The following is a 56,630-nucleotide window of genomic DNA, read 5'->3' on the forward strand; positions in this document are numbered from 1 at the left end:
TGAGCAGGATCACGGTCAGCACCAGGGCGATCGCGGCACCGGACCCCATCTTGGGCGGTGACCTGAACGCCTCGGCGTAGGAGTACATCGACAGGTTGTACGCCTCACGGTTGGCCGGCCCGCCCATGAGGACGTACAGCTGGCTGAAGACCTTGAAGTCCCAGATGATCGACAGCACGGTGAGCACCGCGAAGACCGGCCGGAGCAGCGGAAGGGTGATCTTCCTGAACGTTCGCCAGGCGGACGCCCCGTCGACGCGGGCGGCCTCGTACAGCTCGGAGGGGATGCCCTTGAGGCCGGCCAGCACCGACACCGCGATGAACGGGAAGCTCGCCCACACCACCGTGATGATCAGCACCATGTAGATCGACCAGGCGTCGTTGAGCCATGGCTCGCCGGTCCAGTCGGCCCGGCCGAACACCAGGGTGGACAGCCAGTCGGGCAGCAGGTTCAGGGCCCAGTTGATGATGCCTGCCTCGGCGTCGAACAGCCATTTCCAGATGATGCCCTGGGCGACCGGCGGGACGGCCCAGGCGAACATGATGCCGACGATCACCAGGGTGGACATCTTCTTGCCGAGCTTGTTGAGCAGCACGCCCACGGCGGTGCCGACGACCAGCGTCAGCGTCACCGTCAGGACGGCGAAGACGACGGTGTTCCGCAGAGCGGTCCAGAAGATCTCGTTGTCGAAGATCTGGGTGAAGTTGTCGGTGCCGACCCACTCGGCGGGCTTGGTGTTGACGGGCCTGATCTGCGGCAGGCCCACCTTCTGGAAGGCGATGATCGCGACCTGGACCATCGGGTAGAGCAGCAGTGCCCCGATGACGAGCAGACCGGGGATCAGCAGCACGTACGGGATGGACCAGACCGGCAGGCCGCTGGCCTTGACCGGGCGCCCGGGGCGGCGCCGCCCCGGGGAGGAGGGGATGCCTCCGCCCCGGGTGCGCGTTGACGTGTCGGTCATGAGTCGTCAGGACTGGTTGAGGATGTTCTCGAGCTCGGTGTTGGCCTTGCCGAGTGCCTCGTCGGCGGTGGCCTTGCCCTCGATGACCTGACGGGCCGCGTTCTGCAGCACGGCCTTGGTCTCGTTGGCCTCGGTCCAGTTCGGGTCGGCGGGGAAGGCCTTGGCCTTGGCGAAGGCGGCGGCGAACGGTGCCTGCGCCGGGTCCTCGGCGAGCTTGGCCAGCGCCTCCGGGTAGACCGGGAGCAGACCGCCGTCGGTGGCGTACTTGACGCCCCACTCCTTGCCGGAGGCCAGCTTCACGAAGTCCTTGGCCGCGTCCATCTCCTTGGCGGTGCCCCACACGGCGATGTCGTTGCCGCCGAGGAAGGACTGGGCCTCGCCGCCGTCCTTGGCCGGAAGCGGGAAGAAGGCCAGCTTGTCACCCTTGAGCTTGCCCTTGCTGTCCTCTTCGATCCCCGCCAGGTCCCAGGAGGCGGTGAGGTACATGCCGACCTTGTCGTTGGCGAAGCGGACACGGATCTCCGAGGTGTTATGGCTGAGCCGCGACTTGCCGGACAGGCCCTCGGTGACCAGGGAGGTGTACTGCTCGAAGCCGGTCTTGAAGGCCGGGTCGGTCAGCTTGCCGACCCACTTGTCGCCCTCCTTGACGGCGTACTCGCCGCCGGCGGTCCAGGCCAGGGAGCCCAGCAGGTGGTTGGCGTCGGAGCCGCCGTTGAAGGCGAACCCGTCGACGTCCTTGCCCTTCTCCTCCTGGATCTTCTTGGCCGCGGCGACGAGCTCGTCCCAGGTCTTCGGGATCTCGATCTTGAGGTCCTTGAACCAGTCCGCCCGGTAGAGGACGGCACGGCTGCCGCCACCCCACGGCACGGCGTACGTCTCGCCGTCGATCGTCTCCAGGCCCATCAGGTTCTTGGGGATCTGGGCCTGGTCGCCGGCGGCCACGATGTCGGTGATGGGCGCCAGGGCCTCCTGGCTCTGCCAGAGCGGGACCTGGTCGTTGCCGATCTCGGTCACGTCAGGGCCGGTGCCGCCCGCCGCGGCGGCCGTGAACTTGTCGTTCACCTGGGGCCAGGGAATCCATTCGACCTTCACCTTGGCGCCGGTCTGCTGCTCGAAGGCGGCCACCAGCTCGTCGGTGTACTTCTGGGCGGCGGGGTTGGTGTCGCCGAGCCGCCAGAAGGTGAGCTCCTTGCCCGCGTACTTGGGGCCGCTCGCCGCTGCCGTGCTGGCCGCCGCGCCGGGCTCGGCGGGGGCCTCCGCGCCACCGCCGCAGGCTGCCAGGCCCAGGGCCAGGGCGGCCGTGGTGACCGTAGTGGCTGTGATCTTCGCGAGCCTCACAGGGTTCTCCCTTCCCGGGTGCCGGCCTAGGGTCCGCACCAGGCTGATCGTCAATGCCTTACGAAGTGGTGTTAAACTAACAAGAAACTTTCTTAAAAGAAACGCCCGTTAGCCGATCGTGACGAGAGGGGCGCGCCGATGAGCCGGAGTCCGGGAACCCCGCGGCTGCTGCGGCGGTTGAACGACCGCGCGGCGCTGGAGCTCCTGCTCGCCGACGGCCCCCTCACACGGGCCGAGTTGGGGGAGCGTACCGGGCTTTCCAAGGTCACGGCAGGTCAGCTGCTGGCCCGGCTCGAAGATCGAGGGCTGGTCGAGGTCGCGGGGGAGCGCGCGGGCGGCAGGGGGCCGCACGCCGCCCTGTACGGAGTGGTCCCCTCCAGTGCGTACGTCGCCGGGCTGGAGGTGCTGCCCGACAGCCTCACCGTAGGTGTGGCCGACATCACAGGCAAGACGGTGGTCGAGGTCACCGTGAACCCGGCCGACGCCCGTGACCCGGTCAAGACCGTGCAGGACGCGGTGCGGCGGGCGTGCGACTCGGCCCGGGTGAGCCTGTCGCAGCTGCGCGCGTTCGTCATCGGCACCAGGGGCGTGGTCGACCCGCGCACCGGCGACGTGCGCTTCTCCCTGGATCTGCCCTCCTGGCACGTCGGCGTGCTGGCCAGCCTCCGCCAGACGCTCGGCGCCTCGGTCACCATCGAGAACGACGTCAACCTCGTGGCGCTCGCCGAGCACCGCTACGGCGCGGCGGCCGGCGTCGACGACTTCGTGATCATGTGGGCCGGCGTCGGCCAGGGCCTCGGCGTCATGCTCGGCGGCAGGCTCTACCGCGGCATCACCGGAGGCGCCGGCGAGATCGGCTGGCTGCCGGTGCCGGGCGAGCCGCTGCCCGACGACGTCAACCACCCCAACTCCGGCTCCTTCCAGCGCCTGGTCAACCACGACGCGCTCAGCGGCCTGGCCGCCCAGCACGGCGTGACCGGCGCCGGTGTGCCCGACCTGATCCGCAACGGTCACGAGGGATACCTGGACGCGGTGGCGGCCAGACTGGCGGTGGGCGTGGCGGCGGTGGCCGTCGTGCTCGACCCGGGACTGATCGTGCTCAGCGGCGACATCGGCCGGGCGGGCGGCGCACGGCTGGCCGCCAAGGTGCAGGACGCCGTGGCCCGTGTCTGCCCGACCCGTCCCGCCGTTGTGACCAGCGGGGTGGCGGGCAACCCGGTGCTGAGAGGCGCTCTGGTGGCGGCCCTGGAGCAGGCCCGCGAGCAGGTCTTCTCCGACACTGTGTGAGAATTTACGCTCATGTGGCAGCCTCCGAGCGACATCGTGCTCATCTCCGATCCGCGTGTGGCGGCGATCCCGGTGCGGGAGAACCACGATCCCCTGGCCGACGTGCGCGGACGCCTGCGGGTGGACGGCCGCCTGGCCGACGAGGAGGGCGCGTACGCGCACCTGCGGTCGGGCCTGCTGGCCCGGCTGGAGCGGGCCGCGCGGCTGCTCCCTGACGGCTACCAGCTGCTGATCGTCGAGGGCTACCGGCCGGTCAGCACGCAGCGCCGCTACTTCGAGGAGTACAGGGACCAGCTCCTGGCCGCCTCCCCGGAGCTGACGCCCGACGAGGCGCATGTCGCGGCGAGCCGGTACGTCTCCCCGGTGGAGGTGGCCCCGCACACCGCCGGCGCGGCCGTCGACCTGACCCTGTGCGCCCCCGACGGCACCGAGTACGACATGGGCACCCAGGTCAACGACAATCCGGAGGAGAGCGACGGCGCCTGCTACACCGCCGCCCCGCACATCTCCGAGGACGCCCGCGCGCACCGCAAGATCCTCGCTGCCGCCCTGGAACCGGCCGGCCTGGTCAACTACCCGACCGAGTGGTGGCACTGGTCCTACGGCGACCGCTACTGGGCCCTCGTCTCGGGCGAGCCCGCCGCTTGTTACGGACCAGTACGGATCTAGCGGTTCCCGAGGGCGGCCAAGGGGCACAAACGGTACGGAGGCTCCTGGACTTCCCTGCGAGGTGTGGGCATGGTTCCGTTGATCGGGATCGAAGAGGAGTACCTCGTCGTCGATCCCCGCACCCGCCACGTCACCCCCCGTGCCGCCGAGGTGCTGGACGCCGCGACGGACCTGCTGGACGTGGCTCACGAGATCACCCGTTTCCAGGTGGAGGCCAGGACAGCGCCGTCCGCTGACCTCACCGAGCTCGGGACGCAGTTACGCGCCGCGCGCAAGGAGGTGGCGGTCGCGGCCCGCTCGTGCGGGCTGGCCGTCGTCGCCAGCGGCATCCCCGTGCTCGGCAACGTCATGCCGCCGCCGCTCAGTGACGACGCCCGCTACGAGCAGGGCCGCGTGCTCTACCGGGCGCTGCAGGACGAGATCAGCATCTGCGCCCTGCACGTGCACGTGGACGTGCCCGACGAGGAGGTCGCCGTCTACGTCGGCAACCACCTGCGCCCGTGGCTGCCCACGCTGATCGCCCTGGCCGCGAACTCACCGTTCTTCGTCGGCCGCGACACCGGCTACGCCTCCTGGCGGGTGATCAGCTGGGGCCGCTGGCCCGTCTCCGGGGCGCCGCCGTACTTCCCGACCTTCGCCGACTACGAGCTCGCGCTGCGCGCGCTGGCGGAATCGGGCGCCCTGATGGACCCCAAGACGGTCTTCTGGGACACCCGCCCGTCGCCCAAACTGCCCACCGTCGAGGTGCGGGTGGCCGACGTGCCGCTCGACGTCAGCGACAGCCTCACCATCATCGGGCTGGTCCGCGGCCTGGTCGTCACGGCCCTGGCCGACGTGGCGCGCGGCGACCGGGGGCTGCCCGTCCCGTCAGAGGTGCTGCGCGCCGCCTACTGGCGCGCCGCCCGCGACGGGCTGACGGGCGACAGCCTGGACGTACGGCACGGCGCGCTGGTGCCCGCCCCCGTGCTGGCCCGCCGCCTGCTGGAGCACGTACGGCAGGCCATGGAGCAGTCCGGTGACCTGCCGTTCGTCGAGGAAGGGCTGGACCGGCTGCTCAGGCAGGGGTCGGGCGCCGCCCGCCAGCGACGGGTCCTCGCCCGATCCGGCCACCTGGCGGCGGTGGTCGACGACCTCATCGAGGCCACCGTCGCCTGAGCCGATCAGGGGTCAGCGGCCCGCCGCGTAACCCTGCATGCCGCGCGGGTTGGCGGCGGCCTTCAGGAAGTCGCCGTCACGGGCGACCGCGCTGAGCCTGCCGAGCGTCCACGACCCCTGCGACTCCACCTCGTGCCCCCGCCGCCGCAGCTCGGCGAGCACGGCCGGATCCAGCCGGTCCTCCACCTGCAGGACGCCCGGCCGGGAGCCACGCGGGAAGAACGAGCTGGGGAAGTGCTCGGAGTGGAACATCGGCGCGTCGATGGCCTCCTGCAGGTTCAGCCCGCCGTGCACCAGGGCCAGGAAGAAGTTCAGGCTCCACTGGTCCTGCTGGTCGCCGCCCGGCGTGCCGAACGCCAGCCACGGCCTGCCGTCACGCAGCGCGAACGAGGGCGACAGGGTGGTGCGCGGGCGCGTGCCCGGCCGCAGCGAGGCGGGCAGCCCCTCCTGCAGCCAGAACATCTGCGCCCTGGTGCCCAGGCAGAAGCCCAGCTCGGGGATGGTGGGGGAGCTCTGCAGCCAGCCGCCGCTGGGCGTGGCGGAGACCATGTTGCCGTGCCGGTCGACCACGTCCAGATGACAGGTGTCGCCGCGCACGCTGCCGTCCGGGGCCACCACCTGCTCGCCGGGAACAGGCCTACCCACCGTGGGCTCCCCGACGCCCGAGACGGCCCCCACCGAGCCGCCGGGGAACACCGGCAGGCGAGGCGACCGCCCACCAGGGGATCCGGGCCGCAGCTCCAGGCTCGCGGCGTCCGTGACGAGCGCTCGCCGGGCGGCGTTGTACGGCTCGCTCAGCAGGTCGTCCATCGGCACGTCCGCGTCGCCGTACCAGGCCTCCCGGTCGGCGAAGGCCAGCTTGGCGGCCTCCGTCACCGTGTGCACGTAGTCGGCGCCGAGCAGGCCCATGCCGTCCAGGTCGAACCCGGACAGCAACGCCAGCTGCTGCAGGAACACCGGCCCCTGACCCCACGGCCCCGTCTTGCACACCGTGTGCCCGTGGTAGTCGAAGCTGACCGGCTCCTCCACCGACGCCGACCAGCGCGCCAGGTCGTCACCGGTGAGCAGCCCCCCGTGCCTGCGGCCCGAGCTGTCCAGCCAAGCCTTGCCGGCGCAGAAGCCGGCCACGGCCTCGGCCACGAAGCCTTCGTACCAGGCCCGGCGGGCGGCTTCGAGCTGCCCCGCACGGGTGCTCGACGCGGCTTCCGCCTCGGCGACCAGCCGACGGTAGGTGGCGGCCAGCGCCGGGTTGGCCAGCTTGGCGCCCGGCTCCGGCACCTTGCCGCCCGGCAGCCAGATGGCCGCGGAGGTGGTCCAGTCGTCGGTGAAGAGCCGCTCGACCGACTCGATCGTGGCCGCGATCCGCTCCAGGACCGGCACGCCCCGCTCGGCGTAATGGATGGCGGGCGCCAGCACGTCGGCGAGCGACCAGGTGCCCCACCGCTCCAGCATGAGCATCCAGCCGCCGAAGGCGCCGGGCACGGTCGCCGCGAGCGGCCCGGTGCCGGGCACCATGTCCAGCCCGAGCTCGGTGAAGCGCTCGATGGTCGCGGCGGCCGGGGCGACGCCCTGCCCGCACACGGTGGACACCCGCTGGTCGGCCTCGCTCCACAGCAGGATCGGCACCTCGCCGCCGGGGCCGTTCAGGTGTGGCTCGGCCACCTGAAGGACGAATCCGGCGGCCACCGCCGCGTCGAAGGCGTTGCCGCCACGCTCCAGCACGCTCATGCCGGTGGCGGAGGCCAGCCAGTGCGTGCTGGCCACCATGCCGAAGTCGCCTGACAGCTCAGGCCTGGTCGTGAACACATTCCGGGAGGAAGTCATACGACCTTCCTATACCTTGCGGGGATCCACAGCCCCAGCCCGTACATCGTCAGCCCCAGCAGGATCATGAAGACGGCCGTCGGCCAGCGCAGCCCCGGTGACATGTAGGTGGCCAGGAACCACGAATGCTCCAGCTGCCCGTTGGTCAGGAAGACCGCCGCCAGGATGCCCTGCGGGAACAGTGGGACGGCGCCCAGCGACCAGCACGTGATCGTGACGGTACGCGCGGTCTTCGGCATCTCCGGCAGCTTGAACGCCATGCCGGAGGAGGCCGGCCGGCGGCCGGTGCGCATCATGTCGAGCAGCTCGGGCCCACGCGCCGCCAGCCTTCGTTCGGTGCGCACCCCCAGACCCCAGAAGCACAGCGCCCCGGTCAGCACTCCGACCGCCACCCCCGGCCAGCCGAACAGCGCCGCCACCACGGCGGCGGGCACCGCGGTGGCCGCCACCAGCACCATCATCAGGTACGCCAGTCCGGTGAGAGCGCCGTCGTCCTCGCTCGTCCGCAACGGGTTGCCGCCGCGCCGCTGCGGATCGATCCCAGGCACCAGCGCGTACACCGAGATCAACGGCACCATACCGGCGCCTCCGCCGAGCAGCGCGGCCGTGACCGCGATGATCATCGGCCACGGCCCGCCGTTGATCGCGGTGAAGGTCACCGCCAGCACCACCGCCACCGGAGCCACGGTCACCAGCCAGGCGAGCTGCCTGCCGCGCACGTCGGAGGCGCCCGGCGTCATCAGCGTCAGCCAGTGCGCGGTGCCGTCGAGCCCATAGAGGTTGGAGGTCATCGAGGCGGCCATCACGATGAAGATCGGTCCCGCCCACGGCAGCATCCCGGTCCAGCCGAGCACCAGCGGCGCGGCCGCGAAGAACACGCCGTAGGCCAGCGCGAACGTGAGCTGGTGCGTGCGCACCAGGTCGCGTGTCCACGTGCGCAGCTCCTTGGCCAGCACCGCCTCCCGCGCCGACGCGGCCCGCATCGGCCTGCGCCCCCGCGCGGACGGGCGGCTCGCCCCCGCCCTCCTGTTCAGCAGCGCCGCCCACGCGGCCAGCAGCAGCGCGATCAGCACCACCATCGCGGCGAGCGCCGCGAAGTCACCCTGGACGGCGAGCACCCCCCACCCCGACGGCAGATAACGCACGAGCGGCGGGATCTGGCCACCCTGGCCGAAGGCCATGGCGAACACCCAGCCCTGCCCCAGGAAGGCCAGGACGGCGCCGTTGATCAACCCGGCGCCGATCGCCCCCACCCGGGAGCGCAGCGCGATGCCGAGCACCGCCACGGCCACCTTCGACAGCAGCACGAACACGGCCAGCTGCACCACCATGGCCGGCAGCGCGACCAGCGCCGCCAGGCCACCCTGCCGTACGCCGAGCACGGTCAGGCCTGACAGCGCCAGCAGGCTGATCGCCGGAGCCACCCCGACGAACGCCGACACCAGCAGGCCCGCCGCCAGCCGGTGCAGCGGCAGCCCGAGCAGCGCGAAGTACTCCGGCCGCAGCGTCTCGTCGCCGCCGCCCGAGAAGACCGGGCCGATGATCCAGCCGAGCATCCACACGGCGTACGCGGCGGCGAGCCAGTCGCCGTCCAGCGACGCCAGATAGATCGTGCCCGCCGCGAGCACCACCCCGAGCGTCCCCGCGGTCGCCACCATCCCGCCACGCTGGCCGGTCATCGAGTGGCGCAGGATCGCCACCTTCATCCGCACCATGGTCACCGCTACAGCCACGACAGCCCCCTGGTACCGGTGGACACCGAGCCGACCAGGTTCACGAACCGATCCTCGAGCGTCGCGTCCCCGCGCACCTCGCCCAGCGTCCCCGCGGCCGCCACCCGGCCCTTGTCGATCACCGCCACGTGGTCGCAGAGCTGCTCCACCAGCGCCATCACATGGCTGGAGAGCACGATCGAGCCGCCGCCGGCCACGAACCCGCGCAGAATCGTCTTGATCGTCGCCGCCGACACCGGATCCACCGCCTCGAACGGCTCGTCCAGCACCAGCAGCCGCGGCGCGTGCAGCAGCGCCGTGGCCAGGCCGATCTTCTTACGCATGCCCGTCGAGTACTCGATGACGAGCGTCTTCTCCGCCCCGTCGAGCTCCAGCACCGCCAGCAACTCCTCGGCGCGCGCGGCGACCAGGTCCTTGCTCAGCCCGCGCAGCAGCCCCAGATAGGTGAGCACCTCCCGCCCCGTCAGCCGCTCCGGCATGGCCAGCCCGTCCGGCAGCACCCCGACGAGCCCCTTGGCGGCGGCCGGATCCGCCCACACGTCCGCACCGAAGATCCGCGCCGTGCCGCTGTCGGGCCTGAGCAGCCCGACCGCCATGGACAGGGTGGTGGTCTTACCGGCCCCGTTCTGACCGACCAGACCGTAGAACGATCCCTGGGGGACCGTCAGATCCACATGGTCGACGGCGACGTGCTCGTCGAACGTCTTCGCTAAACCGGCGATGTCCAGTGCCGCGGTCATGGCTGCCTCCTGGTGGCGAGGGTGAAAAGGGCGACGAACTCCCGGGCGAGCAGGTCGAGATCCAGTTCCGGGTCCTGGATGAGGCGAGCGGGCACCGCGTCCACCACGCCGCGGATGGCGATCGCCATGCTGCGCGGATCGAAGTCGCGGAACTCTCCCGTCCGGTGGCCCCACTCCAGGAGCCGCATGACGTCGTTGATGGCGGTGTCGTGCTGCTGCGCGTACGGACCTGGGCCGCCGCCGTCGCGGGTGTAGGTGATGATCTCCACCATGGCCAGCAGCGGCCTGCGGTGGACGCGCATGAACTCCAGGTTGCTCTCGAAGTAGGCGCGCAGTCCCTCGGTCGCGGTGGGCTGGGCGAGGATGCGCGGCACCATCATCTCGGTGGCCATCTTGGCCACCTCGCTGATCACCGCCTCCAGCAGCTGCCGCTTGCCGCCGAAGTGGTACGAGATCACGCCGGTGCTGATCTTCGCCTGCTTGGCGATCCTGGCCATGGAGGCCCGGGCGTAACCCTCGGTGGCGAGGACGTCGATGGCGCACTGGATGATCTGGGCGCGACGCGCCTCTTCGATGAACGTACGGCTTTCTGGCGGCACGTTCAAAACTTTAAACAGCCGTTCAAATTTTTGGAAGCCTTTGGGCGTCCTTTCGTTACGTGGGCCTTGACGATCTTCGGGTCAGGCGCGCAGCCGCAGGCCCCGGGGGGTGGGATGAAAACCGGCCGACTCCAGCGCCGCCGCCAGCGGCGAGTCCACGATCGAGCCGCCGTCGGCCCGCTCGACCGTCAGCTTCCCGAGGGCGCCATCGCGAACAGCCAGCGCCAGCGCGTCCACAGCAGGCTGCAACCGGTCGCCGTCGGCGAACGACAGCAGCGTCTTGCCGCCACGCTCCACGTAGAGCACCAGATGGCCGTCGACCAGCACGACCAGCGCCCCCGCCTTACGTCCGGGCTTGTGCCCGACCTCGCCCGGATGCTGCGGCCACGGCAGGGCGGCTCCGTACGGGTTGGCAGGGTCAGCGGCGGCCAGCACCACGGCCCTGCGAGCCGCCCCCCGCTGACCGCCCGCGCCTACCGGCCCCCCAGCGCTCGTGAACGCCACATCGGTGGGCGCCCCTGCAAAGGAACCCGTACCGGGCGGTGTCGCGCCGGAGGGTGTCGTGCCGAAGGGTGATGTGTCCGAGGGTGTCGTACCGGACGGTGATGTGTCCGAGGGCGTCGTGCCGGAGGGGGACGTATCGGAGGATGGCGGCCCGTAGGGGGAGCCTTCCAGGCGCATCCCGCCGGTCGGGGCGACGCTGGGCGCCATCGCGCGCATCCGGTCGACCGCCCCGGGCAGCGCGAACTGGGCCCCGCCGAGACCTTCGACGAAGTAGCCGCGGCGGCACCGCCCGCTCTCCTCGTAAGCCCGCAACACCTGGTAAACAGGCGTGAACCCGCCCGGCAGCCGCTCAGCCGTCACCGCCCCCCGCGTCACCACGCCGTGCCGCTCCAGCAGCACCTCCGCCTGGGCGTTGGCGCGCTGGGTGACGTCTCCCGCGGCCTCGGGAAGCAGCCACCACCGCCCGCCCACGGTCGGCGGCCCGCTCCGGCTCGGCAGCACCGCCCGCCGCCGCTTCGTCGCAGGCCGGTGCGCCGGCCGCCCGGAGCCGAGGGTGGCGCGCAGCGGCGCCAGCGTGTCGCCGGACACCCGCCCGGCCCACACCAGATCCCACAGCGCCGTGGCCAGCGCCTGGTCGTCGAGCAGGCCGAGCCTGTCGGACAGCCCGCGGAAGAACAGCGCCCCACCGCCGCCGAGCGCCTCAAGCACCTGATCGTGCACCGGCGTCATGGTGATCTCGGCCGGCTCCGGGAGCAGCAGCGGCGCGGTGTCGGCGAAGTAGAGCGACACCCACCCGTCGCTGCCGGGCAACGACCCCTGCCCCGCCCACATCACCTCACCGGAGGAGGTCAGCTCATCGAGCAGGGCCGGATGGTAGCCGGGCACCCGCGACGGCAGCACCAGCGTCTCCAACGCCGAGGCGGGCACCGCCGCCCCCTGGAGCAGCTCGACCGCCCGCACCAGCCCGTCCATCGCCCGCGCGGCGTACGCGCCGCCGCCGGAAGAAGTCACGCGTGCGTCGCCGCCCCCCGCGCCCCCGCCGGACCCGGTGACGCCATGCCAGGCGGGCAGGAACAGCGCCAGCGTCTCCGCCGCCACCGGCTCGACTTCCTTGCGCAGCCTGGCGAGCGACCTGCGGCGCAGCATCCGCAGCACGCCCGCGTCGCACCACTCCTCGCCCCGCCCTCCGGGCCGGAACTCGCCGTTGACCACCCGCCCGGAGGCCGCCAGCCTGCGCAGCGCGTCACCCACCACGGCCACGCCCAGGCCGAACCTGGCCGCCGCCGTGCCCGCCTGGAACGGCCCACGGGTGCGGGCATGCCGGGCCACCAGGTCGGCCAGCGGGTCGGCGACCGGCTCAAGGAAGACATGCGGGATCCCGACCGGCAGCGGCACCCCCAGCGCGTCACGCATCCTGGCCGAGTCCTCGATCGCGGCCCACTGCGTCTCGCCCGCGAGCCGTACCCTGATCACCCGGCGCGCCCGCTCCAGCTCTTCCAGCCAGGCCGGATCCCCACCTCGCACGCTCACGTCGGGCGCCTGCAGCGGCCCGTGCGAGCGCAGCAGGTCGGACAGGTCCTCCAGGTCACGCAGCGGCCGGTCGAGCCTGGCCAGCTCCCGCTCGGTGTCGGCGATCACGTCGGGGTCGAGCAGCTCGCGCAGGTCGGCCTGGCCCAGGAGCTCGGCGAGCAGGGTGGTGTCCAGGGCGAGCGCCTGCGCGCGCCGCTCGGCCAGCGGCGCGTCGCCTTCGTACATGAACGCGCCGACGTAGTGGAACAGCAACGACGCGGCGAACGGCGACGCCTGCGACGTCTCCACCTCCACCAGCCGCACCCGCCGCGCGGCCAGATCGCGCATCAGCCGCACCAGCCCCGGCACGTCGAAGACGTCCTGCAGGCACTCCCGCATCGTCTCCAGCACGATCGGGAACGAACCGTACTGCGAGGCCACCCCGAGCAGGTGCGCGGCCCGCTGGCGCTGCTGCCACAACGGGCTCCGCCGGCCCGGCGTGCGGCGCGGCAGCAGCAGCGCCCGCCCCGCGCACTCCCGGAACCGGGAGGCGAACAGCGCGGAGCCGCCCAGCTCCTCGGTGACGATCCGCTCGATCTCGTCGGCGTCGAACGCGGCTACGTCGGTGGGCGGCTCGGCGAGCGTGTCCGGGATGCGCAGCACGATGCCGTCGTCGGAGTGGACGGCCTGCACGTCCAGGCCGTAGCGCTCGCGCAGCCGCCGGTTGATCGCCAGCGCCCAGGGCGCGTGCACCCGCGCGCCGTAGGGGGAGTGGATGACGACCCGCCAGTCGCCCAGCTCGTCATGGAACCGCTCCACCAGCAGGGTCCGGTCGTCAGGCACGTAGCCGGTCGCCTCGCGCTGCTCGCGGAGGTAGGCCACCAGGTTGTCGGCGGCGTAGGAGTCGAGGCCGGCCTCGCGCAGCCGCTCGGTGGACTCCTGCTTGGCCTGCTCGCGCAGGAAGGCGCCGATGGCCGTGCCCAGCTCGGCGGGGCGGCCCGCCGTGTCACCGTGCCAGAACGGCAGCTTGCCCGGCTGGCCGGGCGCGGGGGAGACCAGGACCCGGTCGGCCGTGATGTCCTCGATCCGCCATGACGTCGCGCCCAGGACGAACACGTCGCCGACGCGGGACTCGTAGACCATCTCCTCGTCGAGCTCGCCGACCCGGGAGGACTTCTCCCCGACCAGGAACACCCCGAACAGCCCCCGGTCGGGGATCGTGCCGCCGTTGGTCACCGCCAGCCGCTGCGCGCCCGGCCGCCCCCGCAGCGTGCCCGTCACCCGGTCCCACACCACGCGCGGCCGCAGCTCCGCGAACTCCTCGCTGGGATAGCGGCCGGCCAGCATGTCGAGCGTCGCCTCCAGCGCGCTCCTCGGCAGCGTGGCGTAGGGGGCGGCGCGCTTGACCACGGTCTCCAGCTCGTCGACCGTCCACTCCTCCAGCGCGGTCATCGCCACGATCTGCTGGGCCAGCACGTCGAGCGGGTTACGCGGATAGCGCAGCTCCTCGATCAGGCCGCTCTTCATCCGCTCGGCCACCACGGCCGTCTGCACCAGGTCGCCACGGTATTTAGGGAAGATCACGCCCTTGGACACCGCGCCCACCTGGTGGCCCGCCCGGCCGATGCGCTGCAGCCCGCTCGCCACGCTCGGCGGCGCCTCCACACAGGCGACCAGATCCACCGCGCCCATGTCGATGCCCAGCTCCAGGCTGGACGTGGCGACCACGGCGGGCAGCCGGCCGGACTTGAGCGCCTCCTCGATCTGCGCCCGCTCCTGCTTGGACACCGAGCCGTGATGAGCGCGTACGATCTCCGTCGGCGCGCCCTTGCTCGCCCCCGCCTGCGCCATCACCTGCGCGGGCATGCCGGACGCGCCGTCGGCCGGCGTCTCCCAGATCGACAGGTCCACCGCCTCGGTGCCCTGCCGACGGTCGTAGGCCAGCTCGTTGAGCCTGGTGCAGAGCCGCTCGGCGAGCCGCCGCGAGTTGGCGAACACGATCGTCGAGCTGTGCGCCTCGATCAGGTCGAACAGCCGCTCCTCCACATGGGGCCAGATCGACCGGTTGGCCGGGTCGGGCGCGAAGTCGTCGGCGCCCGCCTCCCTCGGCCGGGCCTCCATCTCGGTCATGTCCTCGACCGGGACGACCACCTCGACCTCGATGCGCTTGTCCGACGGCGGCTGCACCACGGCCGCCGGGCGCGCGCCGCCGAGGAAGGTCGCCACCTCGCTGACCGGCCGCACGGTCGCCGACAGCCCGATGCGCTGCGCGGGCCGCTCCAGCAGGGCGTCCAGCCGCTCCAGAGTCAGGGCCAGATGGGCGCCGCGCTTGGTCGCCGCCACCGCGTGCACCTCGTCCACGATCACCGTCTGCACCCCGCGCAGCGCCTCTCGCGCCTGGCTGGTCAGCAGCAGGAACAGCGACTCCGGTGTCGTGATGAGGATGTCGGACGGCCGGGCGGCGAACCGCCGGCGATCCTGGGCGGGCGTGTCCCCGGACCGGATCGCCACCGAGATCTCCGGCACCGGCAGCCCCAGCCGCCGCGCCGTCTGCTTGAGCCCGGCCAGCGGCGCGCGCAGATTGCGCTCCACGTCCACCGCCAGCGCCTTCAGCGGCGAGACATAGACCACCTTGGTGCCCGGCTGCTCGGTGGGCTCGGCGGCCAGCCTGTCGAGCGACCAGAGGAAGGCCGCCAGCGTCTTGCCCGAGCCCGTCGGCGCCACCACGAGAGTGCTGTCGCCACGCGCGATCGACTCCCACGCGCCCTCCTGGGCGGCGGTCGGCGCGGCGAAGGCCCCGGCGAACCATTGCCTGGTCACCTGGCTGAAGTGGTCGAGCGAGCTCACGCGCCCATACTGCCTCGTCGCACCGACAGAAAACGCATTGTCACGAGCCCGGGTGATTGAGCGGTGGCATCGGCGGACATACACCGACAGTGACCATCGACCACGCAGCCATCGAGGCTCGCCGCGAGGAGATCAGAGACCGGTACGTGTTAGCGCACCGACCGCCGAGCAGCGCTCGGGGCCTGCACCACATGGCCCTGGTCTCGTCCGACGTCTAACGCACCGTCAAGTTCTACCAGGAACTGCTGGAGTTCCCGCTGACGGAGATCTTCGAGAACCGCGACTACAAGGGCTCCAGCCACTTCTTCTTCGACGTCGGCAACGGCAACCTGCTGGCCTTCTTCGACTTCCCCGGCCTCGACCTGGGCCCGTACCAGGAAGTGCTCGGCGGACTGCACCACATCGCGATCTCCGTCGACCCCGCCACTTGGGAGCGGCTGCGCGGCAAGCTGGAGATGGCCGGCGTGCCGCACCAGGTCGAGAGCGGCGCCTCCATCTACTTCAAGGACCCCGACGGCGCCCGGCTGGAGCTGCTCGCCGACCACCTCGGGGAGATGTACGGCGCTCGCGTGCTGTGACCTACCGCCGCGACGCCTTACGCCTGCGCGGCGTGCCCGCGCGGGGCTCCTGCCTGATGCCGGCGTGCCTCTCGGAACGCTCGCCCTTCTCCTGCTGGATCGCCGTTCGCCGCGCTAATCGCAATCGGCGGCGGCGGGCCTTGTTCGCCTTGGCCAGGGTCGACTTCGGGGGTGAGGACTTGGGGGTCTTTGCCATGGGGTGGTCCTACCCATCCCCTGACACCTTCCATACTTGTGACATGCGCCTGACCGAATTCTGGAGACGTATGCGCGAGCACTTCGGTGACCCGTACGCCGAGTCCTGGGCGCGCGACTACGTGCTCGCCCCACTCGGCGGTCGCACCGTCACCCAAGCCCTCGCCGACGGCGAGAGCGCCAAGTCCGTCTGGCGGGCGGTCTGCCAGGTGGAGGAGGTCTCACCCCGGCTCCGCTGACTCCAGCGCCTCCTTCAGCGCCCGGGCCGCCCGCTCCGGATCGTCGGCGCGGCACTGACCGCCGGGCGACCACAGGAACAACCAGCCGCGGTGCGCCGGGGTCGCGAAGACGAGCGTCTGCCGGCCGCTCTGCGGCTGCCACACCCACAGCACCGCGTGTTCGTCGCCGACCATGCGGCTCACCAGCCCGTGGCCGGGCAGCACCTCGGCGAGCGCCTCCAGATGGCCGCGCCGCTCCCCGGTGTACGCGCTCCTCACGTCGCTACCTCCCGCTGTCCCTGTGAGTCTCCCCAGCTCACGGAGCATGACAACACGTACGGCACAACACGGGTGAAAGTACGGGGCCAAGAGCGTGGCCGGGGCCACCGTGGTACGCGTGTTCAGGGTGTGATCGAACAGCCGTTCGGCTAAGATGGGCCCGTGGCTTCGCCAGAAAATGTCGGTGGCAGGCCGTAGCTTTCACTCGACTGTTCGGACCACAACTCTCCAGGGGGAGTTTCCCATGGCAATCAACGACCGCGAGAAGGCCCTCGAAACGGCTCTAGCTCAGATCGAGCGGCAGTTCGGCAAGGGGTCTGTGATGCGCCTGGGCGATGACGCCCGCGCCCCCATCGAAGTTACCCCGACCGGGTCGATCTCCCTGGACGTGGCGCTCGGCATCGGCGGCCTGCCGCGCGGCAGGATCGTGGAGGTCTATGGCCCCGAGTCCTCGGGTAAGACCACGGTCGCCCTGCACGCGGTGGCCAATGCCCAGCGGGCGGGCGGCATCGCGGCCTTCATCGACGCCGAGCACGCCCTCGACCCCGAATACGCCAAGAAGCTCGGCGTCGACACCGACGCGCTGCTCGTCTCCCAGCCCGACACGGGTGAGCAGGCGCTGGAGATCGCCGACATGCTGATCCGGTCCGGCGCCGTCGACATCATCGTCATCGACTCGGTGGCCGCTCTGGTGCCCAAGGCCGAGATCGAGGGCGAGATGGGCGACAGCCACGTCGGCCTCCAGGCCCGCCTGATGTCCCAGGCCCTGCGCAAGATCGCCGGCGCCCTCAGCAACACCGGCACCACCGCCATCTTCATCAACCAGCTCCGCGAGAAGATCGGCGTCATGTTCGGGTCCCCCGAGACCACGACGGGTGGCAAGGCGCTCAAGTTCTACGCCTCGGTCCGCCTGGACATCCGCCGCATCGAGACCCTCAAGGACGGCACCGAGGCGGTCGGCAACCGCACCAGGGTCAAGGTCGTCAAGAACAAGATGGCCCCGCCCTTCCGCGTCGCGGACTTCGACATCCTCTACGGCGTCGGCATCTCCCGCGAGGGCGGCCTCATCGACATGGGCGTCGAGCACGGCTTCGTCCGCAAGTCCGGAGCCTGGTACACCTACGAGGGCGACCAGCTCGGCCAGGGCAAGGAAAACGCCCGTAACTTCCTGAAGAGCCACCCCGACATGGCCAACGAGATCGAGAAGAAGATCAAGGACAAGCTGGGCGTCGGCCCGCGCCTCGACGTGCCGGCCGAGGCCCCGGCGGCCGCCGCCGCCCCCGCCGCCCCGGCCCCCGCCGCCCGAGGCGCGAAGTCCACCCCGAAGCCCGGTGACGTCTGATCGGTCGCCGCATGAGTGACACGGACCCGGACCAGGCGCCTCCCTCCCGAGACTGGGGCGCCTGGCCAGACGTCCCCCCTTCCCCCCGCCGCCGCTCCCGCCGAAAGGGCCAACGCGCCGGGGAAGCGGCGGAAAGAGCCACCCCCGGCTCGGGACCAGACGGGTCGGGTGGGATAGGTCTTCCTAAGCCGGGTCTTTCCGGGGCGGGTGCTTCTGGGATGCAGCCGAGAGGCACCTCGTCGCGATCATCTGCGGCATCGCAGCCCACGGGCGGCAATGGGTGGCCTTCTCTCAGCGAATTGCGCGCACTCCGTCGCCCGCCATCGGACGACTCCCAACCGCCCGATAAGCCTTCCGCCACGCAGTCGACTCCCTGGTCTGCCGACCCTGAGACGGCTTCCCCGGACCACGCGCCACCGGCTCCCGCAGATCGACAGCCTCCACTGGCCACCGAGCCCAACAGGCCAGTAGGCGAGTCACCTGCGGACCGCCGACCGAAATCCGGCCACACAACGGGCGACGGTTCCGATGGTCGACCTGCGGGCGGTGATCCGTACGACGCAGTTCCTCCGGGTGGTGAGCCGCACGATGTGGGTTCTGCGGGCGGTGAGTCGCACGACGCGGGTTCTCCGGGCGATGATCTGTACGACGCGGGTCTTTCGGGCGGTGAGTCGTACGGCGGTGGTCCTGTAGGTGGTGGCCAGTACGGCGCTGGTCAGGCGGGTGTCGGCCGGTCGGATGGCGGCTTTGGCGAACGGCACGACTGGTCCGGTTTTGTTAGTGGTGACCGAGGCGACTCGGCTGCCCTGACCGGCGATGATTCCTACGGTTCCTCTGACGGTGGGTGGCCGAAGGAAGGGGGGACCGGTAAGGGGCGCCGGTCTGCCGGTGGCCGAGGCCGTGGTCGGCAGGGCGGGGGCGGCCGAGCGGGTAAGGGGCGGCGTGCTGCGAGTGGGGCGGGAAGCGGGTGGCTGGCTGATGGGCCGGATCCCGATTCACCCGCCGGCGCCACCCCGCACGCCAATCCCGAGTCGGTGGCGCGGGGGATCGTTCTCCGCCTGCTCACCATGGCGCCCAAGACCCGGGCTCAGTTGGCCGAGGCCCTCCGTAAACGGGACGTGCCGGACGAGGCGGCGGAGAAGGTGCTCGACCGGTTCTCCGAGCTCGGTCTCATCAACGATGAGGCGTTCGCGGAAGCCTGGGTCGACTCCCGTCACCACGGCCGGGGCCTGGCCAAGCGTGCCCTCGCCGCCGAGCTCCGCCACCGTGGCGTCGACTCGGAAACGGTCAACGAAGCAGTCGAACGCCTCGATCCTGACCAGGAGCTCGAAACGGCCCGGCGGCTCGTGGAGCGAAAGCTCCGCTCCACCCGTTCCCTCGACGCCAAGGCCCGCACCCGTCGCCTGGCGAGCATGCTCGCCAGAAAGGGGTACGCCCCCGGCCTGGCGTTCCGCGTGGTCCGGGAGGCGCTGGAGCAGGAGGGCATCGAGGTCGAGGACGACTACCCATGACCCAGTCCGGCCTGATGCGGATCTGCTCCTGAGGGTGAGTGCCTGTGCTGCGCGTCCGTGCCCCGGCGCCTGCGTCGTTCGCGTACGTGAGGCACGTCGATGCTGGTCCTCCGTGTGTGCCATTCGGAGCTGTGCGGGGCGCCGGGCGATTTCTCTAGCAGGTCGTGTCGTCGGGCGAGTCGTCTGGGCAGGTCATGGTGTCGGGCGAGTCTTCTGCGGTCGGGCGAGCTGTCCGGGGTCGTGGTGCTACCGGGGGCGGCGGATGTGGGTTCACGAGCGCTGGAGGCGTCCGGTGGTCGCGGGTGGGTGGCGGTGCGTTCGTCGACCGGACGGCCGGCTCATGAAAGGCCCTGGAAGACCTGGCGCGGCCTGGAAGACCTGGTGCACCGGCAAGCGAGCGAGATCTCGGCCGGGCACCCGGAACGACATCACCATCAACGGGACACCAAGGGCGTCTGGTGACGTATGAGTTGAAAGGCAAGTATGTGATCATCGATCTTACGAAGATCCAGCATGATGACTCGTAAGACACGCTTGATAAGGCGTTTGCTTGCTCGTGACCTGTTCGACGCATAACCTCGACGGCAGTGAGGAGTTACTCCGCGCAGTGCGGATTGCCATACCGGTGAACGACGGACGAACGACAGACGGGCGAGGTGTCGGCTGTGACAGTCGGCGCCCGGTCAGTCTTGGCTTGATATCGGTCCTGGGAATGACGCCGTTCCGGCTTTCCGCGCCGCGCCCGTGACCCTCCGTTGCGAGGGTCGCGTTTGTGGGTGTTGACGACGCGAGGAGGGCGGGGCGTACATGGGGCCGCTTGTCGTAGTGCTGTCGGTGGCGGTGCTCGTCCTGACCTGCGGGATGATGGCGGCTCTCTACATCGTCGTCCGGCGCACCTCGGGCAGCGTCTCAAAGGCCGCCAAGCCCACTCCTGAGCAGGTCGAGGCCGTACACACCGAGCTTGAGCAGGCGCGTGAGGAGGCCGGGAAGATCCGTCTCAAGGCTGAGTCCGACGCGGAGGAGATTCTGCGCAGGTCGGAGTCGGCGGCGGAGTCGGCGGCGCGGATGCGCACCGAGGTCGAGGAGGAGAGCCGGCTCCTCAAGACCGAGCTCAAGGACCTGCGCGCCGACCTGGAGCGCCGGGAGGGCTGGCTGGCCGAGCGGGAGCAGCGGCTGGACGAGGAGGCCAGGCGACAGGCCGAGCGTGACCGCAAGCTGGCCGAGACCGAGGTCGAGCTCGCCGACCGGCGTGCTGAGCTGCTGCAGGTCGAGGAGGAGCGGCGGGTGATCCTGGAGCGGGTCTCTGGGTTCACCTCGGAGCAGGCCAAGGCCGAGCTGGTCAAGGAGATCGAGAACCAGGCCAAGCGCGAGGCCGCGCTGATCGTACGGGAGATCGAGGGGGAGGCCCGCAAGGAGGGTGAGAAGCGCGCCACCAAGATCGTGACCTTGGCGGTGCAGCGGGTGGCGGCGGAGCAGACGGCGGAGTCGGTGGTCAGCGTCCTGCACCTGCCGGGCGATGAGATGAAGGGCCGGATCATCGGCCGCGAAGGGCGCAACATCAGGGCGTTCGAGTCCACCACGGGCGTCAACCTGATCATCGACGACACGCCCGAGGCCGTGCTGCTGTCCTGTTTCGACCCGGTGCGCAGGGAGACCGCCCGGCTCACCTTGGAGAAGCTCGTGCTGGACGGGCGCATCCATCCGCAGCGGATCGAGGAGGCCCACGAGCGCAGCCGCGCGGAGGTGCAGGACCTGTGCGCCCGCGCGGGTGAGGACGCCCTGGTCGAGCTGGGCATCACCGACATGCACCCGGAGCTGACGCTGCTGCTCGGCCAGCTCAGATACCGCACCTCCTACGGGCAGAACGTCCTCAAGCACCTCATCGAGTCGGCGCACATCGCCGGGATCATGGCCGCGGAGCTCAAGCTGGACCAGCCGCTGATGAAGCGCTGCGCACTCCTGCACGACATCGGCAAGGCGCTCACGCACGAGGTCGAGGGCAGTCACGCGCTGATCGGGGCGGAGATCGCGCGCCGCTACGGCGAGCAGGAGGATGTGGTGCACGCCATCGAGGCGCACCACAACGAGGTGGAGGTGCGCACGGTCGAGGCGGTGCTGACGCAGGCCGCCGATGCCATCAGCGGCAGCCGTCCCGGCGCCCGGCGCGAGTCGCTGGAGGCGTACGTCAAGCGGCTGGAGCGCCTGGAGGAGATCGCGCAGTCCTACGAGGGGGTGGAGAAGGTCTTCGCCATGCAGGCCGGGCGCGAGATCCGGGTGATGGTCAAGCCGGGCGCGATCGACGACATCCAGGCCCAGGTGATCGCCCGTGACGTGGCCAAGCAGGTGGAGGAGGAGCTCACCTATCCGGGGCAGATCCGGATCACGGTGGTGCGGGAGTCGCGGGCGACGGAGTTCGCCCGCTGACGCCTCAGGAGAATTCGCCCGCTGACATCTCAGGCGAAAAGGCGAAAAGCGGCCCTGGGGCGAAAGCCGGCCTCGGACGAGAAGCCGGTTTCAGGCTAGAAGCCGGCCTCGGCGGAAGTCGGCCTCGGCCGAAAGCCGGCCTCATAGAGCTGGCGTCAGGTGAAGAGCTGCTGGTAGAAGGCGTATTCGGCGGCGAGCGCCGCGGAGCGGGTCTCGGCGCGGCGAAAGCCGTGTGACTCCCCCTCGAAGGCGAGGTAGGTGCAGGAGACGCCGCGTTCGGACAGGGCGTCGGCGAAGGCGGCCGACTGCTCGGGCGGCACGACCGGATCGTCGAGCCCCTGCAGGAGCAGCATCGGGCAGGTCACCCCGCCGACCAGGGCGAGCGGCTCGCGCTGCGCGTAGACGTGCGGGTCGTCCGGGCCGACGAGCCACTCCACGTAGCGGGATTCGAAGTCGTGGGTGTGCGCGTTCAGCGGGGCCAGGGCGCTGACGCCGTAGTAGGAGACGCCGCCGGCGAACACGCCGGAGCGGCAGCAGGCGGCCATCACGGTCCATCCGCCGGCGCTGCCCCCGCGGATGGCGATGCGGTCCGGGTCGGCCAGCCCCTCGGCGGCGAGCCAGCGGGCGGCCGCGACGGTGTCGGCGACGTCGACCAGCCCCCACTGCCCCTTCAGCCGCTCCCGGTAGGCTCTGCCGTAGCCGGTGGAGCCGCCGTAGTTGACGTCGAGCACGCCGATCCCGCGCGAGGTGAGGAACGCCTTCTCCAGGTCGAGTGCGGTGCCGACGTGCCCGGTCGGCCCGCCGTGCACGAAGACCACGTAGGGGGCCGGCTCTTCGACCGTCTCGGCCGGGTTCGTCGGCGGGTAGAGGAAGGCGTGCACGGGGCCGTCCTCGCCGGGCAGTTCGACCGCCCGCGGTGCCGGCAGATAGGCGGGGTCGGGCGGCGTCGCGCCGCCGTTGACCGCCTCGGACCGGCCGCTCACCGTGTCGAACCGGACGATCGACCTGGCCGTGGCGGCGCCGTACGCCACGCCGATCAGGGACGTGCCGTCGGCGGCCAGCGCGGGCTCCCAGCCGCCGTAGCCGGTGGGGACGTCGGTGAGGACCCGCGTGCGCGGGTCCAGCAGCCCCAGCCGCAGGTCGCCGCGCCCGTGCAGGACCGCGAGCCGGCCGTCGTCGAGGATCGTGTACGGCAGGCCGCCGAGGTACCACAGGGGCCAGGCGAACTCCTCCTCGATCGGGCACAGCGGCCGCGGCGAGCCGCCCTGGAGGCCGAGCTCGTACAGGTTCCACCAGCCGGACCGGTCGGAGATCAGGTAGAGGCTCTCGTGGTCCTTCCACTGGGGCGCCAGGACCGACTCCGACGTGCCGCCCTGGATCGGCCAGGACAGGCCGTCGGACAGGCGGGTGAGGCGCAGCTCGGTGCCGTCCCACGGCATGCGCGGGTGGTCCCAGCAGACGTAGGCGAGGTGCCGGCCGTCGGGGGAGACGGCGGGGAAGGCGTAGAAGTCGTGGCCGGTGACGTGCTCGCGGGGCCGGCCGCCGCTCAGCGGGACGGACACGATCGCCCGTGAGATCTTGCCGTCCTCGGTGTGGTGCTCGCGTACGCACCAGACGTGCCCGTCGTGGACGAGGAGGTCGGCGTAGCGGGCGTTCTCGCCGTCCGGGGTGAGGGGGGTGATGGTGCCGTCGAGCAGGTAGAGGCGCTGGTCGGCCAGGTTGGCGAAGACGACGGCGCCGTCAGGGGTCACGGTGTAGGGGCGGCCGCCGTACTCGTGCACGCGGGTGCGGGCGCACCAGGGGGCGGGCAGCAGCTCGCGGCGGGTGCCGTCGGCGGCGCGATGGACGATGGTGGTCCGGCCGCCCTCTTCGGGACGGTCCTCCGTCCACCACGCCTGCCCGTCGCGCGCGCTGGGCCAGCCCGCGCGGACTCCCGCGCGGGCGACCTGGGTCGTGGAGATGGGCGAGAGCCACGAAGCGGCGGGCATAACCGAATCCTGCCGGAAATCCCCGCCGCTGTGTGCCGGTTGATCCACGCCGTCTCTAGTCGGTGCTGTCCAGCCCGCCGCCGGACCGCAGGCCGATGGCCTCCGCGCCGGGAGGCGCGACCGGCTTGGCCGAGGTCTTGCGGCTGCGCCGGCTACGCCGTTCGAGCAGGTTGGCCAGGTAGCTCAGCGCCATGTTCAGCATCACGTAGATGATGCCGATGACGATCGCCGCCGGGATCAGCGAGCCGAAGTGGACCGCCGGAAGGATCTTGAACCCGACGTTGAGCAGGTCCACGTAGGCGATGATGTAGCCGAGGGCGGTGTCCTTCAGCAGCACCACGAGCTGGCTGACGATCGCCGGCATCATCGCGGTGACCGCCTGCGGCAGCAGCACCATGCGCATCACCTGGTTCTTGCGCATGCCGATGGCGAAGGCCGCTTCGGACTGCCCCTTGGCCACCGAGTGCACGCCCGCCCTGACGACCTCGGCCAGTACTGAGCCGTTGTAGAGGGTCAGGCCGAGCACCACGGCGATGAAGGCGTAGTCGCCGCCGCCGAACATGGTCGGCGCCAGGTAGAAGATGAAGAAGATCAGCAGCAGCAGCGGGATGGCCCTGAAGACCTCGACCACCAGGCCCGCCGGGACGCGGATCCAGGCGTGGTCGGACAGCCGCGCCAGGCCGAAGATCGCGCCGAAGGCCAGCGCGAGCACCGCGGCCGCCCCTGCGGCCTTCAGCGTGCCGACCAGGCCCGGGATGATGTAGTGCTCCCAGGTGTCGGCCAGCAGGAACGGCTCCCAGATCTTGCCTTCCCACTGCCCCTTGGCGTCGAAGCCGCGGTAGACCCAGAACAGGGCGGCCGCCACCGCCACGGCGCTGAGCAGCGTGAGCAGGTGGTTGCGCACCCGCCCGCGCGGTCCGGGGGTGTCGAACAGAACGGAGGTCATCGGGCCACCGCCAGGCGTCGGGCCAACCAGCCGGTGAAGTAGCCGATGGGCATGGTCAGGGCCATGAAGGCCAGGATGAGCCCGATGAAGATCGGGATCGACGCGCCGGTGGTGTCGAAGGTGATCTTCATGACGGCCGCGGCGTCGGCGAGATATCCGCCGGCGGTCGCCACCGTGGTGTTCTTGATCATGGCGATCATCACGCTGCCGAGCGGCGCGATGACGGCGCGGAACGCCTGCGGCAGGATGATCAGCGACAGGGACTGCATGAACGTCAGCCCGATCGCTCTGGCCGCCTCGGCCTGGCCGAGGGGAACGGTGTTGATGCCCGCGCGCAGACCCTCGCACACGAAGGAGGCCGTGTAGAGCGACAGGCCCATCGCGACGATCCAGAAGGAGTTGGTCCTGGGCGTCTCGGAGAAGATCAGGCCGAGCTGGTCGCTGAGGCCGAGCGCGGAGAAGGCCAGCACCAGTGTCAGAGGGGTGTTACGCACCACGTTGACGTAGACGGTGGCCGCCGCGCGCAGCACCGGGGTGGGGGAGACCCTCATCGCCACCAGGATCGTGCCGAGAATGAGGGAGGCGACCGCGGCCACGAGGGAGAGCTTGACGTTCTCCAGAAAGCCTTCCGCGAGGTCGGGCGCGTACTTGATCAGTTCGTCCATCGTGCTCCACCGCATAGGACGGCGGCGGCCGGATCCCGGCCGCCGCCTCTGATGTGACTAGCTGCAGCCCTCGGCGGGCGGCGCTGCCTCGGACAGCTTCAGTCCTTCGATGCCGCCGAACCACTTGTCCAGCAGGGTCTTCATGGTGCCGTTGTCCCACAGCTTCTTCACCGCGGTGTTGACGGCCTCACACGTCTTGGTGTCGCCCTTCTTCAGGCCGATGCCGTACTTCTCGTCCGTGAAGCCCTGGCCCAGCACCTTGAAGTTGCCACCGGCCTGCTTGGCGAAGCCCGCCAGGATCAGGTCGTCGGTGGTGACCGCGTCGAGGTTGCTGCCGCCCAGCTTCTGGATGCACTCGGAGTAGTTGGCGGCGTCGACGGTGGTGGCGTCAAGGTCGAGCTCGCCGTCCGGCGGCGGGTCGGTGATCCGCTTGTAGGAGTTGGAGCCCGCGGCCTTGCAGATCTTCTTGCCCGTGAGGTCCTTCGGGGCGGCGATCGAGGTGTCGTCCTTGCGGACCATCACGTCCTGGTGCGCGAGTACGTAGGGGCCGCCGAAGGTGACCTTCTGCTTGCGCTCCTCGGTGATGGAGTAGGTGGCGAAGATGATGTCCACCGTGCCGTTCTGCAGGAACGGCTCGCGGTTGGACGAGGCAGATTCCTTCCACTCGATCTGCACGTCCTTGCCGCCGTTGACCTCCTTGAGCACGGCCTTGGCGACGTCGACGTCGAAGCCCTCCGGGTTCGCACCCACCTTCAGGCCCAAGCTCGGCTGGTCCCACTTGGTGCCGACGACGACGGTGCCGCCGCCGCTGATCTTGTCGGCCACGGTGGCGTAGGTCTCCCCGCCACCGCCACAGGCGCTCAACCCGGCGGCGAGGGCCGCCATGGAGAACACCGCTCCCACTCGACGCATGTGCATGTGTACCTGCCTCTTCATGTCAGTGCGTGAGGATCTTCGAAAGGAAGTCACGCGCTCGCTCGGTCTGCGCGTTGGTGAAGAACTCGTCAGGTGTGTTCTCTTCGACGATCTGCCCGTCGGCCATGAACACCACCCGATTGGCGGCTCTACGGGCGAAGCCCATCTCATGCGTGACGACCATCATCGTCATTCCGTCACGAGCCAGCCCGATCATGACATCGAGCACCTCCTGCACCATCTCGGGGTCCAGTGCCGAGGTCGGCTCGTCGAACAGGATCATCTTCGGGTCCATGGCCAGCGCTCGGGCGATCGCCACCCGCTGCTGCTGGCCGCCCGAGAGCTGGGCAGGGTATTTGTCCGCCTGTGCCGCGATGCCGACCCGCTCGAGCAGCTCCATCGCCCGGGTGTCCGCCTCGGCCCTGGCCTGGCGGCGCACCTTGGTGGGGCCGAGGGTGACGTTCTCCCGAATCGTCTTGTGCGCGAACAGGTTGAACGACTGGAACACCATGCCGACCTCGGACCGAAGCCTGGCCAGTCCCTTGCCCTCCTCGGGCAGCACCTGGCCGTCGAAGATGATCTTTCCGCCGTCGATCGTCTCCAGCCGGTTGATCGTCCGGCAGAGCGTGGACTTCCCGCCGCCGGAAGGACCGATGACGACCAGCACCTCGCCACGAGAGACGGTCAAGTTGATGTCCTTCAGGACGTGCAATGCCCCGAAGTGCTTGTTGACGTTCTCCATCTGCACGAGTGGAGTTACGTCACCGTTCTCCGTCATGGACCCAAACGGTAGAGGTAGGAAGGACGCTGGTCACTAACTGTGGGGTACCGATCCGATCACATCGTGCCGTCAAGCTGGACTTTTAGCCTCTCACGGCTGTCCCGAGCCGTAAACCGACTACCCTTGAACATGCCATGACTTTGACCCAGGAGAGCGCCCGCACCTACGAAGTGCGCACATACGGGTGCCAGATGAACGTCCACGACTCAGAGCGGCTGTCGGGCCTGCTGGAGGACGCCGGTTACGTGCCCGCGCCCGATGGCGCGGACGCCGACGTGGTCGTGTTCAACACCTGTGCCGTCCGGGAAAATGCCGACAACCGCCTCTACGGCAACCTCGGCCATCTGCGGCCCGCCAAGATGAGCAACCCGCGCATGCAGATCGCTGTGGGCGGCTGCCTGGCCCAGAAGGACCAGGGCGAGATCGTCCGCAAGGCGCCGTGGGTGGACGTGGTCTTCGGCACCCACAACATCGGCTCCCTGCCCGTGCTGCTGGAGCGCGCCCGCATCGAGGGTGAGGCGCAGGTCGAGCTGAAGGAGTCGCTCGAGGTCTTCCCCTCGACGCTGCCCACCAAGCGCGAGTCCGCCTACGCCGCCTGGGTCGCGATCTCCGTCGGCTGCAACAACACCTGCACCTTCTGCATCGTGCCGTCGCTGCGCGGCAAGGAGAAGGACCGGCGCCCCGGTGAGGTGCTGGCCGAGGTCGAGACCCTCGTCGGCCAGGGCGTCCTCGAAGTCACCCTGCTCGGCCAGAACGTCAACACCTACGGCGTCGAGTTCGGCGACCGGCTGGCGTTCGGCAAGCTGCTGCGCGCCTGCGGCGCCGTCGAGGGGCTGGAGCGGGTCCGCTTCACCTCCCCGCACCCGGCCGCCTTCACCGACGACGTCATCGCCGCCATGGCCGAGACGCCCAACGTCATGCACCAGCTGCACATGCCGCTGCAGTCGGGCTCGGACCGGGTGCTCAAGGCGATGCGCCGCTCCTACCGCGCCGAGCGCTACCTCGGCATCATCGAGCGCGTCCGCGCGGCCATGCCCGACGCGGCCATCTCCACCGACATCATCGTCGGCTTCCCCGGTGAGACCGAGGAGGACTTCCAGGAGACCCTGGAGGTCGTACGACGCAGCCGCTTCGCCAACGCCTTCACCTTCCAGTACTCCATCCGTCAGGGCACCCCGGCCGCGACCATGGCGGACCAGGTGCCCAAGAAGGTCGTCCAGGAGCGTTACGAGCGCCTGGTCGCCCTGCAGGAGGAGATCTCCTGGGAGGAGAACAAGAAGCAGGTCGGCCGGACCCTGGAAGTGCTGGTCGCGGAGGGCGAGGGCCGCAAGGACGACGCCACCCGCCGCCTGTCGGGCCGCGCCGCCGACAACCGGCTCGTGCACTTCGCCGTGGGCGACGAGGTCCCGCGGCCCGGCGACATGGTGACGGTCGAGGTGACGTACGCGGCACCGCACCACCTGGTGGCGGACGGGCCGGTGCGCGGTTTGCGCCGCACCCGGGCCGGCGACGCGTGGGAGTCACGGCAGGGCGCGCCCGCCGCGGGGCCCGGCGTCCTGCTGGGGATGCCCGCGATCGGCCGGCCCGCGCCTCTCCCGGCGGCGGACGGCTGCTCCGTACGCTGACCACCAGGCCGCCTACCAGGCTGAGCCCGCCACCTGCCTAGTCGTGGCGTTGAGACGGTTCCAGAGGTTGACCGTGGCGATCGCGGTGATCAGGGCGGCGAGCTCCTGCTCCGAGTAGAGGTCGGCGGCCTCGTCCCACACCTCGTCCGGCACCGGGTCCGACCGGTCGGCGAGCCGGGTGACCGCCTCGGCCAGTGCCAGCGCGGCGCGTTCGGCGTCGTTGAAGTACGGGGTGTCCCGCCAGGCGGCCACCGCGAAGACGCGTTCGTCGCTCTCGCCCGCCTTCCGCAGCTCCTTGGCGTGCATGTCCACGCAGACGCCGCAGCCGTTGATCTGGCTGCTGCGCAGGTGGACCAGGTAGAGGGTGGTCGCCGGCACCCCGGCCTGCTCGGTGGCCTTGGCCAGCGACGTCAGCGCCTGCAGGGCGCCGGGCAGGACCATGGCCGGGTTCTTCATACGCGCGTTCACGATTCGATTCCTTCCGTCGTCAGTGCGGTCTCACTCCTGATGACGGATGCCGGCCGGATGAGGTGACCGGATCTCACCGCGCATTCACGTACGTCAGCGGCGAAGGCCGTCGAGCAGCCGGTTGCAGTAGTCCGACCGGAAGTCCTGGAACGTGGCGCACGGGTTCGGCCCCGCCGGGACGGTGGCGCGAGACTCGGGGACGGTCTGCTCAGGGACGGTCCGCTCAGGGGCGGCGGGTTCGGGTGCGGCGGGTTCCGGGACAGCGGGTTCAGAGGCGGCGGGTTCCGGGACGGCTGGTTCACGGGCCGCTGTGATCAGCGGGGAGGACCGCGCGTCCGGGGTGGCCGCCCGTGCCGGGGGAGGCGTGCCGGTCCGCGGGGCCGGTGCGCCGGCGTCGCGGGTGGGAGCCGGCAGTACGCGCACCCAGCCGGGGGCGGCGGTGGCCGGGGCGGAGGAGCGGGAGGGGCGGTGGGCGGGGACGGAGCTCGCTCGCGCCGTGGGCCTGGAGGATGGGCTCGAAACCGGCGTTGACCAAGGAGAATGCGACGGCGTTCTTGATCCATGGAAAAGCACGCTTTCCTGATCGAATTCGGGAGCGCTTTTCCGTACCGGGTTTCGAGGACCAGTGAACGCCAGGAGAATTCCGAGTCCCGCGATGGCCAGGACCGTGGCGACGCCCGCCGCAGGTGCGAACCGGTTGTAGCTACCTGGGCGAATAGCTCGAAGGGGGGACAAGTCGTGATTCCTTCGTGATTGGTGCGCGAGCATTCCACTGTTGCGGCTAGTGTGGTCCATCGCCCGCGGAAGCCGGAGAGCTTTCCCGATACGACCGCAGGAGCTGTAGGCCATGCAAGATCCGACCGAGCCGGATCGTCAGGACATCCTCGACGGACCGGGCGACCATCGCAGGTCCGGCAGAAACCCCAAAAAGATCGTCGCCATCGCGGCATCCGTCCTCGTGGCCGCACTGGCCGTGGGTGGCGTGAGCTACGTGATGGTCAGCGGCGGCGACACCCCCGTACAGATGAGCCAGCAGGCGCCTCCGGCTGATCAGGCGCCTCCCGCCGAGCAGGAGGCCCCGGACGAGAAGACCTCGAAGGGCGACGACGCTCCTTCCGAGGACACGGCCGAGGACACCGCCGACGACGGAGTCGGCGACACCACCGACGACCTCGGCGACACGGCTGACACCGGTACCGCTGACACACCCGGCACAGGCGACACCGCTGACCGGGCGTCGACCGACACGGGCTCCGCGGGCACAGACGCGCGCGACAGGGACGAGTCGGACACCGGCGACAAGCCGGCGAAGAAGCCCACGACGAGCCCGTCCAAGCCGGCACCGGAGGACGCCGCCGACACCCCGGCGGACGGCCCGGCCGGCGCCGTCACCGGCCAGTGCGCCAAGAGCGGCTGCTGACCCACCCCCAAGGCGGAGCAGCGCGGGACCCGATCCCTGCTGACCCACCCCCACGGTTGTGGCACACGGTCCGTCACCCTCCGGTCCGGGAGCCGCGCCATCCACCTCAGGCCGCGTGACTCACTCCTCAGGCACCCTCAAGCCACGGTGAATCACAGCGGCCGGCACCTCCGAGCCCCTCAGGCACGCGCGATCCACCGGGTCCGTCACCCTCCGGCACCCGTACACCGCGTGATTCACGCGTCCGTCGCTCTCCGGCACCGCGGACCGCGCGATTCACGCATCCGTAGGACCGTGTGGCCTGAAGTGGTCAGCCTTTATTCGCTGTTATTGGACCTGCGTGCCAGGCCACCCTGTCCCTAAGATCAGCGGGTATGACGACTGACACAGCAGCAGTAGCCGTGCTGCGTGCGCTGCATGTGCCCGGCAAGCCCTTGATCCTGCCCAACGCCTGGGACGCCGCCTCCGCGGTGGCCGTACGCGAGGCTGGGTTCGCGGCGGTCGCCACCGGAAGTGCGGCCGTCGCCCGGGTGCTCGGCTACGAGGACCACGAAGCCACCCCGGTGGCCGAGATGCTGGCCGCCGTCGCACGCGTCGTCAGGGTCGTCGACGTGCCGGTGACCGCCGACATGGAGCGCGGCTACGGTCTCGAACCCGCCGAACTGGTCGAGCGGTTGCTCGGCACGGGAGCGGTGGGCTGCAACCTGGAGGACTCCGACCCCCGCTCCGGCGAGTTGATCGAGGCCGAGCGTCAGGCCGCCTTCCTGGCCGAGGTGCGGGCCGCGGCCGGGCAGGCGCTGGTGATCAACGCCAGGATCGACGCCTACATCAGAGGCGAGTCGAACCCCGACCGCGCCCGTGCCGAGGCCGTGCACCGGGCGCGGAGCTACCTGGAGGCCGGAGCCGACTGCGTGTACCCGATCGGGCTCGCGGACGAGGCCGGCATCAAGGCCCTGGTCGGCGAGGTGGGAGGACCGGTCAACATCCTCTTCGCCCCCGGTACGCCGAGCCTGGAACGGCTGGCCGAGCTGGGGGTGGCCCGAGTGAGCTACGGCCACGGCCTGCACGAGGCGGCGCACCGATACGCCACCAGAATGATCCAGGCCGTCAGCGAAGGACGCGACCCCTACCAGCTCCACTAGCCGCGAAGGGCGAAGGGCGAAGGGCGAAGGGCGAAGGGCGAAGGGCGAAGGGCGAAAGGTCAGGCGAAGGGCGAAGGTCAGGTGAAGGGTCTGGGGCGGTGGGGGTGGGAGGGCCGTCGCTACGCTGTCGGCTGTGCTTGTCGCCGCGGCCGTCTGCCCGCACACCCCGCTGCTCGTCCCCGCCCTGGCCGGCGCCGCCCAGGCCGAGTTGGACGAGCTCCGCTCCGCCTGCCACACCGCGGTCGCCGCGCTCCACGACACGAGCCCTGACCTGCTGGTCGTCGTGGGCGGCGCGGGTCTCACCGGACGGTACGGCGCGCAGGCGGCGGGTTCGCTGCACCCGTGGGGCGTGGCCGTCAGGGTCGGCCGGGGCGAGCCGGTGCTGCCCCTGTCGCTGACGGTCGGGCGCTGGCTCCTGGAGAGCGGCGTGGGAGACGGCCCCGGCGCGGTCGCCTTCCAGGCGGTGGCCTCGGCCGCCGAGCCCGAGGACTGCCTGGCGCTCGGCGCGAAGCTGGCGGGCGAGGGCAGGGTGGCGCTGCTGGTGATGGCCGACGGATCGGCCTGCCTGACCCCGAGGGCCCCGGGGCACCACGACCCGGCGGCTCGCCCGTACAACGACCTGCTCGTGCGCGCGGTCGCCGGGGCGGACGGGGAGGCGCTCGCGGCCCTGGACGCGGCCGAGGCCGACCGGCTGTGGGTCGGCGGGCGGGCGGCGCTGCAGGTGCTGGCGGGCGCGGCGAGCGGCGGGGAGTTCGCGGGCCGGGTGCTCGCCGAGGCGGCGCCCTACGGGGTGGGGTATTTCGCCGGGCTCTGGGAGCGGCATCCGCACTCCGCCGAGGCGGCGCGCTTGTAGCGTAGGGCCGAGAGCAAGGCATCCACGCTGGGAGCACGCCGCATGCGCTGGCAGGTCCACTCCGAAGAAGCCCTCTACACCGACCGCTGGCTCGACGTCCGGGTCGCCGACGTGGAGCTGCCCGACGGCACGCGCCTGGACCATCGCCTGATCCGGACCGCGCCGGGAGCGGGCGCGGTGGTCACCGATGACCGGGGCCGGGTGCTGCTGCTCTGGCGGCACCGCTTCATCACCGACTCGTGGGGCTGGGAGATCCCCATCGGTAAGATCGAAGAGGGGGAGGAGCCGGCGGCCGCCGCGGCTCGGGAGACCGAGGAGGAGACCGGCTGGCGGCCGGGCCAGTTGCGGCCGCTGCTGTACACGCAGCCGACCAACGGCCTGTCCGACTCGGCGCACCACATCTTCCGCGCAGACGGCGCCACCCGCGTCGGTCCGCCCACCGACCCCTGGGAGGCCGAACGGGTCGCATGGGTGCCGCTCGCGGACATCCGCGGGCTCATCGACCGGCGCGACCTCGTCTGCGGCACCAGCATGGCCGCCCTGCTCTACGTGGTCAGTGACGGCGGCGGGGCACCGGGATCCGCATGAGGTCCCTGGCCAGGGTGACGTCCCCGTCGTAGGTGCGCCGTACCTCTTCCAGGAAGGCCGGTTCGTGGGCGAAACCGTACCTCTCGGAGAAGTGCGTCAGGACGAGGTGCCGTACGCCCGCGTCGGCGGCGACGAGGCCGGCCTCGAACGCCGTCAGGTGGCCGTACTCCTTGGCCAGCGGCCCCTCGGAGGACAGGAACGTGGCCTCGATGATCAGCAGGTCGACGCCGGAGGCGAGCTCGAAGGCGGTGTCGCACAGGCGGGTGTCCATGATGAAGGCGGCCGACTGGCCGGGCCTCGGGACGCTGCACTGGGCGAGCGTGACGCCGCGCACGGAGCCGGAGCGCTGGAGCTCGCCCACGTCGGGGCCGCGGATGCCGTGCGCCGCCAGCTTCTCGGGGAGCATGCGGGTGCCGGCGGGCTCCTGGACGCGGTAGCCGTACGACTCGACGGGGTGTGACAGGCGGCGCGCGGTGAGCGGGCCGACGGCGGCGAGCGGGCCCGCGACCGGGTGCTCCTCGATGACGTCGGTGTCGGCGAACGGGGCGGCGTGCCGGAGCCTGCGCCAGTAGGCCTCGCCGGAGGCGGGGAACACGGCCCGGACCGGGTGCCGGACACGGTCGCGGGCGATGCGCTGGACCAGGCCGGGGACGCCGAGGCAGTGGTCGCCGTGGAAGTGCGTCACGCAGATCCAGTGCACGTCGTTGGCGCTCACCCCGGCGTGCAGCATCTGCCGCTGCGTCCCTTCGCCGGGGTCGAAGAGGTAGCCCTGACCGTCCCAGCGCAGCAGGTAGCCGTTGTGGTTGCGGTGCCGGGTGGGCACGGCGCTGGAGGTGCCGAGCACGACGAGTTCACGGGCCACGAGCGAGATGCTAGACGTTCAGGACGGATACCGGCGTTTCCCGACCCGCGGCGTACGATATGACTTTCCAGGAGATACCAGGTGAGGATCTGATGACCACGGTCGCGTTCGCCGAGGTGCCGACCCCCGTCGGGCCGTTCGTGCTGGCCGTCACCGAGGACGGCCTGGTCGCCTCCGGCTGGGGCTCCGAGGCGGCGCTGCGCGAACGCCTCCGCCTCCCCGAGGCCGCCGATCCGGGCCGCACCACCTCCGTGGTCGAGCAGCTCGACGCCTATTTCGCCGGCGAGTCCCGGGGTTTCGCGACACCGATCGACTGGCGGCTCACCTCCGGCTCGCGCCGCAAGGTGCTGCAGACGCTGTACGAGATCCCGTACGGCACGGTCGTCACCTACGGGGAGCTGGCGGCCCGCAGCGGCACCGGAGTGCCCGCGCGGGGCATCGGCTCGATCATGGGCGGCAATCCGCTGCCCATCGTGGTGCCCTGCCATCGGGTGGTGGCGGGAAACGGGCTCGGCGGGTTCAGCGGCGGGGTGGGCGTGGAGACCAAGCGCTGGCTGCTGACCCATGAGGGCTACCTGCAGCCGACGCTGCTCGATCTCTGACCGGCTCGGGCACACCCGGAGCGTTGACACACTGGTCGGTGTGCGCAAGTCAGTGATCGCCGTCGTGGGTCCCACCGCGGCCGGGAAGTCGGACCTCGCCGTGGACCTCGCGCTCCGGTTGGGGGGCGAATGCGTCAACGCCGACTCCATGCAGCTCTACCGCGGCATGGACATCGGCACCGCCAAGCTCACGCCCGCCGAGCAGCGAGGAGTCCCGCACCACCTGCTGGACGTCTGGGACGTGACGGTGACGGCCAGCGTGGCGGAGTACCAGCGGCTGGCCAGGTCCGTCATCGACGCCGTCGGCGTGCCCGTGCTGGTCGGCGGCAGCGGGCTGTACGTCCGGGCGGCGATCGACGACCTGGAGTTCCCCGGCACCGACCCGGAGATCAGGGCCAGGCTGGAGGCCGAGCTCGACGAGCGCGGGGCCGCGCCGCTGTACGAGAGGCTGCGCGAGCTGGACCCGCCGGCGGCGGCGGCCATCCTGCCGAGCAACGGGCGCCGCATCGTGCGGGCGCTGGAGGTGATCGAGCACTCCGGCAGGCCGTTCTCGGCGACGATGCCGTCCTACGAGGCGCTCTACCCGAGCGTGCAGATCGGGCTGGAGGTGCCGAGGCCCGAGCTCGACCGGCGGATCGAGGTCAGGGTCGAGCGCATGTGGACGGCCGGGCTGGTGGAGGAGGTGCGCCGCCTGCTCGGGCAGGGCCTGGCGGCGGGCCGCACCGCGAGCCGGGCGCTCGGCTACGCCCAGGTGATCCGCCATCTGACCGGGGAGTGGACCGAGGAGCAGGCCTTCGCCGAGACGGTCAGGCTGACCAGGAGGTTCGCGCGACGCCAGGAGTCGTGGTTCCGGCGCGACCCGCGCGTGTGCTGGCTGCCCTACGACGCCCCGGATCTGCTTGACCGGTCCCTGGCGCGGATAGCGGGCGACGCGTCGGCATAAAATTGTGCCATGCGCTTTCTCAAGGGGCACGGCACCGAGAACGACTTCGTCATCCTTCCCGATCCCGACGGCGAGCTGGACCTGCCGACGTCGCTGATCGCGAAGATCTGCGACAGGAGAGCCGGGATCGGCGCGGACGGCGTGCTCCGCGTGGTGCGCACCAAGCTGGCTCCAGAGGTGGCCGACCAGGCGGGCGACGCCCAGTGGTTCATGGACTACCGCAACTCCGACGGCGGCATGGCCGAGATGTGCGGCAACGGCTCCCGGGTCTTCGCCCGCTATCTGGTCGAGGCGGGCCTGGAGGCCCCCGGCGAGTTCGGCGTGGCCACCCGGGGCGGCACCAGGAAGGTGCGGGTCGAGGCCACCGGTGACGTCACCGTCGACATGGGCCTGCCGGTGGTGCGGGGCGAGAGCGTCACGAGCGTCGCCGGTCAGGAGTATCTCGGCCTGCACATCGACGTCGGCAATCCGCACCTGGCGTGCTCGATCGGCGACCCGGTCGTCCAGCTCGACCTCGGCCACCAGCCGAGCTTCGACCCGGGTGTCTTCCCTACGGGCGTCAACATCGAGCTGTTCAACGCGGTCGGCACCAGCCGGGCGGTGATGCGCGTCTACGAGCGGGGCTCGGGCGAGACCCGCTCCTGCGGCACCGGCGCGGTCGCCACGGCCGTGGCCGCGGCGGCGCTGTCGGGCGACACCACGGGCACCTGGACGGTGGACGTGCCCGGCGGCTCGCTCACCGTGATCCTCGACCACGACACCAGCTATCTGCGCGGCCCCGCGGTCATCGTCGCCTCCGGCGACCTGACGCTTGCAGAATGATGTTCTGATAGGGGATGCTGAGTTCACTTCCTGGACTGAGAGGGGTGGACATGGCTGATCCGCGGACCACGGCCGTCCGAGTCAAGGCGCCGATCGGACAACTCGGCGGCGGTTTCATGATCTCCCGAGAGGCCAAGGCCCTCTGCGAGGAGCACGGCCTCGGCCCGCGCGAGCTCTACTTCCGCGGCCGGTGCGGCGTGCTCGGCGAGTGTGACGCCGACGTCGTCACCTCGGTCGCCGTCTTCTTCCCGTACGGGCACGTCGAGAAGAACTGGAACGGCGGCCGCAAGCTGCCGGTCGAGTGGGCGGTCGAGCTCTACGCCGGGGCCTTGGCGGCATGGGGACGCCGCAGGCTCGGCGACCACGACGGCTGTGCCAGGATCGCCGAGCTGCTCGAACGGGTCGTACGGCAGGCCTCGCCGATCGGCGCCCCGCTGTTCGCCGGATGGCGGGCCGTGCCTCTGCCCGGCGACCCGCCCGCGCGTGCCGCCCAGCTCATGCACGTCGTCCGCGAGCTGCGCGGCGGCCTGCACGCCAACGCGGTGATCGCCGCGGGCCTGCACCCCCTGCAGGCGACCCTCGCGGCCGACCACGACGCGACGCCCTTCGGGCAGGCGTCCGGTGAGATCGCCGCCAGGTTCTTCGAATGGCCGGAGCCCTATGCGAAGCCGGACCCCGACCTGATCGCACGTCGTGCGGCGGTCGAGGATGTCACCGATGATCTGATGGCTTCAGTATTTTCTCCCCTCAACAATGACGAATCGGACGAGCTCATCGAGCTTCTGCGTTTTGGGCACGCTCGTTGACCTGGCAGACTGACGTCTCATGGACGTGGACATCTGGGCCTGGGTCGGCGAAACCCAGCAGCAGCTTTCTGAAGCGGGCAACGTTGGCCTCGCCATGGCGCTGGGAGACCTCCCCGCACAGGCCTACGAAGGGCGCTTCCCGCAGCTCGACGTGATGGCTCCGGCCATCTCGCAGCAGGCGGAGACCCTGGAGCAGCCGTGGCTGGAGTTCTACGCCCGCTACTGGCACCTGCTCGGCCGCATCGGCGACCGCGCCCAGGGCGCGGTCGCCGTCGGGGACGCCGAGCAGCTGCTCGCGTTCGCTCAGCGCGAAGAGGTGCGCTCCTGCCCGGCCGCGCCGGCCGCGGTGGAGGCGCTCGCCCTCGTCTGGGCCAACACCGACGGCCCCGGCTACGCCGCGCAGCGCCTGGAGACCGTCGGCGCCGCCATCGAGCAGCTTGAGCCGACCGACCCCGCCTACACCGGCCTGGTGACGCAGTATGTCGCGGCCCTGGTCGACGCCGGGCGTGCCGGCGAGGCCGTCACCTACGCCGAGTCCGCCGTCGAGCGGTTGCGCGCCGCCGGTCGCGAGGCCAGCTGGGAGCTGGGCGCCGAGAGCGCCCGCGCGCTGCTCGCCGCCGGCCGCGCCGAGGACGCGCTGACCGCGCTGCAGGCCGCGGGCGGCTTCCAGGCCGACGACCCGGTGGCCAAGGAGCACCGCGACGGCGTCCGCCGCGCGCTCATCCTGGCCACCCTCGGCCGCGTCGCCGAGGCCGTCGACGCGCTGCCCGACCTCGACGTGGTCGGCGAGCACCCGAGGGTGTTCGTCGAGTGGGCGCACGCCGTCAACAAGCTGAGCGACTCCTCCCAGATCACCAACACCTGGCAGCTCGGCCGCGTGCTGCGCCAGTGGGTCGACTACTTCGGCATGATGGGCGGCTACCGCTCCCGCGTCGAGCTCTCGCTGATCGCCGGCGAGCTGGCCATCGCCAGGCAGGGCGTGTGGCAGGCCCGGCTGCTGGCCGACCTGGCCGAGTCCGCCGCCGGGGAGCTGCGTGACGCCACCGGCGTCGCGGAGCGGATCGCCGAGCTGCGCGCCGCCGCCGACGCGGCCACCGAGCCCCCGGCCCCCGGCCCCGTCGCGGAGCGCGTCGCCTACTTCGACGCCGCCGACGGCTACAACGCCGACCCCGAGCGCTGGGTCGGCTGGCTGGCCCCGCTGTCCGGCAAGGACATCGAGGCCACCCGCCGCCACACCACCACGATGGGCTTCCTGGGCTACCCGTCGACCGGCGCCGACATCTACTGGAAGATGCTCGTCGACACCGGCGACATCGCCGCCGCCGACGCCGACGACATCGCCTACCTCACCACGCTGCTCATCGAGGCGCGTCAGGACGAGCGGCTGGAGCAGATGGCCGCGACCCTGCCCCACGACGCCAAGCACCTGGCGCTGGCCCGCCTGCACAGCGCCCGCGAGCGCTGGCCGGAGGCGCTCGACGAGGCCCAGCACGCGGTGGCCGCCGGAGCCGGGGTGGAGGCGCGCCGCCTCGTCGCGGGCGCCGCCCAGCAGATCGACGAGAACGCCAGGGGCGCCGCGGCGCTGCTGGAGGTGCTCGACGAGCTCACCGACGAAGACGTCTGGCGCATGATCGTCATGGCCACCGCCGCCGAGGACTGGGTGACCGTCCGCAAGGGCGCCGCCAAGCTCGGCATGCCGATCAAGTCCACCGAGGGGCCGATCGAGGAGGAGATGGGCCTCATCAGGCTCATCCTCCCCGCGCCCGACGGCGGTCAGCGTCAGGTGCTGTCCATCCGCACCGGCCCGGCCACCGCCAGGCTGGCGCTGCCGCAGCCGCGCGGCATGGACTACAACGCGGGCGATCTGGTCGTGTTCGACCCGCAGCTGCTGGAGCCGCTGCCGGAAGACCCCGAAGAGCAGCAGAACTTCGTGCCGCCCTTCGCCGCGGTGAGCATCCTGCGGCCCGGCGGCTACACCAGCTACTTCTTCGACGGTGCCGCGCCGAGCGACGAGGACTGGACCGAGTTCACCGAGGTCATGGCCGAGCGCGGCTGGCCGATGTGGGTCTACAGCGATGACAACTACCAGGTGACCCACCCGACGAGCGGCGAGCAGATCCCCGGTGTGTTCGGCTGGGTCGCGGTGCCGCCCAATGTCACCGCCGTCGAGGTCGACGCGCTGCTCGACGACGCCACCGAGCGTTGGTCCCACCCGCTGGCCTGGCTCGACCTGGCCCGCGAGGTCGACGTTGAGGTCGAGCGGCACGAGCGGATCGTCAAGGAGTACGGGCTCTAGTCTCCCGCCGTGCCCGGCCTCGCCGCCGGGCACGGCACTCCCGGTAGGCGGTGACATCCACCTCGCCTGATAGCTTTTGGCGCGATATTTCGGGACTTGGAGGCACAATGCAGGACATCGATAGGTTGGCCGCCGTGATCCGTGACGAGCGCCCGTGGGGTGCCTTCGAGCGCTACACCCTCAACGAGGTGTCCACGGTCAAGATCATCACCGTGTCGCCGGGGCAGACGCTCAGCCTGCAGCGGCACGAGCACCGTGACGAGCTCTGGGTGGCCCTCGACCCCGGTTGCGTCTTCGAGGTCAACGGCGAGCGCCTGGAGCCGGCCGTCGGTGACCGGGTGCTGATCCGCGCGGGCCAGACCCACCGTCTCAGCTCCTCCGGCCCGGCCACCCGCATCCTCGAGGTCGCCTTCGGCCACTTCGACGAGGACGACATCGAGCGCCTCGAAGACTCCTACGGGCGTTCCTGACAGGGTCCCGTAGATTTCCGCGGGCGTTCCCCTTGGACGGCCGCCCGCGGTAGCTCGCCTACGCCCGCGCCCGCGCCGGGCGGCGATGCCCGATGCTCAACCTTGGCATGGCCGGGTCCGCCGGCGGCGACCGGCCGCTCGGCCGTACGCCGACGGCGACACGGCCGCTCGGCGGCATGGCGTACGACGTCTCCCGTCGTACGTATGTCCGCCTAGGGCCGCCTGGGCCGCCCGGGAGGACGTCAGCCGTGTCATGGCGGCTGTCGGCGGCCGGTGAAAGACAGACCTTGTTCGGAGGTCTCTGGGGCCTTATGTTCGTTGCGTAGTCCGGTGCGTGTTGCGTAATAAGGAACAACCGGAGGGCCCATGACAAGCCGGCCTCGTTTAGTGATCATCGGAGCCGGCATCGTCGGCTGTGCCCTGGCCGACGAGCTCACGGTCCGGGGGTGGACCGACGTCACCGTCGTCGACCAGGGGCCGCTCTTCGCCACCGGCGGTTCGAGCTCGCACGCCCCCGGCCTGGTGTTCCAGACGAACCCGTCCAAGACCATGACCGAGTTCGCCTCCTACACCGTGCGCAAGTACACCGAGCTCGGCTGCTTCGAGCAGGTGGGCGGCCTGGAGGTCGCCACCACCCAGGAGCGGTGGCAGGACCTGCACCGCAAGCACGGCTGGGCCGAGTCCTGGGGCGTCGAGGGCGAGCTGGTGGACGCCGAGCGGTGCGCGGAGCTGTGGCCGCTGCTCGACCGGCGACGGGTGCTCGGCGGGTTCCACGTGCCCACCGACGGGCTCGCGGCGGCCGTGAGCTGCTGCGAGGCGCAGGCCGGGCGGGCCGTCGAGCGGGGCGCCAGGTTCCTGGCCGGGCACACCGTGGTGGACGTCCAGCACAAGGGCGGCAGGGTCACCGGCGTGGCCGTGCGGACCGCCGCCGGCTACCGCGTCATCGAGGCGGACGTGGTCGTGTGCGCCGCCGGATTCTGGGGACCGGCGATCGGCGCGATGGCGGGGCTGACCGTGCCGCTGCAGCCGCTGGCCCATCAGTACGCCAAGTCCGGGCCGCTGGCCGGGCTCAGCAGCGGGCCCATCCTGCGCCACCAGGACGCCGACCTCTACTTCCGCCACCACGGTGACCGCGTCGGCGTCGGCTCCTACGCGCACCGGCCGATGCCGGTCGCCCAGCACGAGATCGGCCCCAAGGGCACCACGATGCCGTCGGTGCAGAAGTTCACCGAGGAGGACTTCGACCCCGCCTGGTGGGACGCCGGCGAGCTGCTGCCCGCCCTCAGGAAGTCCCGGTACGAAGACGGCATCAACGGGATCTTCTCCTTCACCTCCGACGGGTTCCCGCTGATCGGGGAGGCGCCGGAGCTCGACGGGTTCTGGGTGGCCGAGGCGGTCTGGGTCACCCACTCGGCCGGAGTCGCCAAGGCGGTGGCCGAGCTGCTGGTCGACGGGCACAGCGGCGTCGATCTGCACGAGTGCGAGCTCAACCGGTTCGAGCCGGTCCAGCTCGCCCCCGCCTTCGTCGAGGAGCGCGGCAAGCAGAACTTCGTCGAGGTCTACGACGTCATCCATCCGCTGCAGCCGATGGACTCGCCGCGGCCGATGCGTACCAGCCCCTTCTACGCGCGCCAGCTGGAGCTGGGCGGCCACTTCCTGGAGGCGGCCGGGTGGGAGCGGCCGCACTGGTTCGAGGCGAACGCGCCGCTGCTGGAGGATCTCGTACGGGAACGCGGCGGCGAGCCGGAGCCGCTGGTGGGAGCGGCGCGGCGGCAGGAGTGGGCCGCCCGCCACTGGTCGCCGATCGCCGCCGCGGAGTCGTACGCCACCCGGGAGAACGTGGCGCTCTACGACATGACGCCGCTCAAGCGGATCGAGGTCGGCGGGGCGCGGGCGGCGGCGTTCCTGCAGCGCTTGACCACCAACAACGTCGACAAGAAGCCCGGCTCGGTCACGTACACGCTGCTGCTCGACGCCAAGGGCGGCATCCGGTCGGACCTGACGGTGGCGCGGCTGGCGGAGGACCGGTTCCAGATCGGCGCGAACGGCAACCTGGACCTCGACTGGATCACCCGGCACGCGCCCGGCGGCGTGTACGTGCGCGACATCACGCCGGGCACTTGCTGCGTGGGCGTGTGGGGACCACGGGCCAGGGAGCTGGTCCAGCCGCTCACCGACCTGGACCTGTCGCACGAAGGTTTCCCCTATTTCACGTGTAAAAGCGGATATGTCGGCCAGGTGCCCGTGACGGCGATGCGGGTCTCGTACGTCGGCGAGCTGGGCTGGGAGCTCTACACCAGCGCCGACCTGGGTCTGAAGCTGTGGGACACGCTCTGGGGGACCGGACTGCCGATCGCCGGCGGCCGGGCCGCGTTCACCAGTCTCCGGGTGGAGAAGGGCTATCGGCTCTGGGGCGTCGACATGACGCCCGAGCACAACCCGTACGAGGCCGGGCTGGGCTTCGCGGTCAGGAAGGACAAGGACTTCGTCGGCCGCGACGCCCTGTCGGCGGAGGTCACCCGCAAGCTCGCGCCGCTGCTCAGCGCCGAGGTGGTCATGGGCAAGGAGCCGGTACGGCACCAGGGCCGCACGGTCGGTTACGTCACCAGCGCCGCCTACGGGCACACCATCGAGCGCCCGATCGCCTACGCCTGGCTGCCGATCGAGCTGGCCACCCCCGGGACGCAACTGGATATTTCCTATTTCGGGCGGCGGGTTCCCGCCGAGGTCGCCGCCGAGCCGCTGTACGACCCCCAGATGGAGAAGATCCGCCGGTGACCCACCCCGACTTCCTCTGGCGCGACCCCGACCCGAAGCCCGCCTACGACGTGGTCATCGTCGGCGCCGGCGGGCACGGCCTGGCCACCGCCTACTACCTGGCGCGCAACCACGGCATCACCAACGTGGCCGTCCTGGAGAAGGGCTGGCTGGCCGGCGGGAACATGGCCCGCAACACCACGATCATCCGCTCCAACTACCTGTGGGACGAGAGCGCCGCCATCTACGAGCACTCCCTGAAACTGTGGGAAGGGCTCAGCGAGGAGCTCGACTACGACCTCCAGTTCAGCCAGCGCGGCGTGCTCAACCTGGCCCACAGCCTGGGCGACGTGCGCGAGGCCAGGCGGCGGGTCAACGCCAACCGGCTCAACGGCGTCGACGCCGAATGGCTCGACCCCGACGAGGTCAAGAAGTTCTGCCCGATCATCAACGTCTCCGACCGGGCCCGCTACCCGGTCATGGGCGCCACCCTGCAGCGGCGCGGCGGCATCGCCAAGCACGACCACGTGGCCTGGGCGCTGGCTCGCAAGGCCGACGCCTACGGCATCGACCTGATCCAGGGCTGTGAGGTGACCGGCTTCGAGATCAGCGGCGGCAGGGTGACGGCGGTGGAGACCTCGCGCGGCAGGATCGCGGCGGGCAAGGTCGCGCTCGCCTCCGCCGGGCACACCTCCGTGCTGGCCGAGCAGGCCGGGATCCGGCTGCCGCTGCAGTCACACCCGCTGCAGGCGCTGGTGTCGGAGCTGCTGGAGCCGGTGCTCGACTGCGTGGTCATGTCCAACGCCGTGCACGTCTACGTCAGCCAGGCGCACAAGGGGGAGCTGGTGATGGGCGCGGGCATCGACTCCTACAACTCCTACGGCCAGCGTGGCGCCTTCCACGTCATCGAGGCGCAGATGGCGGCGGCGCTGGAGCTGTTCCCGCTGTTCAGCCGGGTACGGGTGCTGCGCACCTGGGCGGGCATCGTCGACGTGTCGCCCGACGCCTCGCCGATCATCGGCACGACCCCGGTGGAGGGTCTGTACGTGAACGCGGGCTGGGGCACCGGCGGCTTCAAGGCCACGCCGGGCGCGGGCTGGGTCTACGCCCACACGATCGCGCACGGCGAGCCGCATCCCCTGGCGGCACCGTTCGCGCTGGACAGGTTCACCACGGGGGCGCTCATCGACGAGCACGGCGCGGCGGCGGTGGCGCACTGATGCTGCTCATCGACTGCCCGCACTGCGGCCCCCGCGACGAGAACGAGTTCCGCTACGGCGCCCAGGCCGGGATCGCCTACCCCGACACGCCCAGCGAGCTGACGGACGCCGAGTGGGCCGCGTACGTGTTCCTGCGCGACAACCCCAAGGGCTGGTTCAGGGAACGCTGGTTCCACACCCACGGCTGCCGCACCTGGTTCGTCGTGGAACGCCACACGGTCACCCACGAGATCCGTAGATCGCCCTGACCTTCGCGCCGTTGTAGGAGTTTGCGATGACCCGTCTGCCTTCGGGTGGTTTGATCGATCGCTCGGTCACGCTCCCGTTCCACTTCGACGGCCGCCCGCTGCACGGGCATCCGGGTGACACGCTCGCCTCGGCCCTGCTGGCCGGCGGTGTGCGGATCGTGGGGCACAGCGTGGACCTGGGCCGCCCGCGCGGGATCTTCTCCGCCGGGCCCGAGGAGCCGAACGCGCTGGTCCGCGTCGACGCCGACCCGATGCTCGCCGCCACCACCGTGGAGCTGCGCGCCGGGCTCCAGGCGTGGAGCCTGCGCGGCAGGGGCCGGGTGGATCCGGACGCCGTGGACGAGCGCCGCGCCGACAAGGGCTACCTGCACTGCGACGTGCTGGTGGTCGGCGGCGGCCCGGCCGGGCTCGCGGCCGCGCTGGCCGCGGGGGAGACCGGTGCGCGGGTGATCCTGCTGGACGACCAGCCGAGGCTCGGCGGCGACCTGCTGAGCAGCCGCGTCCTGCTGGACGGCGCGCCCGCCCTGGACTGGGTCGCCGCCGCGGAGAGCGGGCTGGCCGCGCTCCCGGAGGTTCGCGTCCTGGTCAGGACCACCGCCATCGGCTACTACGACCACAACTACCTGGTCGCCGTCGAACGCCGCCCCTCGGGCGAGCGCCTGTGGCACCTGCGCGCCCGCCGCGTCGTGCTCGCCACCGGCGCGCACGAGCGTTCGCTGCCCTTCCCGGGCAACGACCGGCCCGGCGTCATGCTCGCCTCCGCCGCCCGCGCCTACGCCAACAGGTACGGTGTACGGCCCGGCAACCGCGCGGTCGTCTACGCCTGCGCCGACTCGGGGTACGAGGCCGCCCGCGACCTTGAGGCGGCCGGCGTGGAGATCGCCGCCATCGTCGACCCGCGCCCGCAGGGCCTGGCCGGAGCCCTGGCGGGCCGCACCGTCACCGGGACCACGGCCGACGCCGACGGCCTGCTCACCGGCGTCCGGCTGGGCGACCTGCACGTCGAGGCCGACCTCCTCGCGGTGGCCGGCGGCTGGAACCCCGCCGTCCACCTCTTCAGCCAGTCCCAGGGCAGGGTCACCTTCGACGACGCCCTCCAGGCCTTCGTCCCCGGTCCCTCCGCGCAGGCCGAGCAGTCGGCGGGCGCGTGCAGGGGCCTGTACGGCACCCGCGAGGCGATCGAGGACGGCCACACCGCAGGCGCGGCCGCCGCCCGCGACGCGGCCCGCCCGGCGGGCGACGGGGCGGGTCATGAGAGGGCTCGGCCCCTGGTCCATGGTGGTTTCCGGGCGCCCACCAGCGACGCGCCGGCGCTGCGCCCGCCGGCCGTTCACTGGGGGGAGCTCGCGCCGGACCCCACGGCGTTCGTCGACCTTCAGCGAGACGTCACGGTCGCCGACCTGGCCAGGGCCGTGGGCGCCGGGATGCGCTCGGTCGAGCACGTCAAGCGCTTCACCACCGCCGGCACCGGCGCCGACCAGGGCAAGACCTCGGGCGCGCTGGTGACGGGAGTGATGTCCCAACTGCTCGGCGTCGCGCCGGGGCAGACGGGTACGACCACCTTCCGCCCGCCGTACCTGCCGGTGGTCTTCGGCACGCTGGCGGGCCGCGACCGGGGCGAGCTGTCCGACCCGGTCAGGACGACCGCCCTGCACGGCGCGCACGTCGCCAGGGGAGCGGTGTTCGAGGACGTCGGCCAGTGGAAGCGGCCCTGGTACTTCCCGCTGGGCGGCGAGACGATGGACGAGGCCGTGGCGCGGGAGTGCCGCGCGGCCCGAACGGGGGTGGCCGCGATGGACGCCTCCACCCTCGGCAAGATCGACATCCGGGGCCGTGACGCCGGCGTCTTCCTGGACCGCATCTACACCAACACGTACTCCACGCTCGCCGTCGGCGCCTGCCGCTACGGCCTGATGTGCACGGCCGACGGGATGGTCTTCGACGACGGCACCACCGCCAGGCTCGGCGAGAACCACTACCTCATGACCACTACCACCGGCAACGCGGCGGCGGTGCTCGACTGGCTGGAGGAGTGGCGGCAGACCGAATGGCCGGAGCTCGACGTACGCCTCACCTCCGTCACCGACCACTGGGCCACGGTGGCGATCGTCGGCCCACGGGCCCGCGCCGTACTCGCCGCCGTCGCGCCGGGCGCGCCGGGCCTGGCCTTCATGAGATGCGCGGAGACCGACGTGCTCGGCGTGCCCGGCCGGGTGTTCAGGATCAGCTTCTCCGGTGAGCTGGCCTACGAGGTGAACGTGCCCTGGCAGTACGGCAGGTCGCTCTGGGAGAGCGTGCTGGCCCTGGGCGCGGTGCCGTACGGGACGGAGACCATGCACGTGCTGCGTGCCGAGAAGGGCTTCCCCATCGTCGGTCAGGAAACCGACGGCACCGTCACCCCGCAGGACCTCGGCATGTCGTGGATCGTCTCCCCCCGCAAGCCCGACTACGTCGGCAAGCGCTCGCATGCCCGCCCCGACACCCTCCGCGACGGCCGCAAGACGCTGATCGGCCTCCTCCCCGACGACCCCACGGCCCCCCTCGTGGAGGGCGCCCAGCTCATCCCGTCCGCGCCCCACCCCGAGCCGGCACCGGCGGCCCTGGCTCAGGGGCCCGCACAGGGGGCGGACGCGGTGCGCATGCTCGGCCACGTGACCAGCGGTTACGCCAGCGCGGTGCTCGGCCGTACGTTCGGCCTCGCCCTGGCACGGGACGTGGCTCCGGGCGACCGGCTCACCGCCGTCTCCGGGTCCTCCGCGGTCGCGGTGACGGTCGTCGCGCCGGTCTTCTACGACCCGGAGAACACCCGCCGCGACGGCGACCCCGCTGTTCCCGGCTCCCTGGAAGACGCGCCGGTGCCCGCTGCCGTTCCCGGCTCCCTGGAAGACGCGCCGGTGCCCGCTCCGGGAGCCTGCCGCGCCGAGAGCCCGGCCGCCCACCTCGCCGCTCGCTTCGCGGCGGCGAGTTCCGATGCCGTACGACTCCGCGAGCTGCCCCCGACGCCCATGTGGGAGGTCCGGGGCGACGACCCCGGCCTCGGGCTACGGCTCGGCCCCGACTGGTGGCTGGTGACGGGCCTCGCCGGCCAGACCTTCGGCGGCGTTCCGGCCGGCGCCGGCTGGGTGGACGTGTCGGGGCAGCGGACCGTGCTGGAGCTGGCCGGGCCGGGGGCTCTTGAGGTGCTGATCACCGGGTGCCCCCTCGACCTGCACCCCTCGGTGTTCACCGGTCACGCCCAGACGCTCCTGGCGAAGACGCCGGTGATTGTGGAGCGAGCTGGCGATACATACCGGATTTACGTGCGCTCTTCGTACGCCAACTACCTAGCCGAATGGCTACTTGACGCTCTTGGACGGTAAAAGGCCCGCTGAGCGGAAATTGATATACCTAGACTTTGCAATCACGAGTCTGGGGGCGTAAGTGCGCGTACGTGCGGTTTTGGCCGGTTTAGTGACAGTGGTGGCGCTCGGAGGCTGTGGCGATCTGGAGGCGACGCTGCTTCCCGATCAGGACGCGGACTCCGGCAAGGCCACCTCCGCCGACATCAAGGAAGCGCGCGAGAAGCTCGACGGGATCCCGGTGAAGGGCCGGGCGCCGAAGACCGGCTACGACCGGGACGAGTTCGGTCCCGCCTGGTCGGATGTGGACCGCAACGGCTGCGACACCCGCAACGACATCCTCAAGCGGGACCTGACCGAGGAGACGTTCAAGCCCGGCACCCACGACTGCATCGTGCTCACCGGCGTGCTCGACGACCCCTTCAGCGGCAGGACGATCGAGTTCGAGCGTGGACAGGACACCAGCAGCAAGGTCCAGATCGACCACGTGATCCCGCTGTCGGACGCCTGGCAGAAGGGCGCCCAGCAGCTGACCAAGACCGAGCGCAAGGAGTTCGCCAACGACCCCCTGAACCTTCTGGCCGTCGACGGCCCGCTCAACGGCCAGAAGGGCGACTCCGACGCGGCCACCTGGCTCCCGCCGCGCAAGGCCTACCGGTGCGAGTACATCGCGCGGCAGATCGAGGTGAAGGCGAAGTACGACCTGTGGGTCACCGCGGCGGAGAAGGAGGCCATGGCGGGCATCCTGTCCTCCTGCTGATCAGTCGTCGTCGCTGTCGTCGCTGTCCATGCGCTCGCTCTCCTGCTTGAGGAGCTTGCCCGTGGCCGCGTCGACGTCCAGCTCGTACTCTGTGTCGCCCTTGATCAGCTCGACCTCCCACACGTCGGGCTGGGTTGCGCGCCCGTCGAAGCCGACCTCGCGCACCCACGAGCCGGGCACCTGCTTCTGGGCGATCTGGATGGCCTGCTCGGCGCCCACCTTGGGGGCGGGCCGGTCGACGGCGGCGAAGGCGGCGGACCCGCCGGCCACGAGGGCCATGACGCCGGCACTGGCAACGATGATCTTCGTAGTGATGTGCATGCCCCTACGAAACCCCGATCAGCGGTAATCGCGCGCTAAGGCCGGGTTAACACCACTTCCACGATGGCGCCGCCCGACGACGACACCGTCAGCCGGCCACCCGAGGACTCGGCGGTGCGGCGCGCGATGTCCAGGCCGAGCCCGGTCGAGCCGCCCGCGCTGTTGCCCCTCTCCAGCAGGGCGGGGTCGAAGCCGGCCCCCGTGTCGCTGACCACCAGCACGGCTCCCGAAGGATGCGGCGCGAGCCGTACGGAGAACGACACCCCCTCCGGGGTGTGCGCGAAGACGTTGCCGAGCAGCGCGTCCACGCAGGCGCCGAGGGCCTCGGCGCCGACCGCCACGGTCAGCTCCTCCTCCGGCAGGGCGACCGTGACCGTGCGTCCCTGGTCGTCGGCGAGCACCGACCAGAACCGCACCCGCTCACCCACCACGGCCGTCGCGTCGCAGGCGCCGCGCTCGGCCGAGCGCTGCCTGGCGTCGGTGATGACGGCGCTGACGGCCCGCTCCAGCGCGTCCACCCGGGCGCCCACCCTCGCCGCCTCCTCGGGGTCCCGGAGCGACTCGACGTCCAGCCTCAGGCCCGTCAGCGGGGTACGGAGCCGGTGTGACAGGTCCGCGACCGACTCCCGTTCGGCCGCCAGCAGGTCGCCGATCCGCCCGGCCAGATGGTTGAGCGCCAGGGCCACCGAGCGCACCTCCGGCGGCCCGCCGGGCTCGGCGCGCGCCTCCAGGTCGCCGCCCGCCAGCCGGTGGGAGACCCGGGCCAGGCCGTCGACCGGCCTGGTGACCGCCAGCGCCAGCCGGTCGGCCAGCACGATGCCCAGCACCACCAGCGCCAGCCCGAGCACCAGCAGCGCCGCCCACGCCGCGCGTACGCCGCGCCGCAGCTCGTCGTCGCCGACGAACACCCTGATCACCACGGTGCCCTGCGGAGACTGGACGGAGGCCAGCACCTCCCTGCCGTCGTCGACCTCGGCGGTGACGCTGCGGCCCGTCGCGGCCAGCCGTACCGCCTCGGAGCGCTCGGCCGGGGCGCCCACCGTCCGCCCGTCCGGCAGGAACACCGTCACGGGACGCGACACCCGCTCCACGGCGAGCGGCAGGTCGGAGGTGCCGACCGCGAAGGCGACCGACTCGGCGGCGGTGGTGGCGCGGTTCATCGCGCCGTTCTCCGCCACGGCCCGGATCAGCAGCGCCATCGGCACCAGCAGCGCGATCAACACCAGCGAGGTGGTGGCCGCCACCAGCAGCGCCAGCCAGCGCCTCATGACGGCCCGACCAGCTTCACCCCGACGCCCCGCACGGTGTGCAGGTAGCGCGGCTCCGAGGCGGTCTCGCCCAGTTTCCTGCGCAGCCACGACAGGTGGACGTCCACCGTCTTGTCGGCCCCGCCGTACGGGAGCTGCCACACCTCGGTCAGCAGCTGACGCTTGGTGATGACCTCTCCCGGGCGTGCGGCGAGGTAGTGCAGCACGTCGAACTCGCGTGGCGTCAGCTCCAGCTCCGCCCCGTCGAGCTCGGCCGTCCGCGCGCGCGGGTCCACGCGCAGCCCGCCCACCTGGAGCGGCTCCGGCGCGCTCTCGCCCGCCCGCCGCAGCACGGCCCTGATCCGCGCGTCCAGCTGGGCGGCGCTGTAGGGCTTGACCACGTAGTCGTCGGCGCCCGCGTCGAGCACCGGCACCATCTCGGCGTCGCCGTCGCGGGCGGTCGCCACGATCACCGGCACCTTGCTCACCGCGCGCAGCATCCGCAGCAGCTCGCCGCCGTCGAGGTCCGGCAGCCCCAGGTCGAGCACGATCAGATCAGGGTGGTCCTGTACGGCCAGCCGCAGCCCGTCCAGCGCCGTGGGGGAGGAGGAAACGGCGTGGCCCAGCTCCCGCAGCCCCCGGCTCAGCGCCGTGCGGATCGCCACGTCGTCCTCGATGAGCAGGATGTCAGCCATATGAGGAAACCGTAGACGGTCACGGGCGATGCTCCGCGCCTCGTTATCGTCGCCTTAACCTGGCCTTAGCCGTACGTGGGGGAAGGTGACAGGGTGAAGCGACTCGTCCTGGCCTGGGTGGCCGCCGCGCTCGCCGCGACCGGTGCGGCCGTGGCGGCGCTCGGCCTGGTCAGCGGCGCACTGACCGGCACGTCCGGCCCGGTGCTGACCCAGGACGAGGCCCGAGCCGCCCTCGCCACCCTGCCACGCCCGATCTCGGCGTCCGCCGCGCCCGCCACGACCCCACCGCCGACCCCGCAGCCGGGCACGCCCGAAGGGGAGTTCGTCCGCACGCCGGGCGGCACGGTGATCGCCTCCTGCGCCGGCGGCCTGGTGACGCTGCGCTCGTGGAGCCCGGCCCAGGGCTACTCCGTGGACGGCGTCGAGCCGGGGCCGGGCCGAGAGGCCGAGGTGGAGTTCGAGGCGGACGAGGGCGAGGACGTGGAGCTCAAGCTCGGCTGCTCCGGCGACCGTCCCGTCAGGCTCCCGCCCGGCTGACGGGCGGTCAGCGGGCTCCGCGCACCTGGAGGGCGGCCAGCAGCTCCTCAGACGCTCTGGTGATGGTCTCCACGGCGCGGTCGAACGCCTCGGCGTTGTGCGCGGCGGGCGCCCGGAAGCCGGAGATCTTCCGGACATATTGCAGGGCCGCGGCTCGCACGTCGTCTTCGGTCACGTCCTCGGTGTAGGGCGGGCGCAGGGTCTTGATACTTCGGCACATACCCCTAACGTTGACTTCTCCCCGCCATGAATGGCAAGGATTCCCCCGTCTCACGGCGGGGTGTTTACTGCTGCTTCTACGCCGCTTGCGCGGTGAAGGTTTCGGGCGGTGCCAGGGTCGGGATCGCCTTGCCTGGTCTTACCTGCTCTTCACAGTCGTTTCGGGTGTCCGCCAGCCCGGCGGCCACGTCGTTCAGGCCGTCCTGAGTCTTCAGGCGGATGCCTTCGGCCAGGATGTTGAGCGCTGCGGCGATGTCACGGTCGTGGTGCTCGCCGCAGGAGGGGCAGTCCCAGGCGCGGACGTCCAGGCCGAGTTTCCCGATTTTGTGGCCGCAGCAGGGGCACAGCTGGGAGGAGGGATACCAGCGGTCGATGGCGATGAAGGTGCGGCCGTAGCGGGCCGCTTTGCCTTCCAGCAGGCGCAGGAAGGTGCCCCAGGAGGCGTCGTTGACGCTCTTGGCCAGTCGGCCCCGGGCCAGGCCCCGCACGGCCAGACCTTCGACTGCCACCGCTTGGTTCTCGCGGACGATCGTGGTGCTGGTCTGGTGCAGGAAGTCCCGGCGGGCGTCGCCGACCTTGGCGTGCTGACGGGCGAGCTTGATGCGGGCTTTGGCCCGGTTGGCGCTGCCCTTCCGCTTACGGGCCAGGGCGCGCTGGACCTTCTTCAGTTTGCGCTCTCTGCGGTGTAGCCATTTGGGGTTGGCTATCTTCTCGCCGTCGGAGGTGACCGCGTAGTGGGTCAGCCCGAGATCGATCCCCGTCTCCACATCGACCTGGGCGAGGGTTTGGCTGTCGTCGGGCACGTCAACGACGAACGAGGCGAAGTAGCGGCCCGCCGCGTCCTTGACAACCGTGACGCTAGAAGGCGCGGCAGGAAGCTCGCGCGACCACCGCACCTCGATCTCGCCGATCTTCGCCAGATACAACGCATCCCCAGCACCGCCGGGGCGAAGCCTGAACGCGGTGGTGGTGAACCGGGCCGACTGCCGGAGATCACGGCGCGACTTGAACACCGGCAGGCCCATCTTCGGGCCTTTGCGCTTGCCCGACACCGAGGCGAAGAAGTTTTGGTAGGCCACGTCCAGGTCCCGCAGCGACTGCTGCAACGGCACCGGCGACACCTGTCCGAGCCAATCCCGTTCAGGAGTGCGCTTGGCGGCGGTGATGCACATCTGCTGCAACCGTGGGCCACTGATCCACGCCCGGTCGGCCTTCCACCCGGCTTTACGCCGGGCCAGCGCGTCGTTCCACACCGCTCGGACACACCCGAACAATCGAGCCAGAGACGCCTGCTGGGGCGCGTCCGGGTACAGCCGGTAGTTGTAGCGCAGCTTCATCGACCACCCCCTACAGTGTGCGATCGCTCGCAAGCATTACGTGAACTCGAACATGCTAGCGCCTGCTCCATAGCCGTACCAGGGGAATACCGACGCGGCACACATCGGCCGGCAACACCGACTACTCGCTGTCTGCGGACCTATCGGTAATAGCCGATGCGCTGGCTTATCTCCAGTGCGCCGGCGGCCATGATCTCGCCCACCTCGGGCAGCCGCTGCGGCGTGAGCCGGTAGGAGGGGCCGGAGGCGCTGACCGCCGCCACCACCGAGCCGTCGCTGCCCATGATCGGCGCGGCCACCGCGTTCAGGCCCAGCTCCAGCTCCTCCACGGTGAAGGCCCAGCCGCGCCGCCTGATCTCCTCCAGCCCCAGCAGCCTGGCGTCGGTGATGGTCATGGGGGTGAACCGCTGCAGCTCGTCGTGCAGCAGCAGCGCGCCATAGGCCAGCAGCACCTTGCCGCTGGAGGTGGCGTGCGCGGGGGTGCGCTGGCCCACCCAGTTGTGGCCGCTGATCGCCGACGGCCCTCGCGCCTGGCTGATGTTGACCGCGTAGCCGTCCTGGGGCACCGCGACGTTGACGGTCTCGCCCACCTGTTTGGCCAGCCGCCGGCAGACGCGCCTGCTCTCCTTGGCCAGATCGAGCTGGGCCGTGGCTGCGCCCGCCAGCCGCACCACGCCGAATCCGAGCCGGTAGCGCCCGCGGTCACCGCTCTGCTCGACGAGCCCGCCCTGCTCCAGTGCGGCCAGCAGCCGGAAGGCCGTGGACTTGTGCACGTCTAGTTCGTTGGCCAGATCCGTCACCCGCGTCGCGCCCTCTCGGGCGAGTATCTCCAGAATCGCGATGGCCCTGTCGACTGATTGCACTGAGCTGTTGCTCATAGCGCAACACCATATCTGGCGAAGCGCCGCTTCTCAGCCCCCGCCGATCATCGGCCTGAGTTCCGCGCCGAACGCGTGCGCGATCTTCCGCATGCTCTCGGCCAGCTCGTCACGGTCCAGCGCGTCGATCCGGTCGGCCGGGCCGGACACCGACATGGCCGCCACCACCCGGTCCCCGTCGCGGACCGGCACGGCCAGGCAGTGCACGCCGAGCTCCTCCTCGCCCAGGTCCATGGCGTAGCCGTGGGCCCGCACCCGGTCCAGCTCGGCCATCATGGCGGGGCCGTCGGTGATCGTGTTGGGCGTGCGCCGGGGCATGCCGGTCCGCTCGAACACCGGCAGCGCCTCGCCGGCCGCCCGCCCGGCCAGCAGCACCTTGCCGACGGCCGTGCTGTGCGGCAGCACCCGCCTGCCGACCTCGGCGAACATGCGCAGCCTGCGCGGCGAGGGCACCTGCGCCACGTAGACGACGAAGTCGCCTTCGAGCACCGCCAGGTTCGCCGTCTCACCCGACAGCTCTACCATCTTGGTCAGGTACGGCTGCGCCCACACGGCCACCATGCTTTCCGCCACGCCGCCGAGCCGTACCAGGCCGCCGCCCAGCGCGTAGCGCCGGTCGGACTCCTGACGCACGTAGCCGCGTGCCAGCAGGGTCCGCAGCAGCCGGTGAATGGTCCCGTACGGCAGCCCGGTCCTGGCGGCGATCTCCGACAGTCCCGCCTCGCCGCCGTGCTCGGCCAGCGCTTCGAGCACGTCGAGCGCCCGCTCGACCGACTGGACACTCACAGGCTCACCCCGCGCAGCGAGGCGTCCAGCACCTCGGCGGTGTGCGCGACCTTGATGTCGCCGCCCGCGCGCCGCATCGCCGCGACGATCTGCATCGTGCAGCCCGGATTGGCCGATACCAGCAGCTCGGCGCCGGTCGAGCCGACCGACTCGGCCTTCCTGTCACCCAGGTCGCGGGCCGCCTCCGGCTGGAAGATGTTGTAGGTGCCGGCCGAGCCGCAGCAGATCGCCGAGTCGGGCACCTCGCGCAGCTCCAGCCCCGGGATGCCGCGCAACAGCTCGCGCGGCTGCGCCCGGACGCCCTGCGCGTGGGCCAGGTGGCAGGCGTCGTGGTAGGCGACGGTGCGCGGCAGCGGGTGCCGCTCGGCCACCGGCCCCAGCTCGGCCAGGAACTCCGACAGGTCCAGCACCCGGAAGCCGGGCTCCTCGCCGAGCAGGTCGCCGTACTCCTTCATCGACGACCCGCAGCCGGCCGCGTTCACCACGACCGTGTCGACGCCCGCCCTGCGGAAGGTCCTGACCGTCCGGCGGGCCAGCCGCCTGGCCTGGTCCGCCCGGCCCGCGTGTACGCTCAGCGCGCCGCAGCAGCCCTGGCCCGCGGGGATCACCACGTCACAGCCCTCCAGCGCGAGCACCCGCGCCGTGGCCGCGTTGACCTGCGGGAAGAACTCGCCCTGCACACACCCGGTGAGCATGCCCACCACGGCCCTGCGCGGGCCCCTGGCCCGCACCACGCGCGGCAGCCGCTGCCGTCGCGGCGCCGGCGGCGCCAGCCCGGCCATCGCGCCCAGGCTCGGATGGACCCGCTCCAGGAACGGCGCCAGCCGCTCGGCGAGCCGCATCCCGGGCCGCAGCAGCCGCAGCCTGCGCGGATAGGGGAACAGGCCGAACACCAGGCCGCGCACCGCCCGCTCGCGGGGGTCGCGCTCGTGCTCCCGCTCCACCACCTCCCTGGTCTGCTCGATCAGCCGGTCGTAGCGGACCCCGGACGGGCAGGCGGTCACGCACGCCATGCAGCCGAGGCAGGCGTCGAAGTGGCCCGCCATCTCCGGCGTCACCGGCGTGCCGCCGACATGCTGCCCCATCAGGTGGATGCGGCCGCGCGGGGAGTCCATCTCCTCGCCCCACAGCACGTACGTCGGGCACGTGGGCAGGCAGAACCCACAGTGCACGCAGTCGTTGATCAGCTCCGGGTCCATGTCAGATCCCTCCCACGAACCGGCCGGGGGACATCCTGCGCCCGGGATCGAAGCGTTCCTTCACCCGCCGCATCAGCGGCAGCGACCCGACGGCCCCCCACCGTTCCACACCTTCGTACGGCGTGGCCAGCACGGTCAGCCGGGCGCCGATGCCGTCCAGCCGGGCGCGCAGCGCGGCCACCGCCTCGGCGGTCTTCTCCTCGCCGGGGTCGTCCCACAGCTCCAGCCAGACCCGGCCCGCGACGGCGGAGCCGCGCAGCGAGAACCCGCTGTAGTGCACCGCGTCCAGCACCCGGGTCAGCTCGGCCGGCTCGAACCGCACCTCGGCCAGGATGTCGTCGTGCTGGATCAGCCCCCACTGCGGCGGCGGCTCGTCCCTGACGTCCTTGACCGCGTCCTTGACCACGCTGCCCATCCGGGCGCGCAGCACCCGCGCCCGTTCCTCCGCGGCAGTCCCCTCGACCAGCACGGTCATCCAGATCGGCCCTTGCCCGTGCGGCCAGTCGAGCTCCACCGCGCTGGGCTCCTCCTGCGCGGCGGCGAGCATCGCGGCCAGCTCCCCGGCCTGGCACGGCTCCGCCGCGGCCACCTCCGGCGGCTCCACCACGGCCACGATCCAGCGGCGGTCCACGGGCAGCGGATGCAGCCGGAACGTGGCCTCGGCGATCACCCCGAGGGTGCCGAAGGAGCCGGTGAAGAGCTTGCCCAGGTCGTAGCCCGCGACGTTCTTGACCACCTTGCCGCCGGACTTGGCGATCGTCCCGTCGGGCAGCACGACGGTGATGCCGATGAGCAGGTCCCGGGCGGTGCCGTACCGGAAGGCGCGCGGGCCTGCCACGGCGGCGGCGAGCGTGCCGCCGACCGTGCCGCCCTCGGCGAACGGCGGGTCCAGCGCCAGCTCCTGCCCTCGCTCCGCGAGCGCCGCCGACAGCGCGTCCATCGTGACCCCGGCCTGCGCCCGCACCACCAGGTCGCCCGCCGCGTGCTCGACGATCTCGTTCATGCAGCACATGTCGAGCAGCACGTCGCACCGCTCGGGCGCGGGCCCCCAGTGCAGCTTGGTGCCGCCTCCTGCGGGCACGACCGCCAGATCGTGCTCGGCGCAGGCCCGCAGCACGGCAGACACCTCCTCGGCCGTCTCGGGCAGGGCCACCCACCGGGGGGTCACGCCGCACACGGC

The 56,630-nt window shown here is 71.3% G+C and carries 51 protein-coding genes and 1 pseudogene (2 of these 52 cut by a window edge); 25 read left to right on the forward strand and 27 right to left on the reverse strand.

Annotated features, from left to right (window positions below):
• Together ACIBQX_RS27230 and ACIBQX_RS27235 are read right to left on the reverse strand one after the other, a co-directional pair.
• Positions 1–964, reverse strand: partial view of a carbohydrate ABC transporter permease gene (locus tag ACIBQX_RS27230; protein WP_397009240.1) — the 5' portion only. The gene continues 53 nt to the left of window position 1, outside the view; only the first 964 of its 1,017 coding nucleotides appear in the window; the start codon lies at positions 962–964; its stop codon lies off the left edge, out of view.
• A 6-nt stretch (positions 965–970) separates the two neighbouring features.
• Complete coding sequence (locus tag ACIBQX_RS27235; RefSeq protein ID WP_397009242.1) at positions 971–2,302, reverse strand: extracellular solute-binding protein; 1,332 nt, start codon at positions 2,300–2,302, stop codon at positions 971–973.
• A gap of 138 nt (positions 2,303–2,440) precedes the next feature.
• Between ACIBQX_RS27235 and ACIBQX_RS27240 the strand changes: the two genes are divergently transcribed.
• From ACIBQX_RS27240 to ACIBQX_RS27250, 3 genes are all read left to right on the forward strand, one after another.
• Complete coding sequence (locus tag ACIBQX_RS27240) at positions 2,441–3,589, forward strand: ROK family protein (protein WP_397009244.1); 1,149 nt, start codon at positions 2,441–2,443, stop codon at positions 3,587–3,589.
• Positions 3,590–3,601: 12 nt separating this feature from the next.
• Entirely contained in the window at positions 3,602–4,258 is a 657-nt protein-coding gene (locus ACIBQX_RS27245) for a M15 family metallopeptidase (RefSeq protein WP_397009246.1), read from the forward strand.
• Between the two features lie 69 nt (positions 4,259–4,327).
• Positions 4,328–5,413 carry a glutamate--cysteine ligase gene (locus tag ACIBQX_RS27250; RefSeq protein ID WP_397009248.1) on the forward strand — a complete coding sequence of 362 codons (1,086 nt, stop codon included), beginning with the start codon at positions 4,328–4,330 and terminating at the stop codon, positions 5,411–5,413.
• 12 nt (positions 5,414–5,425) lie between these two features.
• Here the strand turns inward: ACIBQX_RS27250 and ACIBQX_RS27255 are convergent, their stop codons facing one another.
• The 5 genes from ACIBQX_RS27255 to ACIBQX_RS27275 form a co-directional block, all read right to left on the reverse strand.
• On the reverse strand, positions 5,426–7,237 hold the full coding sequence (locus ACIBQX_RS27255) for a gamma-glutamyltransferase family protein (protein WP_397009250.1): 1,812 nt from the start codon (positions 7,235–7,237) through the stop codon (positions 5,426–5,428).
• Entirely contained in the window at positions 7,234–8,970 is a 1,737-nt protein-coding gene (locus ACIBQX_RS27260) for a hypothetical protein (RefSeq protein ID WP_397009252.1), read from the reverse strand. The genes ACIBQX_RS27255 and ACIBQX_RS27260 overlap by 4 nt, the downstream gene beginning before the upstream one ends.
• Positions 8,961–9,710 carry an ABC transporter ATP-binding protein gene (locus tag ACIBQX_RS27265; RefSeq protein WP_397009254.1) on the reverse strand — a complete coding sequence of 250 codons (750 nt, stop codon included), beginning with the start codon at positions 9,708–9,710 and terminating at the stop codon, positions 8,961–8,963. Before ACIBQX_RS27265 ends, ACIBQX_RS27260 begins: the two co-directional genes overlap by 10 nt.
• Positions 9,707–10,309, reverse strand: a complete 603-nt coding sequence (locus tag ACIBQX_RS27270; RefSeq protein ID WP_397009256.1) for a TetR/AcrR family transcriptional regulator — start codon at positions 10,307–10,309, stop codon at positions 9,707–9,709. Before ACIBQX_RS27270 ends, ACIBQX_RS27265 begins: the two co-directional genes overlap by 4 nt.
• A gap of 81 nt (positions 10,310–10,390) precedes the next feature.
• On the reverse strand, positions 10,391–15,169 hold the full coding sequence (locus ACIBQX_RS27275; protein WP_397009258.1) for an ATP-dependent helicase: 4,779 nt from the start codon (positions 15,167–15,169) through the stop codon (positions 10,391–10,393).
• 230 nt (positions 15,170–15,399) lie between these two features.
• On the opposite strand from ACIBQX_RS27275, the pseudogene ACIBQX_RS27280 reads away from it, so the two are divergent.
• Positions 15,400–15,747, forward strand: a pseudogene (locus tag ACIBQX_RS27280) (VOC family protein); the annotation flags it as partial.
• Position 15,748: 1 nt separating this feature from the next.
• Here ACIBQX_RS27280 and ACIBQX_RS27285 read toward each other — a convergent pair.
• Entirely contained in the window at positions 15,749–15,943 is a 195-nt protein-coding gene (locus ACIBQX_RS27285) for a hypothetical protein (protein ID WP_397009260.1), read from the reverse strand.
• Between the two features lie 43 nt (positions 15,944–15,986).
• Here ACIBQX_RS27285 and ACIBQX_RS27290 point away from each other — a divergent pair, with 43 nt between their 5' ends.
• The gene (locus tag ACIBQX_RS27290; protein ID WP_189141664.1) at positions 15,987–16,181 is read left to right on the forward strand and encodes a DUF3046 domain-containing protein; all 195 of its coding nucleotides are present in this window, start codon (positions 15,987–15,989) and stop codon (positions 16,179–16,181) included.
• Here ACIBQX_RS27290 and ACIBQX_RS27295 read toward each other — a convergent pair.
• Positions 16,164–16,439, reverse strand: a complete 276-nt coding sequence (locus ACIBQX_RS27295; protein WP_397009262.1) for a hypothetical protein — start codon at positions 16,437–16,439, stop codon at positions 16,164–16,166. The genes ACIBQX_RS27290 and ACIBQX_RS27295 overlap by 18 nt on opposite strands.
• A 244-nt stretch (positions 16,440–16,683) precedes the next feature.
• Between ACIBQX_RS27295 and recA the strand changes: the two genes are divergently transcribed.
• Positions 16,684–17,781: a recombinase RecA gene (gene recA / locus ACIBQX_RS27300; RefSeq protein ID WP_397009264.1), complete on the forward strand. Its 1,098-nt coding sequence runs from the start codon at positions 16,684–16,686 to the stop codon at positions 17,779–17,781.
• A 476-nt stretch (positions 17,782–18,257) separates the two neighbouring features.
• Here the strand turns inward: recA and ACIBQX_RS27305 are convergent, their stop codons facing one another.
• On the reverse strand, positions 18,258–18,542 hold the full coding sequence (locus tag ACIBQX_RS27305; protein ID WP_397009266.1) for a hypothetical protein: 285 nt from the start codon (positions 18,540–18,542) through the stop codon (positions 18,258–18,260).
• Positions 18,543–18,815: 273 nt separating this feature from the next.
• On the opposite strand from ACIBQX_RS27305, the gene ACIBQX_RS27310 reads away from it, so the two are divergent.
• Positions 18,816–19,292 carry a regulatory protein RecX gene (locus tag ACIBQX_RS27310; protein ID WP_397009268.1) on the forward strand — a complete coding sequence of 159 codons (477 nt, stop codon included), beginning with the start codon at positions 18,816–18,818 and terminating at the stop codon, positions 19,290–19,292.
• Between the two features lie 807 nt (positions 19,293–20,099).
• Positions 20,100–21,716, forward strand: a complete 1,617-nt coding sequence (gene rny, locus ACIBQX_RS27315) for a ribonuclease Y (protein WP_397009270.1) — start codon at positions 20,100–20,102, stop codon at positions 21,714–21,716.
• A gap of 155 nt (positions 21,717–21,871) precedes the next feature.
• On the opposite strand, the gene ACIBQX_RS27320 is transcribed toward rny, so the two are convergent.
• Genes ACIBQX_RS27320 through ACIBQX_RS27340 form a run of 5 tightly spaced genes read right to left on the reverse strand, consistent with a single transcriptional unit; the run spans position 21,872 to position 26,972 of the window.
• On the reverse strand, positions 21,872–23,704 hold the full coding sequence (locus ACIBQX_RS27320; RefSeq protein WP_397009272.1) for a S9 family peptidase: 1,833 nt from the start codon (positions 23,702–23,704) through the stop codon (positions 21,872–21,874).
• 55 nt (positions 23,705–23,759) lie between these two features.
• On the reverse strand, positions 23,760–24,650 hold the full coding sequence (locus tag ACIBQX_RS27325) for an amino acid ABC transporter permease (RefSeq protein WP_397009274.1): 891 nt from the start codon (positions 24,648–24,650) through the stop codon (positions 23,760–23,762).
• Positions 24,647–25,315 carry an amino acid ABC transporter permease gene (locus ACIBQX_RS27330; RefSeq protein ID WP_397009276.1) on the reverse strand — a complete coding sequence of 223 codons (669 nt, stop codon included), beginning with the start codon at positions 25,313–25,315 and terminating at the stop codon, positions 24,647–24,649. The genes ACIBQX_RS27325 and ACIBQX_RS27330 overlap by 4 nt, the downstream gene beginning before the upstream one ends.
• Before the next feature lie 57 nt (positions 25,316–25,372).
• Positions 25,373–26,233 (reverse strand): glutamate ABC transporter substrate-binding protein, encoded by an 861-nt coding sequence (locus ACIBQX_RS27335; RefSeq protein WP_397009278.1) that lies wholly within the window; start codon positions 26,231–26,233, stop codon positions 25,373–25,375.
• Positions 26,234–26,252: 19 nt separating this feature from the next.
• Positions 26,253–26,972, reverse strand: coding sequence for an amino acid ABC transporter ATP-binding protein (locus tag ACIBQX_RS27340; RefSeq protein ID WP_397009802.1), 720 nt, complete (start codon positions 26,970–26,972; stop codon positions 26,253–26,255).
• A gap of 173 nt (positions 26,973–27,145) precedes the next feature.
• Here ACIBQX_RS27340 and miaB point away from each other — a divergent pair, with 173 nt between their 5' ends.
• Positions 27,146–28,636 carry a tRNA (N6-isopentenyl adenosine(37)-C2)-methylthiotransferase MiaB gene (gene miaB, locus ACIBQX_RS27345; RefSeq protein WP_397009280.1) on the forward strand — a complete coding sequence of 497 codons (1,491 nt, stop codon included), beginning with the start codon at positions 27,146–27,148 and terminating at the stop codon, positions 28,634–28,636.
• A gap of 12 nt (positions 28,637–28,648) precedes the next feature.
• Here the strand turns inward: miaB and ACIBQX_RS27350 are convergent, their stop codons facing one another.
• Complete coding sequence (locus tag ACIBQX_RS27350; RefSeq protein WP_397009282.1) at positions 28,649–29,104, reverse strand: carboxymuconolactone decarboxylase family protein; 456 nt, start codon at positions 29,102–29,104, stop codon at positions 28,649–28,651.
• 93 nt (positions 29,105–29,197) lie between these two features.
• Positions 29,198–29,527 (reverse strand): hypothetical protein, encoded by a 330-nt coding sequence (locus tag ACIBQX_RS27355; RefSeq protein WP_397009284.1) that lies wholly within the window; start codon positions 29,525–29,527, stop codon positions 29,198–29,200.
• A gap of 424 nt (positions 29,528–29,951) precedes the next feature.
• Between ACIBQX_RS27355 and ACIBQX_RS27360 the strand changes: the two genes are divergently transcribed.
• The 4 genes from ACIBQX_RS27360 to ACIBQX_RS27375 all read left to right on the forward strand — a co-directional run bounded on the left by ACIBQX_RS27360 (position 29,952) and on the right by ACIBQX_RS27375 (position 33,107).
• Positions 29,952–30,524: a hypothetical protein gene (locus ACIBQX_RS27360; RefSeq protein WP_397009286.1), complete on the forward strand. Its 573-nt coding sequence runs from the start codon at positions 29,952–29,954 to the stop codon at positions 30,522–30,524.
• Positions 30,525–30,898: 374 nt separating this feature from the next.
• Positions 30,899–31,666 (forward strand): isocitrate lyase/phosphoenolpyruvate mutase family protein, encoded by a 768-nt coding sequence (locus ACIBQX_RS27365; protein WP_397009288.1) that lies wholly within the window; start codon positions 30,899–30,901, stop codon positions 31,664–31,666.
• Between the two features lie 133 nt (positions 31,667–31,799).
• The gene (locus ACIBQX_RS27370) at positions 31,800–32,519 is read left to right on the forward strand and encodes a hypothetical protein (RefSeq protein ID WP_397009290.1); all 720 of its coding nucleotides are present in this window, start codon (positions 31,800–31,802) and stop codon (positions 32,517–32,519) included.
• A gap of 42 nt (positions 32,520–32,561) precedes the next feature.
• Entirely contained in the window at positions 32,562–33,107 is a 546-nt protein-coding gene (locus ACIBQX_RS27375; protein ID WP_397009292.1) for an NUDIX domain-containing protein, read from the forward strand.
• On the opposite strand, the gene ACIBQX_RS27380 is transcribed toward ACIBQX_RS27375, so the two are convergent.
• Positions 33,073–33,969 carry a ribonuclease Z gene (locus ACIBQX_RS27380; RefSeq protein ID WP_397009294.1) on the reverse strand — a complete coding sequence of 299 codons (897 nt, stop codon included), beginning with the start codon at positions 33,967–33,969 and terminating at the stop codon, positions 33,073–33,075. The genes ACIBQX_RS27375 and ACIBQX_RS27380 overlap by 35 nt on opposite strands.
• Before the next feature lie 92 nt (positions 33,970–34,061).
• Here ACIBQX_RS27380 and ACIBQX_RS27385 point away from each other — a divergent pair, with 92 nt between their 5' ends.
• The 11 genes from ACIBQX_RS27385 (at position 34,062) to ACIBQX_RS27435 (ending at position 48,231) form a co-directional block, all read left to right on the forward strand.
• The gene (locus ACIBQX_RS27385) at positions 34,062–34,571 is read left to right on the forward strand and encodes a methylated-DNA--[protein]-cysteine S-methyltransferase (protein WP_397009296.1); all 510 of its coding nucleotides are present in this window, start codon (positions 34,062–34,064) and stop codon (positions 34,569–34,571) included.
• 40 nt (positions 34,572–34,611) lie between these two features.
• On the forward strand, positions 34,612–35,514 hold the full coding sequence (gene miaA / locus ACIBQX_RS27390; protein WP_397009298.1) for a tRNA (adenosine(37)-N6)-dimethylallyltransferase MiaA: 903 nt from the start codon (positions 34,612–34,614) through the stop codon (positions 35,512–35,514).
• 9 nt (positions 35,515–35,523) lie between these two features.
• Positions 35,524–36,336: a diaminopimelate epimerase gene (dapF, locus tag ACIBQX_RS27395; protein ID WP_397009300.1), complete on the forward strand. Its 813-nt coding sequence runs from the start codon at positions 35,524–35,526 to the stop codon at positions 36,334–36,336.
• Positions 36,337–36,386: 50 nt separating this feature from the next.
• Complete coding sequence (locus tag ACIBQX_RS27400) at positions 36,387–37,142, forward strand: hypothetical protein (protein WP_397009302.1); 756 nt, start codon at positions 36,387–36,389, stop codon at positions 37,140–37,142.
• Positions 37,143–37,161: 19 nt separating this feature from the next.
• Complete coding sequence (locus tag ACIBQX_RS27405; RefSeq protein ID WP_397009304.1) at positions 37,162–39,438, forward strand: tetratricopeptide repeat protein; 2,277 nt, start codon at positions 37,162–37,164, stop codon at positions 39,436–39,438.
• A 107-nt stretch (positions 39,439–39,545) separates the two neighbouring features.
• Positions 39,546–39,908, forward strand: coding sequence for a phosphomannose isomerase type II C-terminal cupin domain (locus ACIBQX_RS27410; RefSeq protein WP_397009306.1), 363 nt, complete (start codon positions 39,546–39,548; stop codon positions 39,906–39,908).
• A gap of 366 nt (positions 39,909–40,274) precedes the next feature.
• Positions 40,275–42,686: an FAD-dependent oxidoreductase gene (locus ACIBQX_RS27415; protein ID WP_397009308.1), complete on the forward strand. Its 2,412-nt coding sequence runs from the start codon at positions 40,275–40,277 to the stop codon at positions 42,684–42,686.
• Complete coding sequence (locus tag ACIBQX_RS27420) at positions 42,683–43,885, forward strand: sarcosine oxidase subunit beta family protein (protein WP_397009310.1); 1,203 nt, start codon at positions 42,683–42,685, stop codon at positions 43,883–43,885. Before ACIBQX_RS27415 ends, ACIBQX_RS27420 begins: the two co-directional genes overlap by 4 nt.
• Positions 43,885–44,133 carry a sarcosine oxidase subunit delta gene (locus ACIBQX_RS27425; protein ID WP_397009312.1) on the forward strand — a complete coding sequence of 83 codons (249 nt, stop codon included), beginning with the start codon at positions 43,885–43,887 and terminating at the stop codon, positions 44,131–44,133. Before ACIBQX_RS27420 ends, ACIBQX_RS27425 begins: the two co-directional genes overlap by 1 nt.
• Positions 44,134–44,159: 26 nt before the next feature.
• Positions 44,160–47,492, forward strand: a complete 3,333-nt coding sequence (locus tag ACIBQX_RS27430; protein ID WP_397009314.1) for a 2Fe-2S iron-sulfur cluster-binding protein — start codon at positions 44,160–44,162, stop codon at positions 47,490–47,492.
• 100 nt (positions 47,493–47,592) lie between these two features.
• Entirely contained in the window at positions 47,593–48,231 is a 639-nt protein-coding gene (locus ACIBQX_RS27435; RefSeq protein WP_397009316.1) for an HNH endonuclease family protein, read from the forward strand.
• On the opposite strand, the gene ACIBQX_RS27440 is transcribed toward ACIBQX_RS27435, so the two are convergent.
• Genes ACIBQX_RS27440 through ACIBQX_RS27450 form a run of 3 tightly spaced genes read right to left on the reverse strand, consistent with a single transcriptional unit; the run spans position 48,232 to position 50,494 of the window.
• Positions 48,232–48,552, reverse strand: a complete 321-nt coding sequence (locus ACIBQX_RS27440) for a PepSY domain-containing protein (RefSeq protein ID WP_397009318.1) — start codon at positions 48,550–48,552, stop codon at positions 48,232–48,234. It abuts the gene before it with no gap.
• Between the two features lie 35 nt (positions 48,553–48,587).
• A complete protein-coding gene (locus tag ACIBQX_RS27445) occupies positions 48,588–49,820 on the reverse strand; it encodes an ATP-binding protein (RefSeq protein ID WP_397009320.1) in 1,233 nt (410 codons plus the stop codon).
• Positions 49,817–50,494: a response regulator transcription factor gene (locus ACIBQX_RS27450; protein WP_397009322.1), complete on the reverse strand. Its 678-nt coding sequence runs from the start codon at positions 50,492–50,494 to the stop codon at positions 49,817–49,819. The genes ACIBQX_RS27445 and ACIBQX_RS27450 overlap by 4 nt, the downstream gene beginning before the upstream one ends.
• Positions 50,495–50,587: 93 nt before the next feature.
• Here ACIBQX_RS27450 and ACIBQX_RS27455 point away from each other — a divergent pair, with 93 nt between their 5' ends.
• The gene (locus tag ACIBQX_RS27455) at positions 50,588–51,031 is read left to right on the forward strand and encodes a hypothetical protein (protein WP_397009324.1); all 444 of its coding nucleotides are present in this window, start codon (positions 50,588–50,590) and stop codon (positions 51,029–51,031) included.
• A gap of 7 nt (positions 51,032–51,038) precedes the next feature.
• Here the strand turns inward: ACIBQX_RS27455 and ACIBQX_RS27460 are convergent, their stop codons facing one another.
• The 6 genes from ACIBQX_RS27460 to ACIBQX_RS27485 form a co-directional block, all read right to left on the reverse strand.
• Positions 51,039–51,251 (reverse strand): DUF2277 domain-containing protein, encoded by a 213-nt coding sequence (locus tag ACIBQX_RS27460; RefSeq protein ID WP_397009326.1) that lies wholly within the window; start codon positions 51,249–51,251, stop codon positions 51,039–51,041.
• A gap of 76 nt (positions 51,252–51,327) precedes the next feature.
• Positions 51,328–52,587, reverse strand: a complete 1,260-nt coding sequence (locus ACIBQX_RS27465) for an RNA-guided endonuclease InsQ/TnpB family protein (RefSeq protein WP_397009328.1) — start codon at positions 52,585–52,587, stop codon at positions 51,328–51,330.
• A gap of 140 nt (positions 52,588–52,727) precedes the next feature.
• Positions 52,728–53,465 (reverse strand): IclR family transcriptional regulator, encoded by a 738-nt coding sequence (locus ACIBQX_RS27470; RefSeq protein ID WP_397009330.1) that lies wholly within the window; start codon positions 53,463–53,465, stop codon positions 52,728–52,730.
• A gap of 33 nt (positions 53,466–53,498) precedes the next feature.
• A complete protein-coding gene (locus ACIBQX_RS27475; protein ID WP_397009332.1) occupies positions 53,499–54,251 on the reverse strand; it encodes an IclR family transcriptional regulator in 753 nt (250 codons plus the stop codon).
• Positions 54,248–55,450, reverse strand: coding sequence for a (Fe-S)-binding protein (locus ACIBQX_RS27480; RefSeq protein WP_397009334.1), 1,203 nt, complete (start codon positions 55,448–55,450; stop codon positions 54,248–54,250). Before ACIBQX_RS27480 ends, ACIBQX_RS27475 begins: the two co-directional genes overlap by 4 nt.
• 1 nt (position 55,451) lies before the next feature.
• Positions 55,452–56,630, reverse strand: partial view of an FAD-binding oxidoreductase gene (locus tag ACIBQX_RS27485; protein ID WP_397009336.1) — the 3' portion only. The gene runs 60 nt beyond the window's last position; the window shows 1,179 of its 1,239 coding nt (coding positions 61–1,239); its start codon lies beyond the right edge, outside the window; its stop codon occupies positions 55,452–55,454.

The sequence above is a fragment of the Nonomuraea sp. NPDC049714 genome, assembly GCF_044465295.1.
In the GTDB taxonomy this organism is placed as follows: domain Bacteria; phylum Actinomycetota; class Actinomycetes; order Streptosporangiales; family Streptosporangiaceae; genus Nonomuraea.

Excerpts from the sequence above, each read along its gene's own strand:
- ACIBQX_RS27240 (WP_397009244.1), top strand. The coding sequence starts at position 2,441 with ATGAGCCGGAGTCCGGGAACCCCGCGGCTGCTGCGGCGGTTGAACGAC.
- ACIBQX_RS27245 (WP_397009246.1), top strand. The coding sequence starts at position 3,602 with ATGTGGCAGCCTCCGAGCGACATCGTGCTCATCTCCGATCCGCGTGTG.
- ACIBQX_RS27250 (WP_397009248.1), top strand. The coding sequence starts at position 4,328 with ATGGTTCCGTTGATCGGGATCGAAGAGGAGTACCTCGTCGTCGATCCC.
- ACIBQX_RS27255 (WP_397009250.1), bottom strand. The coding sequence starts at position 7,237 with ATGACTTCCTCCCGGAATGTGTTCACGACCAGGCCTGAGCTGTCAGGC.
- ACIBQX_RS27265 (WP_397009254.1), bottom strand. The coding sequence starts at position 9,710 with ATGACCGCGGCACTGGACATCGCCGGTTTAGCGAAGACGTTCGACGAG.
- ACIBQX_RS27285 (WP_397009260.1), bottom strand. The coding sequence starts at position 15,943 with ATGGCAAAGACCCCCAAGTCCTCACCCCCGAAGTCGACCCTGGCCAAG.
- ACIBQX_RS27290 (WP_189141664.1), top strand. The coding sequence starts at position 15,987 with ATGCGCCTGACCGAATTCTGGAGACGTATGCGCGAGCACTTCGGTGAC.
- recA (WP_397009264.1), top strand. The coding sequence starts at position 16,684 with ATGGCAATCAACGACCGCGAGAAGGCCCTCGAAACGGCTCTAGCTCAG.
- rny (WP_397009270.1), top strand. The coding sequence starts at position 20,100 with ATGGGGCCGCTTGTCGTAGTGCTGTCGGTGGCGGTGCTCGTCCTGACC.
- ACIBQX_RS27320 (WP_397009272.1), bottom strand. The coding sequence starts at position 23,704 with ATGCCCGCCGCTTCGTGGCTCTCGCCCATCTCCACGACCCAGGTCGCC.
- ACIBQX_RS27325 (WP_397009274.1), bottom strand. The coding sequence starts at position 24,650 with ATGACCTCCGTTCTGTTCGACACCCCCGGACCGCGCGGGCGGGTGCGC.
- ACIBQX_RS27330 (WP_397009276.1), bottom strand. The coding sequence starts at position 25,315 with ATGGACGAACTGATCAAGTACGCGCCCGACCTCGCGGAAGGCTTTCTG.
- ACIBQX_RS27335 (WP_397009278.1), bottom strand. The coding sequence starts at position 26,233 with ATGCACATGCGTCGAGTGGGAGCGGTGTTCTCCATGGCGGCCCTCGCC.
- ACIBQX_RS27340 (WP_397009802.1), bottom strand. The coding sequence starts at position 26,972 with ATGGAGAACGTCAACAAGCACTTCGGGGCATTGCACGTCCTGAAGGAC.
- miaB (WP_397009280.1), top strand. The coding sequence starts at position 27,146 with ATGACTTTGACCCAGGAGAGCGCCCGCACCTACGAAGTGCGCACATAC.
- ACIBQX_RS27360 (WP_397009286.1), top strand. The coding sequence starts at position 29,952 with ATGCAAGATCCGACCGAGCCGGATCGTCAGGACATCCTCGACGGACCG.
- ACIBQX_RS27365 (WP_397009288.1), top strand. The coding sequence starts at position 30,899 with ATGACGACTGACACAGCAGCAGTAGCCGTGCTGCGTGCGCTGCATGTG.
- ACIBQX_RS27375 (WP_397009292.1), top strand. The coding sequence starts at position 32,562 with ATGCGCTGGCAGGTCCACTCCGAAGAAGCCCTCTACACCGACCGCTGG.
- ACIBQX_RS27385 (WP_397009296.1), top strand. The coding sequence starts at position 34,062 with ATGACCACGGTCGCGTTCGCCGAGGTGCCGACCCCCGTCGGGCCGTTC.
- dapF (WP_397009300.1), top strand. The coding sequence starts at position 35,524 with ATGCGCTTTCTCAAGGGGCACGGCACCGAGAACGACTTCGTCATCCTT.
- ACIBQX_RS27400 (WP_397009302.1), top strand. The coding sequence starts at position 36,387 with ATGGCTGATCCGCGGACCACGGCCGTCCGAGTCAAGGCGCCGATCGGA.
- ACIBQX_RS27405 (WP_397009304.1), top strand. The coding sequence starts at position 37,162 with ATGGACGTGGACATCTGGGCCTGGGTCGGCGAAACCCAGCAGCAGCTT.
- ACIBQX_RS27410 (WP_397009306.1), top strand. The coding sequence starts at position 39,546 with ATGCAGGACATCGATAGGTTGGCCGCCGTGATCCGTGACGAGCGCCCG.
- ACIBQX_RS27415 (WP_397009308.1), top strand. The coding sequence starts at position 40,275 with ATGACAAGCCGGCCTCGTTTAGTGATCATCGGAGCCGGCATCGTCGGC.
- ACIBQX_RS27425 (WP_397009312.1), top strand. The coding sequence starts at position 43,885 with ATGCTGCTCATCGACTGCCCGCACTGCGGCCCCCGCGACGAGAACGAG.
- ACIBQX_RS27430 (WP_397009314.1), top strand. The coding sequence starts at position 44,160 with ATGACCCGTCTGCCTTCGGGTGGTTTGATCGATCGCTCGGTCACGCTC.
- ACIBQX_RS27440 (WP_397009318.1), bottom strand. The coding sequence starts at position 48,552 with ATGCACATCACTACGAAGATCATCGTTGCCAGTGCCGGCGTCATGGCC.
- ACIBQX_RS27445 (WP_397009320.1), bottom strand. The coding sequence starts at position 49,820 with ATGAGGCGCTGGCTGGCGCTGCTGGTGGCGGCCACCACCTCGCTGGTG.
- ACIBQX_RS27450 (WP_397009322.1), bottom strand. The coding sequence starts at position 50,494 with ATGGCTGACATCCTGCTCATCGAGGACGACGTGGCGATCCGCACGGCG.
- ACIBQX_RS27460 (WP_397009326.1), bottom strand. The coding sequence starts at position 51,251 with ATGTGCCGAAGTATCAAGACCCTGCGCCCGCCCTACACCGAGGACGTG.
- ACIBQX_RS27465 (WP_397009328.1), bottom strand. The coding sequence starts at position 52,587 with ATGAAGCTGCGCTACAACTACCGGCTGTACCCGGACGCGCCCCAGCAG.
- ACIBQX_RS27470 (WP_397009330.1), bottom strand. The coding sequence starts at position 53,465 with ATGAGCAACAGCTCAGTGCAATCAGTCGACAGGGCCATCGCGATTCTG.
- ACIBQX_RS27480 (WP_397009334.1), bottom strand. The coding sequence starts at position 55,450 with ATGGACCCGGAGCTGATCAACGACTGCGTGCACTGTGGGTTCTGCCTG.